Below are 57,246 nucleotides of genomic sequence, written 5' to 3' on the forward strand. Positions count from 1 at the left end.
TCGTAGACATCCTCCCCCGTGAGCTGGGCTTCAGCAGGCCAAATCTTCTCCGTGAGCCATTCGTGCAGCGGAAGTCCCTCCGCGTAATTTCTAAACAGGCTCATGGCCATGTGAGTGTGCGCGTTAATCAGTCCTGGCATCAGCAGGTGACCGCTGGCATCGATCACGCGATCGGCCTGACCTTCTACCTCACCGATGGCTGTGATCACACCCGCTTCAATGCGAAGATCCGCCTCAATGGGCCCATCGTCCACCATGGTCAAGATCCTTGCGTTTCTGATGATTGTTGTCATGTTATCTACGCCTCCTCCGTTGTCTTTTCTCTCCCCATTTTAACACAAAAAAAATCCCGTACAGGGATTTTCTAGCGGAATGAATACTCCCACCATTTGGTTTTCGCAGGAAAACTTGAAGTGGGAGCTTCTTAGCAGGTTTTAGACCCGTAGATTGCTCTTCCTCAAATACGGCTTGAACGCAGAAACCTAAACTGCTTTCAACTAAGACTCCGCATCCAGGCTAATGATGGATCTTCTTCGTATAAACTTAACAAAGGAAAGATTCTAGCCCAATCTACGGTGCAAAAACGAAGGGAGAGAGCATTCTTTACCACTAGTAGCATTGTCATACTCTGTAGTTAACTTGATTGTCAACCAGCCGACTGAGTAGCCTTACAAAAAAGAAAGTACTCAAGAGAGAAGAAACAGAGCCCAAGCAGGCTCTGTAATGCCTAACCCCCACCTATAGAACAAGGGGTTAGGCTTTTTTATGAGTTCAGCCGAATTTTCGGTACCTCCTGTAACGCCGATCGAGGCGTTCCTTTTCCGAGAGCCCCCACAGGTTTTCGAGATCTGCGATGAACTGTGCGCGCATACCCTCCATTTCGCTTGAGTCAACGGCCCGTGGTGTATCCAGTATACCGTCGATGATCCCCATGCGTAGGAGGTCCTCCGGGAGGATCTGCATGGACGTAGCAATTTCCGGTGCCTTGGATGCATCCTTGTGCAAGATGGCTGCGAAGCCCTCCGGTGACAGGATCGCGTACATCGAGCGGTCGACCATATAGACTTTGTCACACAGTGCAAGGGCCAGGGCACCTCCGCTGCCCCCCTCACCCGTGATCACCGCGATGGTGGGGACTGAGAGTCCAGCAAGGGCCTTGAGGTTTTCAGCTATCGCCATTCCCTGCCCCCGTTCCTCCGCTCCCAGGCCACAGTAGGCACCGGGCGTATCAATCAAACAGATGACGGGGCGGTTGAATTTCTCTGCCTGTCGCATCAGGCGCAGGGACTTCCGGTATCCTTCGGGATGCGGCATACCGAAGTTCCTTGCGATATTCTCGTCCACATCGCGCCCCTTTTGTATCCCGATAACCGTCACGGGCTTTCCATTGAGCCGGGCCAGGCCGCCGACGACCGCGCGGTCTTCTCCGAAGGCCCTGTCACCATGACAAGCGAAATAATCCCCAAAGATGCCTTCGATGTAATCGAGTGCGGTCATCCGACCGGTCGCCCGCGCCGACTGCACGCGCTCCCAAGTGGTCGGTGGCTTCTCCCTTTGATCGAGCTTCTTACGAATCTCCTCGATCTCACGGCTCAGGTCCACCTCGCCGGCGTTTTTCTCCAGCGTCTCGAGCATTTGTCTTAACGCGTCCATGCACACACCTCCTCGTTCTGGTGGTAGTCGATGAGTTGCACCAGGGTACGCTTCATCTCACGTCGGGGAACGACGGCATCGACGAAACCCTTTTCGAGCAAAAACTCAGCCCGCTGGAATCCCTCGGGTAGCTTTTGGCGGATGGTCTCTTCGATCACGCGCGGACCGGCGAAACCGATCAGGGCACCGGGTTCTGCCAAAATCAGATCGCCGAGCATGGCGAAACTGGCCGTGACCCCACCCGTGGTGGGATCGGTGAGAACGGAGAGGTAGAATCCCCCCTCCCGGTGGTGACGTTCAAGGGCTGCGGTCACCCGGGCCATCTGCATGAGGGATAAGATCCCCTCCTGCATCCTGGCACCACCGGAGGCCGAAAACAAGACCACGGCTAGGCCTTCCTCGGTCGCCCTTTCAAATAACGTGCACAGAATCTCCCCCACTTCGCTGCCGAGAGATCCCATGAGAAAGTCAGCGTCCATCACACCTATGGCCACGGCTCTACCATCGATGGTGCAACGCCCGGCCGTCGCGGCCTCCCGATGACCCGTTCTCTTGCGCAGGGTTTGAAGCTTCTCAAGATACCCGGGAAAGGCGAGGGGATCCTCTGCGACGGGACCGATAGCAAAGGGGGCAAAGCTCCCCTCGTCCACGAGATCAGCCAGTCGCTCCTCCCGACCGAGCCGTCGCTTCGCACCGCAGGTGGGGCACCGCTTGTCCCCGCTGTTCTCCTGCAGGCAGACGGGACATCGGATCACGCCACTGCTGATCGATGCCGCCTCTGGCTTGACCTGGGGCAAGGTGATGTATTGGGTCTTTCGAAAGAATTTATCTAGCATCTACTTCTCCTCCAGGGTCTTGGTATGATACGTGCCATCGAGAAACGCCGTGTCCCGCATCAGCTCTTTCAGATAGGAGACATTGGTCTTGATTCCCTCGATCAGGAGTTCGTCGAGCGCATGGCGCATGGCACCAATGGCCTCTTGCCTCGTCGCACCGTGGACGATCAACTTGCCGATCAACGCATCGAAGTAGGGCGGGACCTTGTAGCCGTCGTACAGGTGGCTGTCCCAACGGGTCCCGGGTCCTCCAGGGACGTGAAACAGGCGCACCTGACCCGGTGAAGGCCTGAACCCTTCTGACGGATCTTCGGCATTGACGCGACACTCGATCACGTGACCGGCAGAAGCCGACACCGTCGGGAGCGGTTCACCCGCCGCGATGCGGATCTGCAGGGCCACAAGGTCGTTGCTCGTCAGCATCTCGGTGACCGTGTGCTCAACCTGGATGCGTGTGTTCATCTCGATGAAAAAATACCGCCCCTGACCGTCAACGAGAAACTCAACAGTACCTGCACCCCTGTACCCCGTCAACCGACAAAGATCTTCCGCCGACTTTCCCAGGGCTTCGGAAAGAGCGGGCGCTACGGTTGCACCCGGTGATTCCTCTACGATCTTTTGATGCCGTCGCTGCATGGAGCAGTCACGTTCCGGAAAGACCACCACGTTCCCGTGGTGGTCGGCCAGCACCTGGACCTCAAGGTGCTTGGGCCTTTCCAGGTACATCTCCAGGTAAAGACGGTCGTCTCCAAAGGCCGCTTTCGCTTCGGCCGAAGCCGTTTGGTAAGCGGCAGTGAGTTCCTCTCGTCGGTTGACGACCCGCATCCCGCGGCCACCGCCTCCGCTGACGGCTTTGAAAAGGACGGGATACCCGAGCTCATCGGCAATCGTCATCGCCTCTTTGACATCCGCGAGCGGTCCTTCGGAACCACCGATGACAGGGACCCCAGCTTCGACGGCCAAACGTCGTGCCTCCGCCTTGTCTCCCAACCGGATCATGGTCTGCGGATCCGGGCCGATCATCACGATCTGTTTGTCCAGGGCTTTCTCAAAGAATGCGGCGTTCTCCGAGAGGAATCCGTATCCGGGATGGATCGCCTCGGCACCGGTGACAAGGGCAGCGCTGATGAGACGATCGGGCATGAGGTAGGAACGGTGGTCGCCGATGCAGACGGCCTGGTCGGCCATCTGAACAGCCAACGTCTCACGATCCTCCTCAGCGTAGGCAACGACCACTGCACAGTCGAGCCGTTTGAGCGCCCGCAGAATCCTGAGAGCAATTTCTCCCCTGTTGGCGATCAGTACCTTTTGAAACATCACGCGTCCACCTCAATGCGAACGAGTACATCGCCGTACTCGCAGAGGCTGGCGTCCGCCTTCTCGACGGACAGCACGCGACCGCCGATCTTGGACTTGATCTCGTTCATCACCTTCATGGCCTCGATGATCCCAACCACCTGACCGACCTCCACACGATCCCCGGGGCGAACGAAAGGGGCTTCTCCGGGTGCGGCCGCTTCGTAGAAGATTCCGACGAGCGGGGCACACACCGTTTCGACATTCGCCGCTTCCTGTTCCATCATCGGTTCTGGTGCCGCTTGCTGGTCTAGGGATGCCACCGTAGGTCGGGATTGCTGCCCCTCTTTCGCGAGGGACAGTTTTCCGCCGGGCAGTTCGAGTTCGAACGAAGACGCGGTGCTCTGGTCAAATGCATGTAAGATCTCAAGGATCATCTCTCTATCCATGGTTCTCCTCCTTCTGTCTGTTGACCTTCATTTTATTATTAGAGTCAGGTGTTGTCAATAGTTATTAGTATCTGGTACTAACATTGGGCAAGAAGAAAGACCCGCGAAATGTGCGGATCAGAAGGTCACTTTTTCATAATTGTCTTCTACGTATCGACTGAGCGAATAGAGGTAATCCGACAGGCGGTTGATGTAGCGAATGACCTCTGGATTGATGGTCTCTTCATGGGCCAGGTGTATGATCCGTCGCTCTGCCCTCCGGCAGACGGTCCGCGCCAGATGAAAGTAACCGCTCTCGATGTTATCACCCGGGATCACGAAGTACTCCGGAATCTCGAAAAATGCTAGGAGACGATCGATCTCATGCTCGATACCCTCGACATCTTCCGCCTCGATCGTCCGCATCAAGATGCTCGTATCCACGGTGGCCAGCTCGGCACCCACGTCGAACAATCGTCGCTGCACATCGTGGAGAAACTTCTGCGTGGGTCCGTCCTTGATATAGTGCTTGCAGATCCCAAGGAGCGCGTTCAACTCATCCACGGTGCCGTAGGCTTCCACACGGCTATCGTCTTTAAAAATCTCGGTGGCATCGAAGAGCGAGGTCCTCCCCTTGTCGCCAATTTTGGTATAGATAATCTCTTTGTTCTCTTCACTCATCACTGGACACCTCCAGGTTAATCGGTATGGTATAGGTCGGTTCGATCGCTTCTAGGGTCACTGTACAGCCCACGGCATGGATGGTCACGCCCCCGGTTTCAGCATCACGCAGAGCGTTGGCAAATTCAGGATCCATCGATGCATTGGGGCGAAAAACGCTGGCGTAATCAAACTGGACCAAGAAGACGACACTACACTTATACCCAAGAGCGCGTGCTTCTACCAACTCCCGAAGGTGTTTTGTCCCACGGAGCGTCGGAGCGTCGGGGAAGGCCGCAATCCCGTCCCTTTCGAGGGTCACTCCCTTGACTTCGATCAGGTGTTTGGTTTCGGGCAGAAATAGGTCGAAACGGGAGTTGAGGACCGTTACCTCCCGCTCGATTGTGCTTTCGGGAGCAAAGGGCAGCAGTCCCTTGCGAATGGCCTCGATCACCAATGCATTGGGAATATGGGAGTCGATACTGATGAGCTTGTCCCCTTTCTCGGTCAAACGAAGGGTATAAGCCGTCTTGCGATGCTCTTTTTCAGCGTAATCCACGTAGACCCGGTTACCTGGAAAAAGCAGTTCGCTGAGACGACCGGTGTTGGGAATGTAACAGCGGTGGTGCTTGCCAGCCACGTCAATGATCCCCACGAAGCGGTTCTTCTTCTCGACGAAGGTCACACCTTGCAGGGGATTAAAATCCATGAGAAACGCCTCCAAGCTTTTTTTGCATGAGCGTGCTCCGTCCGAAGTCAGGATCCTCCTCTTCGTTCACCATCTGGTAACCGAGCCCCTCGTAGAAAGAACGTGCCGTCAAGCTGGCGTGTAGGATCACCCGCTCTCGACCCCTTTCGGCGAGTTCAGCTTCTAAAAAAGTCATCATCCTGCGTCCGTGGCCATGACCCATCAGGGTGGGCTCGGAAAAAAGGCCGATGATCTCGTTCTCCATCAAAGCTCCGGTAAGGACCACCTTCCCTTCTTCTTCTAGGACAAATTGATCACCACGATCGATGATTTCCTCGATACGGTCCGCACTGTAGTGCGTGATCATGAAGCGGATCACGTGATCTGGATAATCACGGGTGTTCACTTGGGTTAGCGAGCGGCGGATCACCCCCTGGATTGCCGGGATATCACGACGGCAGGCGCTTCTAATCGGCATTGGCCACAGCCTCCTTTAAGGTTTGTATCGTACGGTCGACCAGGCTCTCATCGATAGCAAGCGCATAGTAGGTAAGAGTCCCTTCCCCGGTCTCCAGAGAAAAATAATCGTAATGATAGGTAGCAAGGACGCCCTCTTCCCTTGGGAAGATCCACCCGTACTGTAGATACGAAAGTCGCGGACGCCATGAGGCATGGGTCGGTGTGGTCGTCTGCAGTGCTTTGGGACCGACAAAAGCCACTTCAGGCGACGGATGGAAGGACGAGAGCACGAGCCCCTTGAGGTCGTAAATGACCAGTTCTCTTAAGAGGGTCTCATCCACCTCCCGATCGGGACCGAAGGCGTAGGCACCGTAAAAAGCGCCTAGGTAGGGACTCTCGGGATCAAAGAAGGGCGAGCTGAACAAGTCCGCAGACCTAAAGCCATAGTGGATCGTCACCGGTTCACCCCTGAAACTGGACAGGTGGTAGCGGTAGGGTTTGGAGAACGCCTGCGTGATGTCCCCGGGAAACTCGGGTTCAGGGCCCACCCGATCGTGGATCAAGTTGTTCACCGGCCGAAGCAGTACCGGTACCGTGGTGTTGGCAGAGAGGATCACCAAGATCAAAAAGAGCAACTGAAGCTTCCGCTTAGCCGAGGACATTGAAGGCCTCGAGCAACCGGGGTATCGTTTGTTTCTTTCGGGAAACGACACCTTCTACAAAGCGTCCCTGGTGCATCTTGCCGCCGAAGGCCAGGGAAAGCAGACGTTCGTTCTGGGCCTCATAGAGGAGGTAAGAACCCTCCTTGATGATGTCGGTGATCATCATGAGCGTGAGATGGTGATCCTTACTCTCGTGCAGATTGGTGAGTTTCTCGAGAATCTCCTCCTTGCGCTCAAAGAGATGTTCGATATCCAACGTGAAAAGCTGGCAGATCCCCACCTTGTAACCGTGGAGATTGAAGGCCTTGAAGTCCTTCATCACCAGGCTATCCACATCAGCCCCTTCGATTTTGGTCCCTTCTCTGAACATGTCAAGGGCAAACTGGTCGAGATTCAGATCGATCAGCCCGAGCAGCTCGTCCACGACGCGTTTGTCCTGATCGGTGGTGGTCGGAGACTTGAAGTAAAGGGTGTCGGAGATGATCCCTGCAATCATCAAACCGGCGATTTGCGGTGCGATCGCAATATCCTGCTCACGGTAAAGACTGTAGATGATCGTGTTGGTGCTCCCCACGGGCATATTGCGAAAGCAGATGGGCACGTGGGTAGAGAGGTCTCCCAGTTTGTGGTGGTCCACCACCTCAAGAATCTCCGCTTCCTCGATACCCTCGGCGCTCTGCCCGTATTCGTTGTGGTCCACGAGGATCACCCGTTTGCGTCCTGGGTTCAAGATATGTCGGCGCGCCACCGTACCGAGGTAACCACCGTTCTCATCGATCACGGGATAACGCGAGTGTTGGTTGGTTTGCATCTCTTCTTTCAGTTCCTCGAGATAGGCTGACACCCGGAATGTGACCAGATGCTTGGACTTCATGATCTGGTGGATGTAGTTGAGCTGGTTGACCAGCTTGGAGGTAATATAAGTATCGTGGGGGCTACCGATCAGGCTCACCCCACGTTCGGAGGCCAGCTCAATCAGATGATCGGAAACCTCCAATCCTCCGGTTACGATGATCAGCTGTACACCGTGCTCAATCGCCCGTTCGATGACATCGAAGCGGTCTCCCACGAGCATCACCGTGGAAGGGGTGAGCGGCACCTCGCGTTTGAAGGTCCCGTAGTGGTAGGCTGCTACCATGATGCTCCCTTCGATCCCTTCGTGTGCCTGGTGATACACCTTGGCATTGAGACCGTCGATGATGTTACGAAAAGACGTGGACAGGCGATAGTAGTTGCCCGTGATAAGGGCCATTGAAATATCCCTCATCGTCACGATCCCGAGGAGCTTGCGCTCGCTATCGATGATCGGGAGCGTCCGGATCCTATGGTCCTTCATAAAATTAAAGGTCTTCAGAATCGACGCGTCAGGTCCCATCGCCGGGGTCCTGTCATAGGCTAGGTCCGAGACCTGTACGCGAACATCCTCTAAAAGAGGAGGTAGGTCGTGATCGAAACGTTCGAGCACGTAGGCTGTCTCACGGTTCACGGGGCCCAGCCGATAGGCCTGTGCCTCCATGCCCATAGCGCGTTTCAAAGCCTCGAGGGCAATGGACGACGCGATGCTGTCGGTATCTGGGTTGATGTGGCCGAAGATTTTTACGGACAAGAGAACACCTCTCCTTCGGTTCAGGGGTTTACAGCGGCGGCTGTCTCCGGTTATACTAAATACAAAGTGATGTCCATTATCAAAGGTGTAGCGTAGGAGGTGCAATGTGTTTTTCGAAGACGTATCACAAGAGAAGTTTGACGATCAATATGACAAGGTTTATCTCAGCATGGTCAAAAAAATGGCGGACGATCCCCACTATGGCACTGCAAAGCTGAAAGAATTCATCGACAGTCTCTACGTCCTCCAAGGTAACGACTGGCTCGGACGGGGCGAAGCCTATCACCAGAATCTTTCCGCCACCATCGCAGCCTGTGAGACCCTTTACGGCGAACGATTGGAAAAAGAGTAGCATGGCCCTTAGAAGCCATCGCTACTCCTTTTTTTCATTATCGGATGATCAAATCCTCCAGGGCCCGTTTCGGTACGTAGTGAACGCCCTTTTCGTCACGATGATACTTCACGTCACCTGTGAAGGGTTCGAGCTCCACCGTCTCCACGGGTCTACCCAAGGCGATGACCATCAGGATCTCCAGCGTATCCGGTAGATCGAGTGCTTTTCTGAGGCCGTGCTTGTCGATGGCCCCGAACATACAGCCTCCGAACCCATCTTCAGCGGCGGAGAGCAAGATCGTCTGAGCCGCAATGCCATGGTCCCAAAAAGGATTGGAGCTTATCTCCTTATCGAGGGCCACCGTCAAATAGGCCGTCGGCATCTCTTCCGTTTCTGGACCCGCCCAATCCGTCAGGTAGCCCGCCCACTTCAGGTGAGGAAATACTGCTGTCTCCCCCTCGTCATCCAAAGAAATTTTATACTTGAGCGGCTGTAGGTTGGCCGCTGAGCTGGCCAGGTGCGCATTATCGATCCAACCCAGGATCTGTTCTTCTGTCAACTTCACGCTGCGGTCGAAACGTCTGTACGAACGGTTCTTTCTGACTAATTCTCTAATCACCGGCTAAATCCTCCTTCATTTGTCCCTTGTTTTTACGTAGAAAATTCCATTTGGTCTCTGCCGTCAGTATACCCAAAAAGATCAGGAGAAAACCAAGTGCCATTTTAATGGTCAGCGGCTCGGAGAGCAAGAGGATTGACAAACCCGTTCCGAAAACCGATTCCAACGAAAGGATGATCGCCGCGTGCGTGGCGCTCGTGTACTTTTGAGCCGTCGTCTGAACCAAGAAACAGAACAGGGTACTGAAAACGGCGAGGTACATCATACTCCCGAAGCTCAACCAGCTGTGTGCAGTGGGAAATGGATCGAAAAAAGGTGCAGTGATCCAACTCAAGCCCGCGGCAACACCAAACTGAAGGATCGTGAGGACCACGGTGTCCTCTTCCTTCGCAAAAATTCCGATGGAGACCATGTGCGCGGCGAAACCTAGAGCGCAGACCAACGTCAGCGCATCTCCCCGGTTGAAAGAAACCTCACCACGAAGCGAAAGGAGACCGATGCCCGCCAGTGTGACGAAGGCAGCGATCAGATTGTAACGATCCGGTCGGTCGCGGCTGACGATCCAATACAAATAAGGTACGATCACAACGTAAACCGCCGTGAGAAAGGCATTTTTCGAGGCTGTGGTATACTGCAGACCGACGGTCTGTGCCGCGAAGGCCAGGTACAAAAATAGGCCGATGATCAGGCCGCCTCTGATGGCACGTGGCTCCATACCCACTAGTTTTTTGTGAAAAACAGCGGCCATCAACAAGAAGGCCAAGGTGAATCGAAAGGCCATGATATAGAGCGGCGCATAGGCCTCGAGGGCCCATTTAGATGCAACGAAGCCGCTCCCCCAGACAAAGGCCACAAAGACGAGCGCAAGGTCCGCCTTGATGCTTTTTTTCATTCTTAATCCCTCCCTACTCATTAGCATAGCACAAGAGAGCGCTTTAAAATGAGAAAAATCCTTTCGAACCTCGAAAGAAATGGTAGAATGGGCTGGAGGAGTTGATTTGATGACACTAGAGAACCGGCGAATCGCCGCTTTCACCGCGATATTCTGCTCGATTCTGTGGGGCAGTGCCTTCCCCACGCTCAAAGTGCTTTACAAGGTTCTGGCCGTACCGGCTGGTAACGTCCCCATGAAATGGCAGTTGGCCGGCTTCCGATTTTTCCTCGCCGCTCTCATGGTGGGTATCGTCTCCTCGGCCGTCTTTAAGATCGACCTGAGGATCCGCAAAAAGGATCTTGGCCTCTTCATTGCACTCGGTCTCCTGCAGACCTTTCTCCAGTACACCTTCTTCTACGTTGGTGTCGGCAACACCAGCGGGATCATCTCGGCGATCCTCACGACTTCGGGCACTTTTTTTACCGTTCTGGTGGCGCATTTTTTTATCACTGGCGATCGATTGAACCGACACAAGATCCTAGGCATCGTCCTGGGCTTCGCAGGGATCCTGATCTTGAACCTCGGTGGCGATGCCACCTTCCGCCCCGTCTTCCGTTTGACGGGCGAGGGTTTCCTGCTCGGCGCTGGACTGACCAACGCCTTCGCGATCCTACTGGTGAAGCGTCTCATCAAGAGCTACCATCCCTTTGTGGTCAATTTCTACCAGCTGCTAATCGGCTCCACCTTGCTGGTCCTGCTCGGGGTGACCACGGGTGGTGGCGTCACCCCGGTGAACGGTGCGGGGCTGGGGCTCCTCCTCTACGGGGGCTTCATCACTTCAGCTGCCTTCTCTCTTTGGTACGCCCTGCTTATGCACCACGCGGCCGGCGAGATCACCATCTATAAGTTCGTAATTCCCATCGCAGGCTCCCTGCTCTCGGCCTTGTTCTTACCGGATGAAAGCTTCACACCCCTCATCTGGATCAGTCTGGGACTGACGAGCATCGGCATGATCAACCTGTATTTACGGGGGTTCCTAGCGTCTTTGTCGCACGCCCACCGATGAATATTCCCCTTTCCTTTTCGAAGGAAACCACCCCAAAATACCGTCGGATCATGGATCCCGTCCGTCTGTTCAGGTGACAACCGGAGGCCATGCGTTTCCACAGGGGCGTGGCCGCGTTGAAAAGTGGCGCCGCCACCGGATGCTCCGGAAGGACGTGTTCGATGAAGAGATACTGTCCACCGGGCTTGAGGACGCGGTGGATCTCCTCGAGACCGGTCCCTGGATCTTCCACGGAGCAAAAGAGCAACGTTGCAATCACCGTATCAAACGTTTCCGATGCAAAGGGAAGGCTCATCACGTTGCCTTCCCTTTTTTCTGTGATCAGTTCGGAGCTATGATCCGGCCGCTCGAGATCCAAAATCCGATAGGTTTCAATCAGCGACCGATTGATATGCGGCAGATTGGCCCCTGTGCCGAAGCCAATCTCGAGCACATCGCCCGAGGCGTAGGGCATGATCTGCTGCCTAAGGTCTCCAACAGTTCCCTTCTCGAAGGGAAGCATGAAGAGGTCGTAGCCATTCATCGAAAGCCTCCGATCCATTCGTAGACGAAGGCTTCCAGCAGGTCGCTCGTCTCTGTCAAGGATTGTTCCAGCGATACGATCCGCCTGAGCACGCAGTGCACGCTGCAGTCGGCCACCTCGTGGAGCTGTTCGTAACCGTCTTCCAGTCCCGCTGCCAAGACGAGCCCGTAGACCCCGTGTCGCTTAGCGAGTCGCAAGACACCCACCGGAAGCTTCTGCCGAAGGGTCTGGTGGTTCACCACGCCCTCAGCCGTGACCACCAGATCGTACTGCTCCCTTGCGAATCGACCCTCCAGATCCAGGAGCCCGGAAAGCACTTCGAACCCAGGCGATAGCTTCGCACCGAGATAGGACAAAAGGGTGGCCCCGATGCCCCCTGCCGCGCCGGCACCCGGGGCTCGGCTGTCGTGGTCTCCGATGAGTGCCCCCAACCGTCGGAGACCGCGATCGAGCCTACGGACCATGGCGGGATCGGCACCCTTTTGAGGCGCATAGACATGGGCAGCTCCCTGGAGACCGTAGAGGGGGTTGTCCACATCGCAGAGCACCTCGATCGTCACACCGGCCAGTGGGTCTTCCGTAGGCGGGTGGATTTCTTGGAGGGCGTAAAGATCCTCTCCATAGCCCGCGAGCTCCCTTCCGCTTTCGTCTAGTAAACGGTAGCCCAGTGCTCTCAGCATACCGAGCCCACCGTCGCTCGTGGCGCTACCCCCGATGCCCAGGGTGATGCGATCAAATCCCATCGCCGCTGCATGGAGAAGCATCTCACCCACACCGTAAGTCGTCGTGCGCTCTGGATTCTTCTCATCGGACGCCAAATGTCCGATCCCCGCGACCTCGGCCATCTCAAGGTAGGCACGGTGATCGTCAAGATCAAGATAACGCGCCTCGATCCGATTGCCGAGGGGGCCGGTGGCCTCTAGGTCCACATACCTGCCCCCGATCAGGGAGGCAATCGACGCCATGGTCCCCTCTCCCCCGTCACCCAGTGGAATCTTGTGCACCTTTGCGTCGGGTTTCCGACGGAGGACCCCCCTCTCGATGGCGTTGGCGACCCCTTCCTGTTGTAGACTTTCTTTAAACCCATCGGGAATGATACAAATTTTCAAGGGCGCTCCTCCTTGCGAATTGTGTAGTTTTCTGCTGACGCATCTTTTCTAACTATGATATCATGAATAGAGCACACAGACTACAGGAGAGAAAAGGAGCTGAGCACATGAGTGTCCATATCGATGGAAAACGCGGTGACGTGGCCGATCGCATTCTGCTACCGGGCGATCCGCTAAGAGCTAAATACATCGCCGAGACCTACCTCGACGATGTCACACAGTACAACTTTACCCGGGGTATGAACGGATACACCGGCACCTATAAAGGCAAGCGCGTCTCCGTTCAGGGAACGGGGATGGGGGTCCCATCGATCGCCATCTACGTTAACGAACTGATCAAGGAGTACGGTGTCAAGGAGCTGATCCGCATCGGATCTTGTGGGGGTATAAAGGAAGATGTCAAACTCATGGATATCGTGATCCCCATGAGCGCTTCGAGTGATTCTTCCATGAACCAGCTGGCCTTCGGGTTCAAGCAGTACGCTCCTACACCGAGTTTTCGACTGTTCAAGTCCGCTGTGGAAACGGCCGATAGAATGGGGCTGACCTACCACGCCGGAAGCATTCTGACCACTGATCATTTCTACCATCCGCAGCCCGACCATTTTGATCTCTGGAAGAAGTACAATGTGATTGGTGTCGAGATGGAGTCCACGGCGCTTTTCACTATCGCCCAGGAGTATAATGTCGACGCCCTGACCCTCCTCACGGTCTCCGACCACGTGTACACAGGAGAAGAAGTTTCCAAGGAAATGAAGGAAAAGCGCTTCGACGAGATGATCCGACTCGCGCTCGATTTATAAGAACAAAAGAAGCGTCGCCCTATCCGGTCCTCGGATAGGGCGACATTTTTTTAATTACAATCCTCATGCGACATCATGCGCTTCAACACCTGCACCGTCCTTCAGGTGGTGACCCTGACTGGAGATGGATGGACCCACCTTCTCGCAAAACACCACCGCGTAACCACTAGGAGAACGATGGACAGCGAGAGGACCTTCGCGCTGATCGCCACCACGCTTTGCTTTCTCCTAGGGCGCCTCGTTGCCCGCGCGGTGTTCTAGTCGATAAAGGTGAGAACCTCCTCGATGGGCCGTCGCTTGGGTCTACGCGACGGCCACTTCTCGGGCACACCAAGGGGGGTGAGACAGGTGAGAAAGAAGCCAGGTTCATCGAAGCCGATCAGGGCCTCGATGGCCTCGCGGGCGTAGAGTGGGCCGGTCATCCAACAGGTCCCGTAACCGAGATCCGCTGCGGCCAGCTGCAGGAAGGCCATGGCCGCAGCGGCATTTTGGATGCCGGGTTTCGGGCGATCGATGGCCTCGAGCACCGCATCAGGCGATCCCATGGCCTGGTGTTGGCTCAGCCCCGTGCTCGCGTAGTCGCTCGAGTAAATTAGCACCACCACCGGGGCGCGATCGAAAAGACTATGGTACTTCATCATCTTGGAGAAGCGTTCGGTATCGGGTGCAGAGGCCCCCGCTTCACTCAGTCGTCTGTTCTCCTCCCGGACCACTTGAGCCATACGCGCGATCACACCCGGGTTACGCACCACGACAAACCGCCAGTTCTGAACGTTCTTCCCCGAGGGCGCCTGCGTGGCCGCCTCGACGATCGACCGGATGTCTTCCTCAGGAACGACTTGGTCTGTGAAGTCGCGGACGCTGATACGTCTTTCGAAAAGTGGATGCATTAGGACCGTCCCTTCTTTTTCTTGGGCACCTGGTGGATCGCCTCACCGCCGATGGCTGCCACGGCTTCCATAAAGGTCTCGCTGAGGGTGGGATGGGCGTGGATAATCTGGTGGATCTCCTTGGCCGTCATTTTCCGATCGATGGCCACCATGGCCTCGTGGATCATGACCGAAGCCCCCTGACCCATGATCTGACAACCCAAAATGACCTCCTCCTCAGAAGCGATGATCTTCACGAGCCCTTCCGTCTTTCCGAGCGCCAGGGCCTTCCCGTTAGCTGCAAAAGGCACCTTAGAGACTTTGACGGCGATCCCAGCAGCCTTCGCCTGGTCTTCGGAAAGCCCGCAGGTCGCAATCTCAGGATCGATGAAGATACAATTGGGGAACAAAGCGTGATTGATCGCCGGTGCATGCCCAGCGATGCGTTCCATCACGTCGATTCCCTGGTGGCTGGCCGCATGGGCGAGTAGACAACGTCCGTTGACATCGCCGACAGCGTAAAGGCCGGGAACACTCGTCTCAAAGGCGTCGTTCACCACGATGGCCCCTTGGTCCATCGCCACCTCCAGCCGCTCGAGGCCGAGTCCTTCGGTATTGGGCCGACGTCCTGTGGCCACGAGCACAGCGTTAAAGGATGTCACGCATTCCTTGTTCTTCTTTTCTGTGTGGAGCATGCACAGGTCCCCCTCCTGTTCGATCTTCCGAACGAGAGTGCCTGTTTCCAGTGTGAGGCCCTTGCGCTTGAGGCTTAGCTGCAACCGCTTGGTCAGATCCTTGTCTATCTGGCTGAGAATCTGCTTCTCCCCTTCGTATACGGTAACCGAAGATCCGAGGGCCCGATAGATCTCGGCCATTTCCATCCCGATGACACCGCCACCGATCACCGCCAGGCGTTCGGGAATCCCGTGGAGTTCTAAGGCTTCTCTGGAGGTCATGACCCCCGGCAGGTCCAGCCCCGGTATGGGTGGCAGCGCCGGTCGAGATCCCGTGGCGATCACCACATGGTCTGCCCCGTACAGCTCGTCTTTCACCCGTAGTGTTTTTTGATCCTCGAAGGTCGCAAATCCATCGATGACCTCGACACCATTGGCCGCGAGCAACTGAACGATGCCACCCACGAGCTCATCGACCACAGCGTTCTTGCGTGCGCGTATCACGTCTAGATCGACTCGAAAGCCTTCGATTTGAATGCCGAACTGTTTGGCTTCTGATAAAAGATCCATCACTTCCGACTGTCGATAGAGCGCTTTGGTCGGGATACATCCGTAGTTCAAACATGTACCGCCGATCTTGTGGTCTTCCACGAGGCCAACGGATAAACCGAGTTGAGCACCTCTGATCGCAGCGACATAACCACCGGGTCCACCGCCGATCACCAGCACATCATATTTTCTCACATTGAATCCCCCTTTGGTCATCTCTTCAGCCCGCAAACGGGCATCATATCCTCTGGTTCATTTTTTGTCGTTCCCCGCCATTATATCATGCCATCGGGGGCTTGTGTACCGATGAGAAAACACGAAAAAAGGACCCGAAGGTCCTTTGCAATCATAACATCAAATTGTGGAGCTGTGCGTCTTGCTGCATCTGCATGACGGTCGAGAGGTGCTTTTTCTCCTCCGCCTTGATAATCTTAAGCTCTTCTTCTGCGATATTCGGGAAGAAATCAGCCAGCTGGTTGACCATGAGCAGTGTGTCCCGTTCGATACGCTCTGCCAAAACCAGCGCTCGTTCTTTTACGAAGCGCTTCTTCATGCCTTCGTTTCGGAATAAATTATAATCGATCAGCGAGCGTGTGAACTCATGGTCTTCGTCGGTCAGATCAACTTCCAACTGCCCATCGAGACGCTTGAGCAAGGCACGGTAGATCTTTTCATGCCGTTCCTCATCCCCCGCCAGTTTCTCAAAAACAGCCTTTGATTTAGACTCGTTCATTTTTGACGCCAGATCGTGGTAAAGCTTGGCCACTTCCTGTTCACCCTCTGCAATGAGCTCAATGAGTTCCTTGGCATTGTACTTTTTCAAGATCACTACCTCCTTATACGGACTGTACTGTGTACTCCATCCTATGGATACCCTCTGTTGGTGTGGATACTCATCCGAATACCATTTTATTCTTACCCCTCGCCTTGGTTTCGTAGAGCACACCGCCTAGGGGATTCTCTACGAGAGCCCGTCTGTGTTCATCGATCATGATCTGAAGAACCTCGGGCGAAAGGCTGATCCTATGGGCGGTCTTTTCGCCCATCCGATTGATCAGAGGACTCGCATGAATGATAGTTAGTTTCTCCACTCATCCTGTGTGGTTTTCGGATTCGAGACCTTCTTTCTCTTCTAGAAACCGGTCGAACTGCGACAAGGCATGTCGGCGGATGGTTTTGTTCGGAAGATTGAACTTGACCACTTCACCCAGATGCCGGTAGGACCCGTCGATTCTGGCTTCTGTCAAACGTTTCGCGAGTAAATCCACTTCGCGCTGTAACAAACGGGGTATTGTTGGGCTTTCTGTTTCCGAGACGTACCCCACGATGCGTCGCTTGGCGCTCTCGATATCCGCCAGCATAGAAGAAAAATCCCCCACGAGATCCCCGGCGATCACATAATTCACGATGGGATACGACTTCTCCGTCTCATCACCGATAAAATGGCTGATGCCAGCCGGGTTAAAGGTGATGCCCCTAGCAAAATCCTTGAGTGAAGGTCGCCGGGCGAAAAGATACTGCACGATCGTCCCGCCAAGGGAGTGGCCGGTCAGGACCATCTCTCCCTCCCATGAAGCGATGTCGTCGATAAAGGTGAGGGCATCCCTCATCTGCTCGAGTTCATCAATGGAGCGTTTGCCGAACACCAGATTCAGATCCGTGAGAAGCAGGTCTTTGATCGGCTCATGTAGAAAATCCGTACCGCAGAAGGCTATGATTTTTTCCTCCTGCGATTCAAAGACCATCGCTTTGAACCCACTGGACGCAGAAGCAACGTGCACCAGCCGCATTTCTGCGATGCTGTCGAACCCCTTCTCACCCACCCGGTCCACCACGCGTCGTTTGACACCTCGGTCAACCTCTCCAAAGGGAACTGGCATCTCTGCGAGCGGTATGTACGTGCACTCCACAAGTGTTTTCAACTGCATGAGTGAGGCCATTTGATCACCCTTCAATGAGTACCGCCCGAACCGGCGCGGCCTCCACGTTATCGATGGCTATGGGTAGGGCAAAGAAGTCGTAGTACCCTTCTGCCACATGTTCCAGTCTCAAACCCTCTAAGATACAGACGCCTTCCGATAATAGGATTTTGTGGGTGGGATGTCCTTCCTGGGCTCGCTCGATGCCCAGCCCATCGATGCCCACACCCTTTAGCCCACGGTGGGCCAAGATCTGGGCCGCTTCTTTTTCTAAATAGACAAAGGTAAAATCGAAAACGGTTTCGCTGGAATTGCGTGTCTTCAGCAACAGCCAGTCCACGCCATCTAGGTCGAGTCCCTCCACCGCTGGAGCATCCACCTTTTCTTCAAGGTGGGATAGATCGACCACAAAGGCTCTGCCCCAGAAGGTGTCGAGCGTATAGGTACTATCGATGGTCCCACCACCGGGCATCATGTGAAGCGGTGCATCCACATGGGTGCCGGTATGCAGGTTCATGGTCAGCATCGTTTCCGTCGAATGTCCCGAAGTACTCTGATGAAGAATGGGACGCTTTTCTTCTTTATTTTTATAGACCATCATATCGGCATGCACGGGCATGGAGATGTCGATCAATTTCATATCAGTCTACCACCCTTCCGTTTATCCAGTAGAGTCCATCGCGACTGAGCAACTGTAGGCTCGACTGCGGCCCCTCTGTGTGCTGTTCATACTTGTGGAGGGGGAGTTGGTACTTGTTGCGCCAATGACGGATCTCATCGATCACACGCCAGGCCTGTTCGAGTTCATCCCAGCGGGTGAAGAGCGTTCTTTCACCGCGCAGCACATCGGCGAGCAGCTTCTCATAGGCTCCGATGGACTTAAAACCGATCTTGCAAGACTGGCAGTATTCCATGCTCTCCTGAATCACCTTGTCGTTCATACCAGGTTCCTTGACGTTAATCCGAAAGTAGACGCCCTCCTCTGGTTGGATCTTGAGGATCAACAGATTGTTGGCCACCTGTTCAGCACTGTAATCATCATCGCCGCATTTAAAGCGGATGATGATCTCCGCCCTCTTCTCTTCTAGGGCTTTCCCTGTTTTGAGATAAAAGGGTACACCACGCCACCGGGGATTATCGATAGCCATTTTTAGGGCCACAAAGCTTTCTGTATCCGAATCAGGTGCCACGTGTTCCTCTTCGAGATAGCCCTCGTACTGTCCGAAGACGAGATCATCCGAGGGGTTTTCAATCCGGAGCGAACGGAGCACCTTGACCTTTTCATCGCGGATGTACTCTGTCTCGTAGTCCAGCGGCTTTTCCATGGCGACCAGCGCCAGCATCTGCAGGAGGTGGCTCTGCACCATATCTCTCAACGCCCCGGCATCGTCATAGTAGCCGCCGCGTTCACCGATGCCCTCCTTCTCCTTTACGATAATCTGCACGTGTTCGATGTCGTAGTTCTGCCAAACGGAATCGAAAATCCGGTTACCGAACCGCAGGACCATGATGTTCTGGATCATTTCCTTGCCGAGATAGTGATCGATCCGGTAGATATTCTCCTCGTGAAAGGTCTTGGCAAGGGCTTCGTTGATCGCCGTGGCCGACGCCAGATCGGATCCAAAGGGTTTTTCGAAGACCACGCGGTCCTTTTCTCGGACGAGTCCGGCGTCCCTCAGGTGCTCTGCGATGGTTCCAAAATACTCAGGAGAGGTGGCCAGGTAGAAAACCCGCGGTCCTTCATCGAGACGCTCGTGTAGCCTTTCATAGCCCCTTGTCTCTTCAAAAACCATGCGGTGGTACCCGATTCGATCGGTAAAGTCCCCATCATCAATGTCGGTACGCTGCTTCACGCGTTCACGGTAGCCCGCATCATCCAGTTCCCTGCGACCGATGGCCAGAATTCTTAGTTCATTGATATGCTCATCTGGGCTCATTTGGATCTCGTGGAGGGCTGGGAGCAGTTTATGAAAGGTCAGGTTTCCCGTTCCTCCAAAGATCACCACCTGGTTTGCAATCATTTTTTTAGCTTCCATGGATACCCCCTACTTCTTATGCAAAGCGTGCCCACCGAACTCGTTGCGCAGGGCGGCCACCACCTTGTTCGACAGTTTTTGCTCGTCCTTGGACATATTTCGAACAAAGAGAGCAGAGGTGATCACGGGCAAGGGCACGTTCATCCGGATACCTTCTTCGACGGTCCACTTTCCTTCTCCCGTTGCATCGATGATGGGAAGAATCGGACCCAGTTCGTTTCCATGTCGTGAAAAAGCGCGTTCGGTCAGGCGCATTAAAAGGCCCTCGATGATAGAACCGTTGGACCAAACGCGGGCGACCGCCTCGAAATCCAAATCGAACTCAGAAGCTCCGAGCAGGTCAAACCCCTCGCCAATTGCCTGCATCATACCGTATTCAATACCGTTGTGCACCATCTTGACAAAGTGACCGCTCCCGGTGGGACCGGTATGCAGGTAACCCTTCTCCACATTGATGCGTTCGAAGACAGGTTTCAGTTGCTCGATCACCTGATCTTCGCCACCGACCATCATACAGGCACCGTGACGAGCCCCCTCCTGACCACCGCTCGTACCGGCGTCCACATAGTGGATGCCCTCCGTAGCAAGCAGCGCTTTCCTTCGAAGCGTATCACGATAGAAGGAATTCCCGCCGTCAATCAGGATGTCCCCATTTTTCAACTTCGGCAACAAAGTGTTGATCATCTCATCAATGACCTCTCCCGCCGGAATCATCATCCAGAGGATTCGCGGACTGTCGAGGGATGCGATCAACTCATCCAAATCATCCGTTGCCTCCACGCCTTCCTCTCGAATCGTCTCGACCTTCCCGATCGATCGGTTGTACCCGACCACCTCGATCCCATTGTCCTTCATGTTCAGCGCTAGATTGTAACCCATTTTTCCCAATCCGATCATACCAATTTTCATTCGCCATGCTCTCCTTTCATCTGTTCGTGTACTACATAGATACCAACATTTTCTCAAGTAAAACAAATCACCCCCTGCGAAGGGGGTGAAAACATACACTGATCAGCCAGCAGATTATCCGTGCATGTGGAGGACCATGCTGTCCAGATCAGGCCTTTCTCATCATTTCTACCAATCGCTCGAGGAGTGGTTTTCTGACCTTCAGCTTATCGATCTCCAGTTTGCCCATGTTCTTGTGGTTGAGCCGCCTCTGGATCTCCTCTTCGAGGATTGTCATCACCAGCACGACCACGGGCACCCCGAGGAACATTCCGACCAAGCCGAAGAGATAGCCTCCCACGGTCACGCTCACGATGATCCAGAAGGCGCTGACGCCCACTCGATCGCCCAGGATGATCGGGCCCAGGATCAAGCCGTCGAACTGCTGGAGGATCACGATGATCACGAGCACAAGAATCGTCTGCTCCGTGCTATTGATCAGGGTGATCAGAACGGCCGGAACAGCCCCTATGAAGGGACCGAAGTATGGGATCATATTGGTAATTCCGATCACGATAGAAATGATCAGGGCAAATGGCACGGCGAAGAGATATAGGAACAGATAACACAAGAGCCCGATGATCGTGGAGTCGATCAGCTTTCCCACCACGAAGCGTTGAAAAATGCCGTTAGCCGTGTGCGTGACGCTCATCAATCGCTCCGCTTTTCGTTCGTCGAAGAAGGCGTAGGTAAAGCGCTTGATCCTGGCGATCAGTTCCTTCTTGTCGAAAAGAATATAGATGCCGATGACCAGCGAGACCACAAAGTACATGACGCGTGAGGTCACGTTCAACAGGTGTATCAGGGCGCTGTTGAAAAGGCCGCCCACGAGACTGCTGGCACTGTCGATCAAATTCTGCACCGCCTCATCGACGTAGGATTTCACCTCAATGAGGTACTCGTTGTCGATGCCCGATAGTACCCAGTTCTCCACGTCAAGATAGCTCACATCCGATAGACTGGCCACGAGCTCCTGTATATTGTTGATGATCCGTGGAATCGCCAAAGATAGGATTAGAATAATGAATACGATGATCAGTACCACGGTGGCCAAAATGGCAACAGGTCTGGGTAAACGGAAAAATCGCGTCAAAAGCCGCACGATATTATCGAGCAGATAAGCGAGAATGAAGCCGAGTAGCAGTGGCGAGAAACCCTTGTTTAGAATAGCCAGAAAGGCCGTCTGGCTGATGAGGTAGTATCCGAAAATGCTCCCGGCGATCAGGAAGATCAACCGCCGCAATGTCCATTGATCGCGCATGTTCATCCCCCTATGATTTTGACGAGCACGCGCTTGTCACGCATACCGTCGAATTCGCCATAGAAGACGGCTTCCCAGGGGCCAAGATCCAGACGACCCTCACTCACGGCGATGACAACCTCTCGGCCCATGATCGTCCGCTTCAGATGGGCGTCCCCATTGTCCTCAAAGCCATTGTGATCATATTGATCGTAGGGTTTTTCCGGTGCCAACTTCTCTAAGAAGCGCTCGAAATCTCGGTGCAGACCAGACTCGTTATCATTGATGAATACACTAGCGGTGATGTGCATGGCATTGACGAGCACCAGTCCCTCCTGCACCCCACTCGCCTCGACCGCTTCTTGGATCTCATCGGTGATGTGAAGGAAGGCCCGTCTCGTTTTCGTGTGAAACCATAATTCCTTACGATAATGCTTCAAAATCTATCGCCCCTTTTCTCAACGCTGTAGCACGCATTATTTCTTCAATCGACGGATTTCATCCAAATGGGACGCCAAGATGCTCACGACTCTCGGGTCAAAATGGGAACCACTCTTCTCTCTTAAGAACGCTAGGATCTCCTCTTCTGAGTAAGCCTCTCGGTAAGCCTTTCTCCTCCCCATGGCATCGAACACATCCACGACCTTCATGATGCGGGAGTAGATAGGAATCTGCTCCCCGACGATACCCTCTGGATAACCGGTGCCATCGTAATGCTCATGGTGGTACCGTGCCACTGATGCAGCGATCTGTAGCAGGGGGATGCTCTTTGATTTGAGCAAATCGTAACCCGTTTGGGCATGGGTGGACAGCACTTTGAACTCCTCGGGCGTGATCTCCGTCCGTTTGTTGAGCAGGGCTTCAGGCAGCGCCACCTTTCCCAGATCGTGCAGGGGAGCCACCAGTCTTAGGATCCGACACTCCTCTAGGGAGAGTCCCGACTCTTTGGCCAGTAACCAGGCGATTTCTCCAACGGTTCTTGAGTGTCCCTCGTCAAAGAAGTCCCTTTTTTCAACAATCTCGCTCAGCTTCACGAAGACTTCCTCCTGAGCCGAGGTGATGTTCTCGAAAATCAAAACGTTGTCGAAAGCGATGGCCACATTAGAGGAAAAAAGGTCCATCAAATGCTGATCGACATCCTCCACATCAAAGTCATAGGCGATGATCAACAGCTCTTCGCGGCCCGTGATCAGCGGATGGTAGCCCACGAAATATCGTCGCGATTGCTGGGATCTGGCCTCGGTCCTGGCGCTTTCGATCAAGGCGAGCAGTGTCTCGTCACCGATCACGGAAAGCGGCTTTCCGATCGCTCCTCGGAAAAGTGCACTGGCATCGACAATCTGCCCATCCAACAGATCGATTGTGCTCACCTGGATGTAGAGCGCATGGTTGAAGTCATCGAAAAGGGAACGGGCTTCCTCGACCAGTGTCTCGGCAAAGCGCGATAGATCCTTGTAGCCGTAGAGGTGGGTCGCGGCCTCGATAACGCGCTCGAGATTCTCTCGGTTCTGATTGATCCGCACCAAATCGCTATAGCCCCTCAGGGCTGCGATCAAGGTTGTGGTCATCTTGGTCACTGTAAGCTCCGTCTTTGTCTTGTAGTCATTGATGTCATAGTCGATCACCACCCGTTCCTCTGGAGCGTACCCGGGTTGTCCCGTCCGCAGAACGATGCGAACGAATTGGTTCTTCAGCTCTTCTCGGATGTAACGGACGAGCTTCAATCCCGAGTCCTCTTCTTCCATGACCACATCTAGGAAAATCAGGGCGAAATCGTCGCGGTGCCGCAACAACGTTTTGGCTTCCGCCGCACTGTAGGCACTGAAAAAAGACAATTCGCGATTCATAAAATGAAAATTATTCAAAACCAGTTTGGTCGTCACGTGGACCGAAGGCTCATCGTCTACAATCAGAATTCTCCACGGACCCTTTTTCTTTCTCTTTGCCTTCGAAGTTTCCTCTGCAAAGATTAGCTCTTCAAGCATCTGAAACGTCCTCCTTGGGAATCCTGATAACGAGTGTTGTCCCCATATCCGCTTGCACCAGCTGAATCGATCCCTTCAGTTTCTGGACCACAGCATTGTATACGATCGATAGACCCAGACCACTTCCGCCTTTTCCCATTTTCGTTGTGAAAAAGGGGTCGAAAATCCGATCGTGATACTCAGGAGCGATGCCCCCGCCGTCATCGTGGAAAAGAAGGCGTAGGTGATCCCCTTCATCCGTGGTCCTCACTTCGATGCTTCCGCGCTGTCTATTTTCGAACCCGTGTCGCAGGGCGTTCATAACCAGATTCGTGAAGACCTGACCGATCAGACCGGGATAGGTTTCCATAGATACCTCGTCTCCTGTGATCGCAAAGGACACATCCATTCCCTTGTACTCGGGTGTCAAACTCGTCACCACTTCTTGCAGGTAGGCTTTCACCTCGAACGTCCGTTTCTTCTCCGAGATACGATCGATCGAGATGTTCTTGAAAGAAGACATGAGCTCCGTTGCCTTCGTTAGGTTGGCAAGGAGCAGTTCAGTCGTCTCTCGCGACTCATTGAAATAAGCCTCCAGGTTGCTCCTCGACATCTTCTGGTTACCATAAGTCTCTTGTAAGCGATCGAGCAACTGCGACTGATAGCTCGTGAGGGTTTTGCTGAGTCCAAGGGGGGTATTGACCTCATGACTGATCCCCGCCACGAGATGTCCGAGGGAAGCCAGTTTTTTCGCCTGGATGATCTCATGGTGCATCCTCTTGGTTTCTTCTAGGGAAGCTGCCAACTGCTCCGTGCGCTCCAGTACCTTTTCCTCGAGGGATGTGTTCAAGGCATCAAGAGTGTTCTTTTGCCTCTCGATCATGCCAGCGTATTCCCTACGTTTGTTGATATTCAGCACCAACAGGATGATGATGCTGAGTAACGTTAGGATGATCATCAGGGAGGCAATCAGAATCTCCCAGTGCTGCTGTACAAAGGACACAGGTCGGTCGTACCACTCGAACGCGATGGTCTCGATGCGCTCGTGCGATAGACTATAACGCATGGCCTCGGAGTAGTTCAAGTAGCTGGCCGAGGGTACCCCTACAATGGGGAAATCATCGGGATCGGCACCGATGAGGATTTCCCCGGCCAGTTCTGCTGCAGCGGCCCCATTCTCCACGCCTCCGAGCATCATGCCACCCGCGGCTCCCCCCGGCAAGTAGAAATCCCAGTAACTGAAAATCGGTATCGTGGCCACTTCGTAGAGCAAATCGAAACTCTGCTGATAACTATAGTAGCGGCCTGACGTGTCTTGATTGAAGACGAGCATCACGAGGACAGCATCCTCGAGGTTCGAAACGTCTTCCGTCAAGCGATTCAGATCATCCGTGAGCAGAAAGTCGATCTGAAGATCGAAAGAGGTGGTCGATAGGAGTTCTTCGATGCTCCGCTTGATCCGCTCGTTGGTCAGGCTATCATCCCCCACCAATAGTACCGATTGTCCTCCTTCGTAAAGCTCATCGAGCAAGGTGAACATACCACGGTGGTCGAGCGCCTCCAGCACGCCGGTGATCCGATCCCCCTTGAGATCCTCGGCATAATTGACCCCCGAAAAAACGATCGGTGTATCGGGGGTTAGAAAGGTCAAAGCACGATCGCCTAGGAAATCCACGGCATAGTCGTCCGTCACATAGACAAGATCAAAGGATCTATCTTCATATTGTTGGTTGAGAAAGGCTGTTTTGGCTTCGAAATACGCCGGACTGTTATATTGTTTGGCATCCAGATAGACGACATCCACAGCATCCGTATCCTGATCGAAGGCGAGGGTCTTGAGAAAACCCGCTTCTTGATCGGCAGTCCACTGGTTTTGCGCCGTATAGGAGTGCACGATCAAGACCTTGGGATCGGCTGTGCCTTGTCCGTGGACCGCCGGCCCGGCCAGGAAGATCAAGCCTAAGACCATCGCGGTGAAAACGGCATTACGCAACTCCTTCATTCGACACCACCCCCCCTGTGCTTCTAGTGACCAAATTGTTCTTCTACATACCCGCTTCTCCTTGCGGGCAAACCAAAAAAGCCCCAATCTCTATCGATCCAGGGGCTTGTAATCCACATCTTCGGCATCGCGATCGTAAGAGCCCGGGTCTCGATCGGAATCCGGATCTCCCTTCGACTTGATCTCCACCTTGGGTTCTTGCGAAACAGATTTGTACCGATGGGCATCGTAGAGGAGCTTTCCCCCGATGAAAAGCAGTAGCAGTACGCCCAAGGGTGAAAAGAGCAACCGGACGGCAACGCCCATCAACATCATGACCAAAACCATGACCATGATCCCGACGAGACAGCCAATGGTGTCCAGGTGAATCATTCGCATCGTGTCACCTCGTTTCCAATGTATTCACCTTTCATTATAGTTGATATCCGGATAAAAAAAAAGCCGGTAACCCGGCTTCTCTTCTTAATAATCGTCAGACCCTCTTTCACCACCGACTATGGCGACGGATGCACTCGCTCCGATTCGCGTGGCACCGGCGGCGATCATAGCCACTGCCGTCTCGGCATCGCGAACGCCTCCGGACGCCTTTACGCCCAAATCCGGTCCAACGGTCTTTCTCATGAGCTGGATATCCTCGATCGTCGCACCACCGCTGCTGAATCCAGTGGAGGTTTTAACGAAGTGAGCTCCGGCCCCCTTAGCAACCTCACAAGCCTTCACTTTCTCCTCATCGGTCAACAGGCAGGTTTCCAGGATCACCTTCAGACGCGTATCTTGGGATAAAGCGTCGACCACCGAACGGATATCCGCCTCGACGGTCTCCCAATCAGCATTCTTTACAGCGGCGATATTGATCACCATGTCGATTTCGTCGGCGCCCGATGCGATGGCCTGTTTCGTCTCGAAGGCTTTCGCTTCCTTTGTGGTATTGCCAAGGGGGAATCCCACGACGCTCGTGACCTTGACCCCGCTGCCATCCAAGGCATCCTTGACCAGGGGCACGTAGAAGGGATTCACGCACACCGAATAAAATCCGTGGGTCTTTGCTTCCGTGCAGACCTTGAGAACGGCCTCGGCGGTCGTGTCAGGCTTTAAAATCGTATGGTCGATATACTTTTCAAGTTTCAAACGATCACTTCCTTATCACTGTGTAGTCTAGTGTCGGACACCTGCCAAAAGCTAGATGACCTCTTTTCTTCCATCCTACACCAGTGATGCGCAGTCGTCAACGCGAGAGCTTGATTCTTGTGGGTTCTTTACAACCGTCGAAACCTTCGATGATCCACGCATCGAAAAGAGGATTCCCAAAGCAGAGGGCAACGAGACGGAACATCTCGTAGATGCCACCCCTGATCCGTTCATTCAAAGTCGTCCCGGCCGTCATCAGGAGCCACACTTCCTCCACCTGGCTCTCGAGTGTGCCAAGGTGCATCTTTCTATGAAAGAGCGTCTCCAGACGGTCGACGAAGCATTTTGTCTGAGCCGTCACCCCATTGAAGTAGACGGGGCTGGCGAAGATCAGGCGATCGTAAGCCAAGAGTTTTTCCACGAGGTCCGGATGGTCGTCCCGAATCACGCAGGTACCCCTTTCGCGACAAGCCAGACAACCTTTGCAAGGTGCGATCCGATAGCGATCGAGGTCAAAGCGATCGTAGGATGCAATCTGCTTTTTTTCGAGCAGATCAATCAGTGCGCGGTGGGTGTTTCCTCGCAAATTGGGTCCGCCAAAGATGACGGCCGTTCGCTTCACTTGTAGATCACCTTCTTCAGCGTCGCAATATATGGCAGATTTCGGTACTTCTCCGCATAGTCGATGCCGTAACCCACGATGAACTCATCGGGGATATCGAAGCCCTTATAATCCACGGGGATCTCCACCTTCCGACGTTCAGGCTTATCCAGGAGCGTACAGACCGTCAACGAGGCGGGTCCCCTGCTCATAAAGTTATCCATCAGGTAATGGAGGGTTAGCCCCGTATCAATGATGTCCTCGACGATCAATACATGACGGTCCTCGATACTGTGGTCGAGATCCTTCATGATGCGAACGACCCCTGAGCTTTCCGTCGCGTGCCCGTAACTCGAAGCAGCGATAAAGTCCAGCTCCATGGGCAAGTTGATTTCTCGGATCAGGTCACTCATGAACACGTTGGCCCCTTTGAGCACACCCACGACAAGTAGTTCTTTGCCGTAGAAATCATTCGTAATCTCAGCACCCAATGCTGCCACACGTTCCGATAGTACTTCCGTTGAAAACAAAATATCCTTGATGTCATCTACCATTATTCAGCACCTCTTTCGATTCATTTTCGACCCCATTATACCTTTTTGAGGCGAAAAATGCGAACCTTATTCCAGGTGCACGCGATATCTTTCGTCTGCTATGTCGATCTCATCTCCTTCCTTCAAATGCTTCTTGCGCTGTAGCCTCCGCTTGTTGAGAAAAGTTCCATTGCGACTACCCAGATCCTCAAGCTCATAGTATCCGTGGTGCTCCGCAATTTGGGCATGGAGCCGGCTGGCCGACACCTTGTCCAGTTGCAGATGACAACTGCGGTCACGGCCAAAAACAAAGGGCGATGAGACCACATCGATCACTTCCCCAGTGCCCAGGTGCTCCAAAGTCATGCTTTCTTTGGTGGCCAGAACCGTGGCCTGCTCCTTCGCCTGTCGGAAGGTCACCAGACCCAGATGCTGATTGGCAAAGTAGGCGAGGGCCACGAGGATCAGCACTGACCCGAGTATAACGAGCCTATCTATTTTTAAAAATACCGTTAGACTGTAGAAGAGCATCAAAAGTATTGCGACTCCAGCCAGGGCCATGAGGGGCACCTTGTAACTGATCGACTGCCATTTCATCTGATCCCTGTTTTCCACCGCGAAACGCTTCTTCTCATAGGTCTCTTCGAAGCCGTAGATGTGGTAGTGATCGATGGTCTTGTGCTGCACAATCTGCGTCATCATGGCCAGGTACCGCTCTTCGATACCACGCCATCCGAAGATTACTTCCCGGAAGAGATGGGCTTCCGTCTTCTCCAGTTGCAAGTCCTTGACGGGTAGGTAGAGAAAACGCAGCTCACCCCTTTCGTCTACGTAGACCGCATCGTATTGTAGATGCAGACGCTCTTTCGTGAGGAAAAAATCTTTCATCTGATCGATTACCGCTGCAGTCCCGTCGACAAAGATATTCCACCTGTCCAGGCTAAAGGGATGTTCCTCCAGATAGGCTTTGAGCGGAATGCAACCCTTTAAGTCGTAAAAGAGCCCTACTTGTGAAGGTAGGGCTTTGTAGGTGGGCTGGATCACCCCCTCGATTTTACCGCTCTTTAGAATCTCCATTTCCATGCTCAACAGGTGGGCCTCATCGCAGGGATAGTAATAATAGTCCATGGCACATCACCTAAAGCTTCGTCGGATCGATCACATTGCGATCGAGATTCTTCATCATGCTATCCATATAGTCGAGAATCCCATCCTTGAAGACTAGGGCGAGGCCCACGAGGATGGCGATGAGCACGACCATCTCGATGGTCCCCATTCCCGCCTCGTTCTGTAGTTTGATAAAGCTTCTTGTTATCCAGTTCATAGTCATCTCCTTTATATCAACCCAATAGTGTAAGCAGGGACGGGGCCACCAAAAGCGCCAAGATCGCGAGGAAAATCATCATGATCGGCAACAATAGCGCCTGGTTCATCTCCTGTGCTCGCTTTCTCGCGTGATTCATCCGCATTTTGAAAAAATCCTGCCCCATGTTATAGAGTGCTTGATAGGCCTGGGCTTCTCCTTTCTCAAAGCTGATCGCCAAGTAGTGTACGAGACGCCTGACCTCCACGAGCCTCACCCGCGTACTCTCTCGTCGTAGAGCAGCCATCACCCCGCGACCCGATAGCACCAGATCCTTCTTCTCCGATGCAGAGAATGTCACCATCTCTGCAATTGCCCGGCGTACTGCCACCTCGAGCGGGTTGCCCGCCAGTAGATGCAGGGTAGCGTACTGGAGCATTTGCTGGTAGTCAGCAAGAATCTCTCTCCTTCTTTTCGCTTGGGCATCGAAGCATTGCTTGTGATATAGGTAGGCTACCAGTAGCGGAGCCGACATGAGTCCGAAGGGTCCCGCTCCGCTCAGAAGAAGGAGCAGTAGATTCAGCGGCAAGAGTACGATCATCAGAGCAGCAAACTCCTCGGGAGCCACCAGGATCAGATGCGTGCGTTCGTGGAGCCACGCGACATATTCTTCAAATCGACGGACACCCTTGAACCCTAGGGCCAGGCGATCGAGCCGATCGATCTTCTGCTGATCGTAAAGGACAAAGAGTACGAGGTTCACGATCAAAAAGATCATAGAGAGACCTTACTGATCATGCGGAACATGATTATTTCTGCAATCAGGATGAGGACCAACGAACCCCAGAGCACCAAGCTTCCTGGACCCGAATCCTTCAATGGATCGAGATAACCATCGAAGAAACTACGGAGCAAGAAAACGAAGGCGACCGGCATCACCGAGATCACGGCAGCCTCTACTTTCTTTTCATTGAGCATCTTGTCGATTTCTTCTTCGAGCTCAATCATAGTCTGGAGCGAATCACCGGTCCGCTCGATCAGTAGCTTCCGATTGGCCCCGGAATACAGGGCGTCGATCATCATATCGAAAAACAAGATCGATTCCTTATTATCCAAGAGTGCCGGCAGTTCTGCCTTCAACGGAGCAATGGGTTTTTTCAAATCGAAACGACGGTTGATTGCAACCACCACACGCTTAATGCCATGTTCCTCCCTCTCGAACAATCCCTCGAGTTCCTGTAGGGCCCCTCTGAAACTGGTCCCCGAGCCTAGGGTCGCGGATAACATTGCAAGACAGCCGTGGAGTTTCCTCCTCTCCTGGCGCTTCACTCTAGCGGCCTCGATCGGTCGGATCCCCCGGCGTAGCCCTATGGCCAGCGGTACCGCGAGGACCATCGAGATCAAAAGGAATGTCGTGAACAGATAGAGCACGAGCATCAGCAGCATCACGAGAATGATGTAGATTGCCAAGTCTTGCTTTGTCGGTCGAAAGTGAAAATGGGTTCGAGCACGTATTCTTTCTCTTTTAGATCCGTTAGTGCGTATAAGGCAAACAACCTCCTCTCACCGTCGGTTTTTTTCAAGAAGATCATGTAGTCGATTGCACTCACGATCATCCGCTTGAGGGATACTTCTGAAATATCGTAATGTGAAGCGATCATGGTCTCAAGGCGGTAGAGCATGTCGACGGGTGAATTCCCGTGGCCGGTACCCATGGAGCCATCGTGACCGGTGTTCATCGCCTGGATGAGATCAAAGGCCTCTTTACCCCGTACCTCTCCAATCACAATCCGATCAGGTCGCATGCGCAGTGCATTGCGAATCAAATCCGATGCTGATACACCGCCCCCGTACTCGTTGTTCTGTTCTTTGACCTCGAGATTGATCACATTTTCAAAGGCAGCATAATCCAGTTCGCAGGAGTCCTCGATGATCACGATCCGCTGACCAAGACAGGCCTGGATCATGGCATTGAGAAATGTGGTCTTCCCAGAACTGGTACCACCGCAGATAAAAAGATTGGCACGCTCATCGATAATCTTGTCCAGAAAATCATGGACCCTATCGTCCATCGTCCCTCCTGCTTTCAACGTTTCGAGCGTAAAGACATTGAATTGAAATTTTCGAATCGTCATGACCGCACCGTTGATCGCAATGGGCGGTACCAAGATATTGATTCGCTCACCAGAATCTAGCCTGACATCGACATAGGGGTGGGAGGTATTGACGCTCTTGTTCACCGACGACACGATCTCTTGTATCAACGTCATGAGCGACTCTTCCGACTCGAAGATCACATCGGTTCGTATCAAGTTTCCCTCTTTCTCGATGAAAATCTCATCGAACTGGTTGACCATTATCTCCGTGATCGATGGATCGTCAATCAGCGGTTGCAAGATGCCGTAGCCAAAGAGATGATCGAGCACCGACTTCTTGATGGCCAATTTGTCGGGGATTGTCAAATGGCCATAGGTAACTGACTGCATCAGAAGTTTGTCGATTGTCTCTTTGACGGCATGCTCTTCAATGGTTTCCATCCAGGCTAGGGAAGCTTCCACTGCCGCGAGCAGTTTATCCCTCAGATCGTTCATGGTACAGTACCATCTCCCCGAAGGTCTCGATCTGGTAGACCCCGGGGGATTCTTGGGTGCATTGCTCTGAACAGCCGATGGCGTTGATCCACCATCCCCGCTCGAGCAATCGGTCGTACGTCGATGTCGGTTGTTCCGCTAGATTCAAGAAAATATACTCATAAGGGAGAGATTCGAGTTTCCCTACTAAATCCACCGACTCGACCAACCGATAATCTGCCAGCGCATCGAAGGAAGCGATCACGTCGATTCCCTTCTCCACGCTGGTTTCGATGAATTCTCCATAATCGATTCCACCCTCCATACAGTACAAAACCTTGGAGAAGTTTGGCGCGGTTCCCGCTGTACTTCTGTAGGCCAGGTCGACGAAAAGCACGCGTTTCTCAAAAGAACTGAGATAAGCGTAGAGCCCTTGATAGTATGCAATCTCTCCCGTGTTCATGACCCCGATTAAGGTGGTCGAGCGGTAGTGCCCTTCAAAGAGATCCCCGAGTTTTCGCAGCAGGGTCTCCTTGCCATCGAGTGGATCGAGATGACAGTCTGCATCATGGTGGGTACTGAACCCAAAAAAGATGAAGACGCCCTCGTGCCTCTTGATGCTGGCATCATCCACCACGACGACGCTTTCCTTCGGTGCCAGTGCCATGGTCTCTAGTTCGTGCATCTGAAAATCCATGTGCAGGTTCTTGAGCAGTTCCGTGAGCCGATCGGCCGACTCTGTTCTCAAATTGTACTGATAGATGTGCTTCATACCATCACCCCTATCCATATATTACCATTTAAGCGTTCTATTTGCAAGAATTTTCCATATATGATCAAAAAAAGCACCACCCAGAGGGTGGTGCGAATCGATCGATTATACGGGATAGACGTTTTCTTCTTCTTGGATGCTATTGTCCACCTGGTATTTCTCGGCCTGTCTGAAGTTGAAGTAATCCAGTGCCACCTGGGGAAACAACGCGTAGCTCAGCACATCTTCTTCTTCTTCCATAAAGGCGCTGATTTCATTTTTGTACGTGTCGAGCATCGGTTCAAGCCCATCGGCGGGACGACCGGTGATCTGTGGTTCGTCACCAATGATCTTATGAACGATCTCCTCGCCAATCGCAACGGTCGGGCGACCGTACATGCCCTTTACGTAGGCTTTCACCTCTTTGGGTACCATCTTGTAACGCTCTCCAGCGATTACGTTCAGCACCGCCTGCGTGCCTACGATTTGGCTCGTCGGTGTCACCAGCGGTGGGAAACCGAGGTCTTCTCGAACGCGCGGCACTTCCTTGAGCACCTCGTCAAAACGATCCAGTGCATTTTGCATCTTCAGCTGGCTCACCAAGTTCGAAAGCATGCCTCCAGGTACCTGGTAGACCAGCGTGTTGATGTTCACGCCGAGCACCTTGGGATCAAGGAGTCCCGACTGAATAGACTTCTCTCGCAGTGGCTCGAAATACTCACGGATTTCATTGAGCTTACGAAGGTCCATATGTGTATCGTGTGCCGTTCCGGCAAAGGTGGCCACGAGGGACTCCGTTGGCGGTTGGCTCGTTCCCAGGGCAAAGGGGCTGATTGCCGTGTCAATGATGTCGGCGCCGGCTTCGACAGCCTTGAGGTAGGTCATGCTGGCCAAACCGCTCGTCGCATGCGAGTGGACTTCCAGCGGTACAGTCGTAGCGGCTTTAATCGCCCCGACCAGCTCCTCGGCATAATAGGGTGTGAGGAGGCCAGACATATCCTTGATACAAATCGAATCAGCACCCATGTTCTCGAGATCCTTGGCCAGCTTCACGAAAACTTCTGTCGTGTGGTAGGGGCTCGTGGTGTAACTGATCGCACCCTGTGCGTGCCCGCCTTCCTTTTTGGTGGCTTTCATCGCCACCTCGAGGTTTCGTAGGTCGTTGAGGGCATCGAAAAGTCGGATGATGTCGATACCGTTCGCGATGCTCTCTCGTACGAAAGCTTCCACGACATCGTCAGGATAGTGACGATAGCCAAGAATATTCTGTCCCCGCATCAGCATCTGCAGTTTAGTGTTCTTTACATTCGCACGAATCTTACGAAGACGTTCCCACGGGTTCTCGTTGAGAAAACGTAGGGATGCGTCGAACGTCGCACCACCCCACATCTCGAGCGCATAATAACCCGCCTGATCCAGTTTTTCTATGATCGGCAACATCTCTTCCGTTGTCATTCTCGTTGCAATTAGCGACTGATGGGCGTCGCGTAAGACTGTTTCCGTAATCTTTAATGAAGCCATGAACAATCCCTCCTTAAGTTTCACCTACATTTTAACAATTGCCTGAACCTGTGTACAGGTTTTCAAAAAAGTGTTATCATGAAGATAGTTCGTTTTATTAACTTATCGATATTCACAACTTAAGATTATAAGGTGATTGAAATGGATAGCACGGATATCAAGATTTTAAAGATTTTACAAGTCGACGGACGGATCTCGATGAAGGATCTGGGCCGGCAGGTGAACCTGACCAGTCCCGCCGTTTCCGAACGGGTGCGGCGCTTGGAAGAAAAGGGGATCATCCGCGGCTACACGGCGATCGTTGACCCGAAGAAACTACATAAAACGGTGAGTGCGCTCATCAATGTGGCCATGAAGGTCTCCTCCCATGAAGCCTTCATCCAGCTGGCCAAAGATGAACCTTCGATCATCGAGTGCCACCACATGACCGGTACCGATTGTATGACCGTCAAGGTGCTCGTCGACAACACCGAAGAGCTTGAAGATTTGCTCGACCGCATCCAGACCATCGGCGATACCCGCACATCGATCATTCTCTCGAGTCCCTTGGAACGAAAGCCTATACTCCCTTGATCTGACGGTCTGGGGAGTTTTTCGTATGTACGCAGGAGGTTCCCATGTTTTCAAAAAATACTTTTCGGTTCATCTTCATCCTGTTGTTCCTGGCCATTCTAGTGAATGTCTATTATCTCTACTCCAAGCCGGTCACACTGACCTTTTATGCTCACAGCGATAAGGATGGATTTATATCAGAGTTGATCGAGCGCTACGAGATGGAAAACCCTAAAATCAACATTCACCTGGTGGAGCTGCCGGACAATACGAACCAAAAATACGAGATCATCCTGAGCACGCTGGCCCTCAAGGACGGGAGTATCGATATCATCGATTCCGATGTCACCTGGCCCGCGATTTTCCATGCTTCCGATCTCATCGCACCGATTGATGACTACATCGGGCAAGAGGAACTCGACGCCTTCTACGCCTCGGCCCTCGACAGCAATGCCTTCGACGGCCGCTTGTACGGCCTTCCCTATCGCCTCGACACGGGATTGCTCTATTACCGATCCGACCTGCTTGACGCCGAAAACCTCGAGGTCCCGAGCACCTGGGAGGATCTCCTGTGGACGATGGAGTATATGAAAAAGAACGACCAACCCTACCAATACGCAGGCTCTTGGTATCCCTTTGAGGGCCTGACCTGTAACGTCCTAGAGTTCATCTGGGCTACAGGCGCAGAGGTCTACCAAGATGATCGTTATACGATGACCTCTCAGGATGTCATCAAGGGAATTGATTTCATGACGCAGTTGCACCTCAATGGGTTCACACACCCGGAGGTCCAATCCTTTACTTCTGGTGAGCTGAGAGAGGCTTTTGTCAAAGGCGAACTCTTATTCATGCGTGACTGGCCCACCGGGTACAAAGTCATCGAGAAAAATGAGGAGCGTGCGTTCCCGCTTTCGGCTGTGGGCATCAGCCCCCTTCCCTCCTTCGAGGGAGAAGGTCGCGGTCACGGTACCCTTGGCGGATGGCAATATTTGGTTGCCAAACACTCCTCGCATAAGAGCGAGGCCGTCGATTTCATCCGGTACCTGACTTCCGAAGCCGTGCAGCGCGAGTCCGCCCTTCGCTATCACTACCTCCCCTCGCTACAGCACCTCTACCATGACCCCGATGTGCGTGCAACCCTTCCCATCGCAGACATTGCCGATGAGCTGTTCGAACAAGCGAAAGCGCGACCCACTGCCCACGATTACGACCTCTTTAGTTATGCCGTGCAGGAAGAGATCACACGGGCCCTCCGTGAGGAGATCAATATCTACGAGGCCACGCAGAGCATCGAGGAGCGCATGCGATGAAGCGATTGATCACCATCGGCCTACTCGCCATCGCACTTCTTTTCGCCACTGGTGATCTGGGCTATGCCGATGATGTCTACCAATTCCTGGGAATCCATGATGACTTTCCCTATCTCTATACCGATCGCAACGGTATGCCTTCCGGGATTATCGTCGATTTTTTAAAATATTTTGAAGAGAGCGAAGGAGTGCAGATCCAGATCGAGTTGATGGCGCTTGAGGATCTCATCAAGCACGCCCAGGTGGAAGAACCGGCATTGGTCTATTTCGGTTCGAGCGACCACCAGTATGAAAACTTCCAGGCCTCTTCTCCCCTCTTCGTGAAACGCTATCGGATTTTCTACCGGTCGACCATGGTTGACCAACTCTATGGGCGTTCGTCGGATAAAAGTCAACTGATGGACGAACCCATAGACAAGCTGATGAAGGATACCATGAAACTCTCTGGGGATCAAATCGTCGAGATCGGGAACTATGATGAAGGCCTCAACCGATTGAATGAAGAAAATGTACTCATAGCGCCGACCTACCAGATTTTCGCGCTAGCCGCCGCGAGAGGGGAAGAGCCGCCAGATCACTTTGATGGAACCCTGTTGCTCGAGCGCGCCTCTTTACACGTCCACCGTGCCTCCGGCCCTCTCTATCGTCGGTTGAACCTAGCCATCAACGAACATATAAAAGAGGGTACCATGGGGTCCTACTTCGATCGCTACCTGCGTTCAGACGAAAGCTACACCTTGAGCCCCTATATCGTGGTCTTCAATAGCATCGTCCTCCTAACGATCCTAGCGCTCATTTACTCTCGCTACCAAAATGCGAAATTACAGCAGCTGGTCAGCGAACGTACGCGCCAACTCGATCGACAGATGCGGCTCAATAAGAGGATCAGCGAAAAGAAGATCCGGGACATCAAGAGTCAGAACGATTATTTCATCAGTATGTCCCATGAACTACGCACCCCTCTGAACGTGATCCTGAGCAGCGTGCAATTGGGGGAAAAATACGTTGAGAAGAACGACCAAGAGAAAATCGTCCGCTATATGGCAGAGAATGCCCAGATCATCAAATCGAATAGTTACCGCCTGTTACGGGTGGTCAACAACCTGATCGATTTGAGCAAGCTGCAGAATGAAAACTACGAACTCAAGATCGATATTGTCGATATCGTTTACCTGATTGAGAATCTTTCGGAGTCCATTGCTCCTTACCTGAAGGCAAAGAAGCTTACCTTTCGGATGGAGTCTGTCGAGCAGGAGTACTATATTGAAGCCGATCCCTTTGCAGTCGATCGGGTCTTCATGAACCTGGTGGCCAACGCTATCAAGTTCACGCCTGCCGGAGGTCACATCTCGATCAAGGTGGAAGGTTCTGACGAGCAGGTAAAGGTACACGTGATCGACGATGGCAACGGCATCGCCGAAAAAGACCGCGAGAGGGTTTTCGATCGCTTCACGCAGATCCACGAGTCGGTGACCAATAAGAACGAGGGCAACGGTCTCGGTCTGCACCTGTCTCGCCATCTCGTCGCTCTCCACGGTGGTACCATCACGCTCGAAAGCGAGGTGGGCCGCGGCTCAATCTTCACGGTCACGCTGCCACGCATCACCACCTACCCCGTGAAGGATTTACAGGCCAGCAGAAGGCGTATGGAAGATCTGCACAATGTGCACCTGGAATTCTCAGACATTGACTTCAATTGAGCGCTCCCTTGAGGGGGCGTTTTTTACATCTACAAAAAAACGAAGAGATACCTCCCCGATCAGGAAGACATCTCTTTTTCGATCAGCCACTGGGGATGCTCTTTTAAAAAAAAATCGCGTATCTTCTGCGGCTGTCTGCTCTCGAGAAAACGTCTTTCCAGTTCCCTCGGTACATATACTGGTTCGCGATGGTGGATGGATGCCAGATCGTCACCCGCTTGCCGTGTAAGCAGAGCCACTTTTCCATCTTCGCGATAGAGACCGGCCAGGGAGAAAACCGCCTCATTGGTGGCCACGCGAAACTTGTCCTTCTCCCTGTCCCATTCGTAAAAATGATTCACTGGTATCAGACAACGCCGCTCAACGAAGTGCTTTTGAAAAAGCGGTTTCTCCAAGAGGGTCTCGAGTCGGGCGTTGATCAGCGGCCGTTTCATAAAGGAGTAGTCCAGCCCCCACTCTAGCGGAAGCGGCCCCTCGGGGGTAAGAGAGAAGACCATCATCGATGGCGTGATCTCCCCGTGGGCGTAGGAAAAGCCGGGCATGCCGGGAAGGCCATATCGTTCGAGCAAGGCCTCGAAGGTCATGTCGAGGAAAAACCGTCCGCACATTTAACCCAACTCCATGGCATGGCAAAAGGCGGTGACGAAGCGGTCACGATCAAGGTGCGTGGCCACCTGAACAGGAGCTCTTCTTTTGTCCTCTCTCGTGCGTCCCCGTGACTCCCCACGGTGCTCTGCCGCGACACCGTGGCTTTCATAGGAGAGCACGTCTTCTGCTGTGGCCACTGCGGCGTAGACAGCAAGGGGATCGTGCAGGAGAATGGCCTCATCTCCGTGCTTGCGCTGGAACATCAACATGTAGTCAGCGCTTAGGCCCGTCAAGAGATCACGCACGGGCCCATTGCCGATACCTTCGATGTCTTCCTTCCTTAGGCGCGCATGCCGGGTCACGTCGAGCCCGATCATGTGCACTTTTGCACCGTGGCCGAGGATCGTATCCGTAGCCTCGGGATCACAGTAGACATTGAACTCTGCATGGGGGGTCACGTTGCCATCGCAGGCGAAGGCGCCTCCCATGAAAAAGACGGCGTGCAGACGGTCCATAAGGCCCGGATCTGATTTCGCGGCGAGGGCCAGATTGGTCAATGGACCCGTGGCGATGTAGACTAGATCCCGATACTCCCTCGAGGCCTCCAGAAGGCCCTCGACGGCCGATTGGATTTCTGCACCTACGGTCGGAACCAACGATGGCAACTGACCGTTGAGGCCATCCGCCCCGTGGATATCCGCTGCATCGAAGGGTGGTTTGACCAGCGGTGCCGCCGCCCCTTTGTACAAGGGCAAGGGCCAGTCGAGAAAGGTCAAGATCTTCCGGGTGTTCAGCGTAGCCGTCTCGAGGCTCACGTTACCGGAGACGGTGGAGACCCCCACCACATCCTCCCTGGCGAGGGCATGGAGCAGCATCAACCCCATGGCATCATCAATACCGGTGTCGACATCGATAAAGTATTTCATTCACACGCCTCCTTTCTGTGCATGATGATCACGGCCTCTTTGGCCTTCAGATAGTATTTATCCACATCGATCGTACGGTTCTCATCGAGATAGACTCCGTTGATATCGGCAATCAGGTGGTTGAACGCACAGGTTTCGATTTCCGTTCCCGTCCCCGAAAAATTGAAAATCACCTCGATCGAGCGCGGCTTCTCTTGGAGCATTACACGGACAACGCCGGCCTGTAAGGTTTTAAGATGCACTTTCTTCCGAATCTCCGAAGAGGTGGGCAGTCGAAAATGGCGGTATTTTTTTCGCATGCTGATCAGATCCCGTACATAAATATAAAAGTCATGGAAGGTCTCTTTCAGTTGCCAGTCGATGGCATTCACCTCATCTGGGCTGTTGTAGCTATTGTGGACCCCCTTCTTATCACGCATGAACTCCGTCCCCTCGTGAAGAAAGGGTACGCCTTGAGAGGTCAAGAGCAGTAAAAAGGCCAGCTTTGACAGGCGCACGTAATCCTCCGTAGGACGATTGGGCAGACTCTTATGCAGCTTGTCCATGAGGATGAGATTATCGTGTGCTGTGAAATAGTTGATCACTTCAGAAGGTTCCTTGGCAAATCCGCTGAGATCGCCCGCGAAATTCACCTCACCCACGATTCCCCTTAGGATACGGTGCATCTCGTTGAGATTTCCCTGGATAGCCCCCCAGCTTGCACCATTGTTGTTTCCCCTGATTGCATCGCGAAAGTCATCGTTAAACACGGCGATGGCATGGCCCTTCTGTTGGCCCTTATAGAAAATCTGCTCCTCAGAAAGGGTAGTCTCTCCACCAATCCAAGGCTCTCCGTAGAGCAGCACATCGGGGTTCTCTTTTTTGAGCACGTCTTCGATGTCATACATGGTATCCACATCCATCAACCCCATGAGATCGAATCGGAAGCCATCGATATGATACTCGTCCATCCAATATAAGAGGGAATCTTCGATGAAGGCGCGCACACGGTCTTTCTCTGAAGCCAGTTCGTTGCCTACGCCCGAACCGTTGGAAAAAGATCCATCCTCATTCAAGCGATAGAATCCACCGGGATCTAACACGTTAAAGGGAGAGTGGTCACTTCTGTACGTATGATTGTAGACCACATCCATCACCACGCCAATACTCCGGGCGTGAAAAGCTGCGATCAGGGTCTTGAGTTCGCGGATGCGAGCCAAGGGATCATCGGCATCTGTCGCATAACTTCCCTCGGGTACATTGTAAAGCTCAGGATCATACCCCCAGTTATAGCCTTTTGGGTCTCGCTCGTTCACGCTACCAAAATCAAAAATCGGCAACAGGTGGACATGGGTGATCCCCAGTTCCACCAGGTGGTCGATTCCCGTCGTCATACCCTGCAGATTCGTCCCGCTCTCGGCCAAACCAAGGTACAATCCCTTGTGCTGGGCACCCGAGCTATCATGGATCGTATAATCTCTTACGTGCAGTTCGTAGAGGATCCGTGAGGTAGGGTCTGTTTCGATCGTATAGGTCTCCTCCCGAAAACCCTCTGGATCCGTTTCTGTGAGGTCGATCAAGGCCGAGCGCAGGCTATTGGCAGAAGATGCAATGGCAAAGGGATCGGTAATCTCCAAGATATCCCTTCCCTTCCGAACGAGAAAAGTGTAGAAATACCCCCTGTAATCTCCCTCTAACACCAGTTTGAAGCTGTCATCGCTCACCTTTGTCATCGTGCGCACCTCGCGGTTCTGACAAAGGCTATCGCGATAAAGGGCGACCCGTAGGTCGCCCTCCTCAAATTTCGGTGCATAGGCGGAGATGACCGAGCGTTCGCTTGATATTTGCGGTCCGAATTGACGCATCTAATCACGCACCTTCAGGTTCATCGGCGTTTTCTTCACATCCCAGATATTCGACGCATACTCATTGATCGTATTATCCGATGAGAACACACCCGAGCATGCGATGTTCGTGATGGCCATCTTCAACCAGCGGTCGCGGTCTCGATAGTAATTGTCGATTCGCTTGTGAGCGGATGCATAGGAGTCAAAGTCCTTCAGCACAAAATACTCATCATTGTGCTTGAGTAGTGAATCGTAGATAATCCTGAACTCATCACTGTCCACGGCGAAGAAGCCGTTGACCAGTTGCTCAAGTACCTTGCGAATCCTGGCATCTTTTTCATAGATTTCATAAGACCGATAGGACTGGGCCTCGTAGAGCTCGTAAATCTCCTCTTCCTTTAAACCGAAGATGACAATATTGTCGATGCCCACTTCCTTCTTGATCTCCACATTGGCGCCATCTAAGGTGGCGATGGTGATCGCACCGTTCATCATGAACTTCATGTTCCCCGTTCCCGACGCTTCCTTCGTGGTGGTACTGATTTGTTCGGAAACATCCGTGCCGGGAATCAAGATCTCGGCGAGGGAAACACCATAGTTCTCGAGGAAGATCACCTTGATTTTATCGCGAATGATCGGATCATTATTCACTTTAGCCGCCACCGTGTTGATCAGTTTGATCGTCTGCTTGGCGATATGATAGCTCGGTGCCGCCTTCGCTGCAAAAAGGAAGGTCCTCGGTGGGATATCCAGGTTCGGATTCTCTCTCAACCGGTTGTAAAGGTCCATGATATGCAGCACATTGAGGATCTGCCTTTTGTACTCATGTAGTCTTTTAGCCTGCACATCGAAAATCGAACGGGGGTTCACGATGACACCGTTCTTCTCGGCGATGTAGGCAGCCAGCCGGTCTTTGTTCACCTGTTTGATCCGCTCGACCTCTTGCTTGAAGGACGCATCCTCCCGATACTTGAGCAGATCTCGCATCAAGATCGGATTCTTCTGCCAGTGGGTCCCCAGGGTATCGTTGATGAGACCCGTTAGCTCTGGGTTCGAGTGGAAGAGCCAGCGGCGGTGGGTGATTCCATTGGTCTTGTTATTGAATTTATAAGGGTAGATCTTGTAAAAATCCTTGAGTTCTTGTTTCTTCAAGATCTCCGTGTGGAGCTTGGCTACCCCATTGACACTGTGGCTTCCCACGATGGCGAGAAATGCCATGTGAATTTGGTCCCGTGCGATGATCGCCATATCTTCGATCTTCTGCAGATCCCTGATCTTGTGCTCGTGCCAGAGCTCATCGCAGAAGCGACGGTTGATTTCTTCGACGATCATGAAGATCCTGGGCAAGAGGCGGCGGAATAACTCTACAGGCCACTTCTCAAGGGCTTCCTGCATGATCGTGTGGTTCGTGTAGGCCATCGTTTTTTTCGTCACACCCCAGGCTGTATCCCAATCTAGATTCTCATCATCGATCAAGATCCGCATGAGTTCCGGTACACATAGGGCCGGATGGGTGTCGTTGATGTGAATCGCTACGTACTCATGAAAATCCTTCGGATGCCTGCCCATCTTCTTGAACGATCGCATGATTCCCTGTAGGCCCGCGGATACAAAGAAATACTCCTGCTTGAGGCGGAGTAATTTTCCCTCTTCGTAGCTGTCGTTCGGGTAGAGGACCTGGCTGATGGACTCTACGGAGTGTTTCTTTTCGAAGGCACGGATATACTCTCCTCGAGAAAAGGATGAGTAGTCAAACTCCCCGTGGGCAGCCTCTGCGCTCCATAGCCTGAGCGTGTTTACCGTGTTATTGTCGTGACCCACCATGGGCGTGTCGTATGGAACAGCGCGGATCGCTTCGTAATTCTCGTGTACGAACTTGAGCTTTCCATTCACTTCAACAGGACGGACGTTCCCCTCGAACTTTACCATGACGGCCTTGTCCTCCCGTTTAACTTCCCAAACGTTGCGATTGTGAAGCCATCGATCTGGGAACTCCACCTGGTAGCCATCGATGATTTTCTGCTCAAAGAGACCGTAGCGATACCGGATCCCCACACCGTGACCGGGAATGGCAAGGGAACTCATGGAGTCGAGAAAACAAGCGGCCAAACGACCCAGACCACCGTTGCCGAGTCCCTGGTCCCGCTCGACATCGCTCACTTGATCGAGGTCGATCCCCATCTCCGCGAGACTTTCCCTGACCATTTGGAAGATGCCCATGTTCTCGAGGTTGTTGATCAGGAACTTTCCTGTCAAAAATTCCATGCTGAAATAGTAAATCTGCTTCTGGCGCTTCTCATGGTAATAATCATTCGTCTTGATCCAATAATCAGTTAGGTACTCACGGACCAACTCACCCAGTGCATTGTACTGCTCCACGAGGCTCGTCTCTTGAATGGGCTTTGCACTCATGGATTTTAGTTTGCGCTGGAAGTCGGTCTCAAATTGCGTTTTCGTTAGATTCACGTCGATTCCTCTTTCTAATTGATGATGGAACGGTAGAGGGTCAGATATTGACCGCCACTCTGTTCCCAACTGTAGTCAAACCGCATCGCCTGGCGCACAAAGCGATTCCAGGACTTCTGATCTTCATAAAGTGCCAGTGCATCTTTAATCTTAAACAGGAGTTCATGCGCGTTGTAATTTTTAAAGCCAAATCCATTGCCTTCACCGGTGAAGGCATTGTAAGGAATCACCGTATCCTTCAATCCTCCTGTTTCGCGCACCACCGGGATCGACCCATAGCGCAGTGCGATCAACTGACCAAGCCCACACGGCTCGTAAAGGGAGGGCATGAGGAACAGATCGGAGGCCGCATAGATTTTATGGGCCAGGTCATTGTCAAAGTAAATATTGGCCGAAAGCTTGTCGGGGAAATAACTCTCGTACTCCCTGAAATAGTTCTCGTACTCCTTCTCCCCCGTTCCCAGGAGCACAAACTGTACATCGAGCTGCAGGAGCTCGTCTAGAATGTGACGGATCAGATCCAGCCCCTTCATATCCGCCAGTCGTGTCACCATGGCGATCATGGGCACGTCTGGATTGACGGGAAGGCGCAGACGATCTTGAAGGAAGGTCTTGTTCTCATTTTTTCGCTTCACACAACGGGCATCGTAATTCACATAGAGATGCTCATCTCTGAACGGATAGTAAATATCGTAGTCGATGCCATTGACGATTCCCGACAGTTTGTGCGCGTGGTGCCTGAGCAAGCCATCGAGTCCCTCACCAAAGAAGGGGAACTGGATCTCGTGGGCGTAGGTCTCCGAAACGGTGCTCACGTGATCGGCGTAGACGATCCCTGCCTTCATGAAATTGATATGGCCGTGGAAGGCCACACCATCTTCATGGAAATAACTCATATTCAGGTCGAGGAGATCCGTCAGGACGCTGTGGTCGAAGATCCCCTGGTACTTCAGGTTGTGGATGGTATAGAGTGTCCTGATCCCTCGGAAAGAAGGATCCGTCTTCTTGTAATCATGGAGCAGTAGCGGGACGGCTCCCGTGTGCCAATCGTTGGCATGGATCAAATCGGGCTTGAAATCTAAGAGCGCCGGTAAGGCCAAGATGGCTTTAGCAAAGTAGCTGAAGCGCTCCCCATCATCGTAATGACCGTAAAGACTATCGCGCTTAAAATAATACTCGTTGTCGATAAAATAAAAGACGGTCCCATCGTGCACCAGTGAGTAGACACCAACGTACTGATCGCGCCAGTTCAACCGAACGGACGTTTCGCCGACAAGCTCCATTTGTTCTTTGTAAACGTCGTGGATCAACCCGTATAGTGGCATGACCACACGCACATCCTCACCCTTTGCATTGAGCGCTTTCGGTAATGCATGGGCTACGTCGGCGAGCCCACCTGTTTTCATAAAAGGGGCCGCTTCCGCGGCCGCGAATAAGACTTTCATAAGTTTCTTTCTACCCCCTATTCCACCTAAACTGTGGCACCTTTCTTGATGACATACGGGTTTTGCTTGGCTCCGCTTAAATTCTTGTTGGCGCTCACGATCACATTCTTATCGAGAATCACGTTCTCGAGCACAGCTCCTTCGCCAATCTGCGAACCCTGCATGATGATGCTGTCCTTGATATGCACACCCTTCTGCACATGCACACTTCGGAAGATAATCGAATTCTCCACTTTTCCGTCGATGATACAACCGTTGGCGATAATCGCATTGTTCACCTCAGCATCTTCCGTGTAAGACGCAGAGGGTTCATCCTTGATCTTGGTGTAAATGAGGCCGTTCTTAGTGAAGAGCTCATCGTAAATATCCGTATCAAACAGTTCCATGCTCGTCTGGTAGTAATTTTCCGTACTATTGACCACCGAGAGATATCCCGTGAAAGGATACCCTTTCACCGTCAAGGTTTTCATCCGGTTGAAGATGGCCTGCTTGAGATAATCAGCATCGCCGTCCTCAATGGTCTTCTCGATGATATCGATCAAAAGATCTTTTCTCATCAGATACATTTCCATCGAAATATTCGACTCTTCCTGCCGTCCAGTGTTTTGGCCTATCCCGATGACCTCTTCGCCTTCTAGCTTCAACATATCACACCCTGTATAGCGATCGATATCCTCACCCTTAATCGGCTTATAAAGAATCGTGACGTCGGCGCCCGACTTTTTGTGAAAGTCAAAAGCAGGACGGAGGTCGATGTTACACAGCATATAGCTCCTCGTGATCATTACATACTCCTGCCTTGACGCCTTGATAAACTCGATACTGTTCTTAAAGTGTTCGATATCGCCAAAGCGCTTGATCAGAGAGGTGTAATCGTACATGGGATTCAAGATGAATAAACCGCCGATTTTGCGGTCCAGATCCCACGGACGGCCAGAACCCACGTGATCCATCAGGGATCGGAACTTATTGCGAGTGAAAATGCCCACCGTACCGATACCTGCGTTCACCATGTTAGAAAGTGTAAAGTCGATCAGCCGGTAACGCCCCGCAATGGGAATGGCCGCTAGCGGTCGGTTGAGCGTCAGTTCGCGAATCCTATCTTCATTCTCACTGAGATTAATAATACCTAAAAAATCTTTCATCGATCGGTCCCTCCCTATTCGAATAAGCCTAAGTCTTCTTCACCGTAGAGCAGGATCTCACCATCGGCAGAACCGATCGCTTCCCCCTCACCGATCTCTTGGTTTGACATGACGATCGAGCGGTTGATCACAGCATCTTTCTTGACGTGTACACCAGGCATGATCACCGAATCATACACCTCAGCACCTTCATCCACTTTCACGCCGTGGAAGAGGATTGAATTGCGGACCAATCCCTTGATCACACAACCCTCGTTGATCTGAGAACTGAAGACCCTGGCCTCTTTTGCGATGTACTGCGGTGGATAGTTGGGGTTCCGGGAATAGATTTTCCAGGACTTATCGTACAGATTCAGTTCGTTGTCGTTTCTCAGGAGATCCATATTGGCTTCCCAAAGGCTGTAGACCGTGCCGACATCCTTCCAATACCCCTCAAAGGGATACGCGAACATCTTGACGTTCTCATCCAGCATCCGAGGAATGATATTCTTTCCGAAGTCATTGTTGGACTCTTCGTCCAGATGATCGAGAATCAGGTGTTTTCTGAGCTCTTTCCAGTTGAAAATATAGATCCCCATGGAGGCCAGGTTGTTCTTGGCCTGCTCCGGTTTCTCGTCAAACTCATAGATCGACAAATCATCATTGGTATTGAGGATGCCGAATCGATAAGTGTCCTCCCAAGGCACGTGGATGACCCCAACGGTCACGTCCGCGTTCTTTTCCTTGTGATAGTCGAGCATTTTCATGTAGTCCATCTTGTAGATGTGATCACCCGATAGTACCAGGACATACTCGGGGTCGTAGTAATCCACATAAGTAATGTTCTCGTAAATGGCATTCGCGGTCCCCACGTACCATCGGGCGCCCTCTGCGCTCGTGTACGGCGGTAGTACCCGCACGCCACCGTTCTTCCGATCGAGATCCCAAGGGGCTCCGATGCCAATGTGTGTATTCAACACCAGTGGCTGGTACTGTGTGAGGATTCCCACGGTGTCAATGCCGGAATTGGCACAGTTCGATAGGGGAAAGTCGATGATCCTGTACTTTCCGCCGAAGGGAACCGCCGGCTTCGCCAGCTTTTTGGTCAGTGACTTGAGTCTGGATCCCTGCCCCCCTGCCAGCAGTAGCGAGATAATCTCTTTCTTTGCGTAACTCATTGACTCTTCCTCCTTTTCTTCTTAAGGTAAACGCCCCCGAGCGGCGGTACCGTGATGGTCAAGCGATGCGAAAACTCCTTATGGGCCTTTTCTTCAGTGACCAGTTGATCCGGTTGGTCTAGTCCGGAACCCCCGTACCGCTTCTCATCGCTATTCAATAACACTTCATAGACACCCGACTCATCCACACCGAAAAAATAGTCTTCATATACCTCCGGTGTGAAATTCAACACGCCAATCACTTTTTCTCCAGCTTCATCGGCACGTTGGAACACCAGCACGGACCGGTCTTTGTCATCTGCCTCCAACCATTTGAAGCCGAAATGATTGTAGTCGTTCTCACTGAAGGCTTTTTCTTCAAGATAGAGTGCATTGAGTTCTTTTACAAAGGCATGCATCTCTTGGTGTGCTTCGTAGTCCAACAAGAACCAGTCGAGAGGCTTCCATTCGTTCCACTCGATAAACTGACCAAACTCTCCACCCATGAACAGTAGCTTCTTTCCCGGATGCCCCATGAGATAAAGATACAGCACCCTCAAGTTCGCGAATTTTCTCCAGTAGTCACCGGGCATTTTGTCCAGTAGGGATTTCTTCCCGTGTACCACCTCGTCGTGTGAAAGCGGGAGAATATAATTCTCGGCGTACATGTACATCGTGCTAAAGGTCAGCTTACCGTGATGATATCTGCGATGGATGGGATCGAGTTCCATGTAGGATAGGATATCGTTCATCCAGCCCATGTTCCATTTGAAATTAAAGCCCAATCCACCCTCGTGCACAGGATGTGAGACCTTCGGCCAATCCGTCGATTCCTCTGCGATCATCAGGATGTCCGGATACTGTTCGAAGATCACCTGGTTCATTTTCTTCACGAAAGCCACTGCTTGAAAATTCTCGTAGCCACCCTTTTCGTTCTTGATTTTCTCGCCCCGCTCGTCTTCGCCATGATAGAGCATATAGGCCACAGCATCCACCCGGAGGCCATCGATATGGAACATCTCGAACCAGAACATGGCCGCGGAAATAAGAAAGGATTGGACCTCCGGCTTCCCGTAATCGAAGTTCAGCGTCCCCCAGTTCACATTCTCAGCATGCCTCGGATCAAAATGCTCGTACAGTGTGGAGCCGTCGAAACGGATCAAACCGTGAGCATCCTTGCAAAAATGGCAGGGAACCCAATCGATGATCACACCGATACCCGCCTTGTGCAAGGTGTTGACGAAGTCCATAAAGTCCTTCGGTTCACCGAAGCGACTGGTCGCAGCAAAATAACCGGTCACTTGGTAACCCCAGCTGCCATCGAAGGGATGCTCCATGATCGGCATAAGCTCCACATGGGTGTAGTGCATCTCTTCTAGGTAGGGAACCAACCGCTCGGCGATTTCCTGGTAACCCAGGGCTACACCCTCTTCATCTTGTTGCCAGCTCATCAGGTTCATCTCGTAAATACTCATGGGTTCCTTGTACGGCGGTGTCTTTGCCCTTCGATTTAACCACCGTTTATCTGACCAACGGTATCCGTTCAATGAATACAGTCGAGACCCCGTGTTCGGCCTTGTTTCGGAATAGAATGCGAAGGGGTCCGCTTTCAGTAAGCGTTCGCCTTCTTCAGTAAAAATCTCGTATTTGTAAACTTCCCCTTTTCCCAAACCTTGGATAAACCCAACCCAAACACCCGTCGATTCCAGTCGTTCCAAGGCATGAAATTTCCCGTTCCACTCGTTGAAGTCACCCACGACCCTCACCACGCGTGCGTTAGGGGCCCAAACCGCGAATCGCACCCCTTTTCTTCGGTCGTGCGTCATAAAATGAGCACCGAAGAAATGATAACTTCGGTAGTTGGTTCCTTGATGGAATAAGTATGTATCAAATGTACCTGGATCTATGCTTCGCATCTCATACATAGTCGCATCACCCCTCTTCCTTAAGATACCCTGATCGTCCTCGAATAAGCGTCTAGTTGTCCCTACACCCATTATAGTAGATGTTAACATATTTTAACACAGTTCATGTGGAGATAACCTTTTCACATTTTTGTCATCCCCTACAAACTTGCTCGCACGACAGGCCGGACGTTTTGCAGTGAAGGGTTTAAAAAGGTGTGCAAAAGGTTCTGAACGGGGTATGCATGCTTGTAGAGGAGGTGACCCCATGGTCTATGAAATCATCGAAATCGAGTTGCGGCTCTACCACGTTTTTTCAATCAAGGATCGTCGTGCCATCATCCGCCCGCTGACCGAGAGGATTCGCAACCGCCTGAATTTTTCCGTTATGGAAGAAGCGCCAGAGCTTCCTTACGACCACACGAAGCTCTACTGTGCGCTGGTGGCCGCCGATCAGCGTCATCTCGACCAACAATTGCAAAGCCTCCGCGATTTAATCGATAGCTATCACCGCGTCGAGATGATCCGGTTTGAACCCACAGAATAATAAAACGCCCCCTTCTAGAGGGGGCGTTTTACATCTACTTGAAAATTCCGAAGGGCTTTCCTACTTTGAGGAACTCCCGTTCGAAATGATTGTTCAAAATGTTAGCTGCTGCACCGTAGAATCCGACCATGGCGATCAGAAACTCCGAGATCGCGGCCATTTCGTGCATCAAGCCTACGGCAATTTGGAAAGTGGACAATGTCAAGCCGATGAAAAGGAAATCGATCAGGACAAAGATGATGAAGAGAACCTTATTGGTCTCCATAGCACCAATCGTCATGAAAAAGGAAAAGATAAAATACCCTAAGAATGCAAAACCCAACTGTCTGGGGTCGGCTGTAGCTGCCATCGTTTCACCGAATACGCCATTTTGGATCATCCAGGTAGCGGCGACCGAGAACCAGAAAAATGCGTATCCACCGAAGGCTGTCGCCCCGAAATGATTTCCCTTCTTCGCATCGTTGATACACGCGAACAACTGTGCGAAAGCTCCTAGAAAAATCGCCCATGGAATAATCAGGCTCGTACCGCTGGTCCAACCGAGTTTACCTGTTGAAGCCACCAGTGTGACCATCGCCAGTCCGAAGAGCCCTAGGGCCGATGGATCCGCCGTTTCGATCTTTACTTTTGTAGTTTCCATAATTACCTCCCAAAAAATTCTTGTCAACTTTATAACGATATCAGGAGGTGCGGAATCTGTCAATAGACAGGAAGCAAAAAACCCCAGGATAATTCAAATTTCTTTAATTCGACGCCGTATTGTGGTAAAGCATGCTCTGCAGTTCTCTACAGATGGTCATGACAAGGGATTCGGGCTCAATTACTTTCACACCGGCTCCCAAACTGAGCAGCCAGCTCTTGATCTCCGTTTCACTGTCGAAAGTCCCTTCATAGCGGATACGCTCACCCTCCAGTGGCGTGATCTTTTGGTCGGGAGTGAACACGGTCTCGCTCAGTAATTTGGAAACGGGAAAAGTCGCCTCGATGACCAGGTGGAGTTTTTCTTCGTGCATCACCCCAAGGTTTTGACTGAGGAAAGAATTGAGGTCGAGGGTAGGATCTCTTGTAAAGGATTCCGCCGAGAGATAGAGGTTCTTGATCCTGATCAGCTTAAAGATTCTGAGCTCTTCCCTCAACTCACAGTACCCGACCACATAATAAGCGCCCTCACTTTTCAACAGATGGTAGGGGTGAATGATGCGCCGGAGGGCTTCATCTTTGGAGAGCGCGTAGTAGGTCATGTTGAGCTTCTGTCTAGCCACAATCGCCTCCTCGATCTTCTGATAATAGCGCTGCTCCTTCTCATGCTCGACACTGACCTTCTCCACGCCAAAGAGGGCCATGCTCTCTCCTCCTCGTCCTCCTGTGAGTTTGTCGAGAGCTATCAGTGCTTCGTCGCGGTAGAGAAAGCTCCGATCCCCCTGGATCACGCTCTTGAGATGTTCTGCCGCTCTGCGCTCTTCTCGTGTGAGGGCCAAGGGTGGGAGCAATGTTTCGCCAGCTAGGGTATAGCCACCGTCGGGACCACGTTGGGATGCGATGAAAACCCCGGCCTCCTGAAGGTCCTGTTTGTACTGTCTGATCTGACGCTCTGACACTTCAAGCTTTTCTGCTAGATCCGATATGTGCCACTGCCCGCGTACCCGGAGCAACTGGATCATACGGAGCAAATTCGACAATTTTGACATCAAATACACATCCTTCCATGACCCATAGATTCGATGCCGCCGATCGAAAGTCCTGCAGAAAATAAAAAAAGCTGAATCAACTCGATTCAGCTGAACTCCTTCTTCTTAAACCCACCGCCGCGTACATTGTCCAGATCCACCAGGGTGATGAAAGCCTCTGGATCAATACGGTCGATGATTTCGTGCAGTTTGCCGATTTGCATATTCGTGAGTGTGCAATAGAGGATACGACGACCCTGTTTGGTATAAGCGCCCTGACCTTCGATGAAGGTAACTCCTCTCTTGAGCTCACTCATAATCTCATCGCCGATGGCCTCGGTGTGATCCGAGATGATCATGGCTGTTTTTCCTGAGTTAAATCCCTTTTGCACACGGGCCAGCGTCTGGTAGGTGACAAATAATGCCACCAAGGTGTACGCTGCTGCATTGAAGCCGAAGATCAGGCTGGACAGACTGATAATCACAGCGTTCATTCCCATGAGTAGGCTGCTGACCGGTAGATTCCATTTTTTCTTGATGATCGCCGCCACGATATCCATACCGCCCTGCGATGCGTGGTTGTTGAAGATCAGCCCCATACTGATGCCGTTGAGTATACCACCGAAGAGCGCCTCTATGATCAGATCATCGAGTGGATTCATGCCAGCGAGACCTTTTGTCGTATCGATCATCAATGTCACCAGGGTCAGCGTGATGAAACTGTTGATGGCGAACTTGCGATCGACAAACTTGCGCCCGAGGATAAACAGGGGTAGATTGAGCGTGAAAAGCAACACACCCGTCGGGAGGCCGGTCAGATAATGGATCATCATGGCAATTCCGCTCACTCCGCCGGCCAATAAGCCGTTGGGGATCAAAAAGACGTTGACTGCAATGGCGGTGAGAAAAGCCGCTAGTGTGATTTGTGAGTACTTAACGAAATGATGACCCAGCGGATCATCCTTTTCTTTGATTTGTATCATTTTTTTTCTACCGGCTCCTTTCAAGAACTCTTCGCCACCATTATAGACCATGGGCTCTTGAAAACAAGGGGTTTTCCACTGAAAAATCAGGGCGGTGGGTCTTCATTTCTACCGATTTGTTACAGGAGTACAAATCGATTGAACACCCTCGGTATGAAGTCGCTTTCTTTTGCTCTTCACAGGAGCAGTGTGCCAAAAGTGCACAGCGCTTTTGTGCAAAGTCCACAAACGAAAATGGCGCCCATCGGGCGCCAGTTTACATCTTCTCATGGAATTTGCGTATCTTGTTGGCTACGGTGCTATGGGTCACACCTAAGGCCTTCCCAGCTGCATTGAAACTTCCGTGCAGTTCATAGGCTTTCTTGAATATCGCGCGTTCGTATGTCGCGAAGGAGGCGAGATCACCCGAAGAAGTCAGGTTGATCAAGCCGCTGGTCATATGATACTGGGGGTAGGCTTCATACTCCTTTGTGATCGAAGGGGGGATATCGTGCAGAGTCAGGGTCGTTCCATTGGACAGGATCACCATACGTCTCAAAAGGTTCTCGAGTTCTCTCACATTGCCCGGCCAATCGTAGGCTTGAAGCACACGGTAGGCGAGTTCTTCAAACTGGTAACCAGAATCAATGCCCATTTCTCCGGTGATTTTCCTGGTGAAATGGGGGATCAACAGAGCCAAATCTTCTCGTCTTTCTCTCAAGGGGGGGAGTTCAACGGGAATGATATTGAGTCTGTAGAAGAGATCCTCTCTGAAGTTACCCTCTTCGACGGCCGCTTGTAACCGCTTGTTCGTAGCCGCAATAATTTTTACGTCAGCGGTGCGTTCCTCGTGACCACCGACCGGTGTGTACACTTTGTCCTGTAAGACCCGTAGCAGTTTGACCTGGAGATGCAAAGGAAGCTCGCCGATCTCATCGAGGAACAGCGTCCCACGATGAGCCGCTTCGAACTTGCCCCTCTGGTCTTGATGCGCGCCGGTAAAAGCACCTTTCAGATGTCCGAAAAGCGTGGACTCCATGAGATTCTCCGGAATTGCTCCGCAGTTGAGGGCCACAAAAGGCCCGCTCGAGCGGTGCGATGCCCGATGGATGGCGCGCGCCAAAACTTCTTTTCCCGTACCACTCTCGCCCATGATCAACATGCTCACATCAAGGGTGGCTGCCTTGTGGGCTTTGTTCAGCTCTCTCAGCAAACGGGGGTGCTCCCCGATCATCTCGGGGAAAGGGTTTTCCAGTTCATGGACAGCGGAGGGGATCTGTTGCACTCCTTGCTCGTATTTCTGATCCTCCTCATAATAGCCGACGGTACCTAGGAAGTCCTCGTCATCAAACAACGGATGGGCAGAAACCTTAAGCCGTTTGTTCGGTTGAAGCCCCTTCAGGTAACCATCGAATTTTCTCCGCTGTTTAATCGCACGGAGCAAGAGATCATCGTAAGCTGTGTGATGGAACTTTCTGCCGATCACCTCGCCATCTGTTGTACCAAAGAGTCGCTTGTATGCTGGATTCACATAACGAATGCGACCGTTTTCGTCCACGAGGATCACACCTTGGGGCAAGGCCTCGTAGGCTGCTTTGAACAGACGGTCATCATCGTGATCATTATCTACGATTTTTCTCAACCATGCGGTCTGACTCATACACACTTCCTCCCCTTACTTGGCCGCCATACTTCTCGTGGCAACGATAGATACGCCGGTGCCTGCAACATTCTCTATAATGACATCGCCCACACTAATGGGTGCTTTTACCGTCACTCGGTTCACATCAGCCATCACCTCAAAAATCTTATCCTTTGGTATAGGATCGGCCGTTTTGACGGGTAACCTCGGGAGAACCCCATCCTGGATCCTGACGGTGGTCGGTACAATCCGGGTTGGGTTTTTCACCTCTTCCACGGCATACTTCTCACCCCGCGGGCACTGGTTGCCCTGTACTTGGAGCTCACCGTCGACTTCGGTAATCGTCATGCGACAACCGATCGGACATACGATACAGGTCATCTCTCGTTCGAAAGCCATCAAACCACCTCCACTGTCAAGGGACCGTCCACATCCTGGAGCAGTTCCGTTTTGATCTTTAACTGTTCCATCTCACCTGGTGCCATGAAACGCTTTTTGAAGGACTTGATGACGCGTTCGCCCGACTTAATCTGCACTTCTTTGCGCTCGAAAATCTGACGCACGCGGAGGTAAAGGGTCGTATCCCCCTTGAGGTTTTCCAACCGGAGCTGGTGCGGCACCACGTAACCCACGCCAAATCCCGCTTCCGTTCCAATGATATGGTCGGATGCTTCGAACTCACCGCGGATGTAACGGGCGGCCATGGTCCCGGCTTTCTTGCTCTCTTCGGAAACGTAGTCCACCAGATCGTGGACGTGTAAAACGTTTCCGCAGGCAAAGACTCCTTCCACGCTGGTTTCCATCGACTCGTTGACGATGGGACCATTGGTCGTTGGATCCAAGGTGATCCCAGCCGTCAGACTGAGCTCATTCTCTGGAATCAGACCGACGGAAAATAGAATCGTATCCACATCAAAATCCATCTCTGATCCAGGGATCGGGCGGAAGTTGCCATCCACCTTGGCCACGGTGGCACCCTCCACGCGATCCTTGCCGCGGATATCGGTCACTGAATGGCTGAGATAGAGCGGGATGCCGTAGTCATCCAGACACTGGACGATGTTCCGATTGAGGCCTCCGGAAAAGGGCATGATCTCCACGACCGCTTCCACCTGCGCCCCTTCGAGCACCATCCTCCGCGCCATGATCAGACCGATATCTCCAGAACCTACGATCAGTACTTTCTTACCGACCATGTAGCCCTCCATATTGAGGTAACGCTGCGCCGTTCCAGCAGAAAAGATCCCTGCAGGTCGCATCCCGGGCACACGGATGGCACCACGGGTTCTCTCCCGGCAACCCATAGCCAGGATCACGGCTTTCGTCTGAAGCGTTTTAAGGCCTTCCTCCTTGTTAATAGTCGTGACCACTTTTTCCGGTGATATCTCCAGTACCATTGTGTTCAGTTTGTACTCAATCTCCATCTCGGTCAATTGATCGATAAACCGTTCTGCGTATTCAGGTCCTGTGAGCTCTTCCTTGAACTCATGAAGTCCAAATCCATTGTGGATACACTGCTGGAGGATTCCACCTAGTTCCCGGTCGCGTTCAAGGACCACAATCTTCTCCACACCATTTTTCTTCGCCTCAGTCGCAGCCGCGAGTCCCGCGGGACCTCCGCCGATGACGATCAAATCGTAAACCATCTATATCGTCTCCTTCGTTTCGCCTGTCAGAATGTAGGATCCTGCATTCTCCTGCATGATCTCTTCTGGCGTCACTTCTAACTCTCTGGCCAAGATCTCCAGCACACGCGGACCGCAGAAGCCACCCTGACAGCGCCCTGCACCCGGTCGGCACCTACGCTTGATGCCATTGAGCGTGCGCCCACCAGCCGAGCGATGGATCGCATCGACAATTTCAGCTTCTGTGATCGTTTCGCAGCGACAGATCACATTTGCATACTGGGGATTCTCGCCGATTAACGACTGTTTCACTTCTTCTGACGCCTCGTGAAACCTCACGCGCGGACGGCGAATGGGATCGAAACCCTGGTTGGGTGTCACGTCGCCGAGGATACCTGCGATCTCTTCGGCCAAGTCGACCGCTACGGCCGGTGCCGCCGAAAGCCCCGGTGACTTGATTCCTGCGATATTGAAAAATCCCGGCACCCGATCGGACTCTCCAATGACAAAATCATTGCAACTCGGCTCTGCCCTTAGCCCAGCGAAAGTCGTGATTGTCTTCCCAAAGGGAATATGCTCAGAAATCCGCTTAGCCGATTCAAGAACAAAGGCCAAGCCATCCACCGTAGTGTTGACCGCTCCCTTTTGATCTTGGTCGAGATCTTCAGCGTTAGGTCCTATGATCACGTTATGATCGACCGTCGGTGCCATTAGGACACCCTTTCCTTTTTTCGTGGGTGTCTGGAAAATCACGTGGTTAACGATTCCGTGGGCTGTCTTGTCGAGCAGATAGTACTCGCCTCGTCTCGGTGTGATGGTAAAATCACTCTCGGTGACGAGGGCATACACATCCGCAGCGTAGACTCCCGCTGCATTAACGACTACTTTCGCCTCGACGACATGATCAGAACCAGCATTGATCACAAATCCGTTAACTGACTTTTCAATGGTCTCGACAGCGTAATTCAACTTGAGCTCCACACCGTTGTCGATGGCATTTTCCGCATACGCGATGGCCATTTCCCAAGACTCGACGATGCCAGCCGTTGGTGCGTAAAGTGCAGCCACCACTTCGTCTGAGAGATTAGGCTCTAGTGTTTTCACACGCTCACGACCGATGATCTCGAGTCCTTCGATCTCGAGCTTCTTACCATTCTCATAAAGGCGTTCTAGCTCTTCACAATCCTCCTCATCGTATGCCACGACTAAAGAACCGATTCTTTCGAAGGGAACGGAGAGTTCTTCGCAGATCTCGCCGTACATTTGGTTCCCTATGACGTTGTAACGCGCTTTCTTTGATCCGTAGGGAGCGTCATATCCAGCGTGAATAATCGCGCTGTTCGCCTTCGTCGTACCGTTGGATACATCGTTGGTCTTCTCGAGGATCACAATCTTCAGATCATATCTCGCGAGTTCCCTGGCCACCGATGCACCGGAGATCCCGGCACCAATTACAGCCACATCGTACATCCCTCTTAACCTCCTCTTGGTAATAGAAAAAGAGCTGCACAAACCCGACCTAAACTCATTAGGTCGAATCTGCACAGCTCTCTCATCTCATGTGCTAGTTATTAAATTTGT

At 52.5% G+C, this 57,246-nt stretch carries 59 protein-coding genes (1 of these 59 only partly in view); 7 read left to right on the forward strand and 52 right to left on the reverse strand.

Annotated features, from left to right (window positions below; genetic code table 11):
• The 10 genes from ACULM0_RS01975 to ACULM0_RS02020 form a co-directional block, all read right to left on the reverse strand.
• On the reverse strand, positions 1–293 hold the beginning of the coding sequence (locus ACULM0_RS01975) for an amidohydrolase (protein WP_463678781.1). It extends 994 nt beyond the left edge of the window; the window shows 293 of its 1,287 coding nt (coding positions 1–293); it begins with the start codon at positions 291–293; its stop codon lies beyond the left edge, outside the window.
• Between the two features lie 478 nt (positions 294–771).
• Positions 772–1,653 carry an acetyl-CoA carboxylase carboxyl transferase subunit alpha gene (gene accA, locus ACULM0_RS01980; RefSeq protein WP_463678782.1) on the reverse strand — a complete coding sequence of 294 codons (882 nt, stop codon included), beginning with the start codon at positions 1,651–1,653 and terminating at the stop codon, positions 772–774.
• Positions 1,641–2,489, reverse strand: coding sequence for an acetyl-CoA carboxylase carboxyltransferase subunit beta (locus ACULM0_RS01985; protein ID WP_463678783.1), 849 nt, complete (start codon positions 2,487–2,489; stop codon positions 1,641–1,643). Before ACULM0_RS01985 ends, accA begins: the two co-directional genes overlap by 13 nt.
• A complete protein-coding gene (locus ACULM0_RS01990; RefSeq protein WP_463678784.1) occupies positions 2,490–3,806 on the reverse strand; it encodes an acetyl-CoA carboxylase biotin carboxylase subunit in 1,317 nt (438 codons plus the stop codon). It abuts the gene before it with no gap.
• Complete coding sequence (locus tag ACULM0_RS01995; protein ID WP_463678785.1) at positions 3,806–4,234, reverse strand: acetyl-CoA carboxylase biotin carboxyl carrier protein; 429 nt, start codon at positions 4,232–4,234, stop codon at positions 3,806–3,808. Before ACULM0_RS01995 ends, ACULM0_RS01990 begins: the two co-directional genes overlap by 1 nt.
• A gap of 117 nt (positions 4,235–4,351) precedes the next feature.
• The gene (locus tag ACULM0_RS02000; RefSeq protein WP_463678786.1) at positions 4,352–4,894 is read right to left on the reverse strand and encodes a cob(I)yrinic acid a,c-diamide adenosyltransferase; all 543 of its coding nucleotides are present in this window, start codon (positions 4,892–4,894) and stop codon (positions 4,352–4,354) included.
• The gene (gene sfsA / locus ACULM0_RS02005) at positions 4,887–5,582 is read right to left on the reverse strand and encodes a DNA/RNA nuclease SfsA (RefSeq protein ID WP_463678787.1); all 696 of its coding nucleotides are present in this window, start codon (positions 5,580–5,582) and stop codon (positions 4,887–4,889) included. Before sfsA ends, ACULM0_RS02000 begins: the two co-directional genes overlap by 8 nt.
• Positions 5,572–6,039, reverse strand: a complete 468-nt coding sequence (locus ACULM0_RS02010; RefSeq protein WP_463678788.1) for a GNAT family N-acetyltransferase — start codon at positions 6,037–6,039, stop codon at positions 5,572–5,574. The genes sfsA and ACULM0_RS02010 overlap by 11 nt, the downstream gene beginning before the upstream one ends.
• Positions 6,029–6,682 carry a hypothetical protein gene (locus ACULM0_RS02015; protein WP_463678789.1) on the reverse strand — a complete coding sequence of 218 codons (654 nt, stop codon included), beginning with the start codon at positions 6,680–6,682 and terminating at the stop codon, positions 6,029–6,031. Before ACULM0_RS02015 ends, ACULM0_RS02010 begins: the two co-directional genes overlap by 11 nt.
• The gene (locus tag ACULM0_RS02020) at positions 6,669–8,288 is read right to left on the reverse strand and encodes a putative manganese-dependent inorganic diphosphatase (RefSeq protein WP_463678790.1); all 1,620 of its coding nucleotides are present in this window, start codon (positions 8,286–8,288) and stop codon (positions 6,669–6,671) included. Before ACULM0_RS02020 ends, ACULM0_RS02015 begins: the two co-directional genes overlap by 14 nt.
• 106 nt (positions 8,289–8,394) lie before the next feature.
• On the opposite strand from ACULM0_RS02020, the gene ACULM0_RS02025 reads away from it, so the two are divergent.
• Complete coding sequence (locus tag ACULM0_RS02025) at positions 8,395–8,640, forward strand: hypothetical protein (protein WP_463678791.1); 246 nt, start codon at positions 8,395–8,397, stop codon at positions 8,638–8,640.
• Positions 8,641–8,677: 37 nt separating this feature from the next.
• Here the strand turns inward: ACULM0_RS02025 and ACULM0_RS02030 are convergent, their stop codons facing one another.
• Complete coding sequence (locus ACULM0_RS02030) at positions 8,678–9,241, reverse strand: nitroreductase family protein (RefSeq protein ID WP_463678792.1); 564 nt, start codon at positions 9,239–9,241, stop codon at positions 8,678–8,680.
• Positions 9,234–10,133 carry a DMT family transporter gene (locus ACULM0_RS02035; protein ID WP_463678793.1) on the reverse strand — a complete coding sequence of 300 codons (900 nt, stop codon included), beginning with the start codon at positions 10,131–10,133 and terminating at the stop codon, positions 9,234–9,236. Before ACULM0_RS02035 ends, ACULM0_RS02030 begins: the two co-directional genes overlap by 8 nt.
• A 109-nt stretch (positions 10,134–10,242) precedes the next feature.
• On the opposite strand from ACULM0_RS02035, the gene ACULM0_RS02040 reads away from it, so the two are divergent.
• Entirely contained in the window at positions 10,243–11,181 is a 939-nt protein-coding gene (locus tag ACULM0_RS02040) for a DMT family transporter (RefSeq protein WP_463678794.1), read from the forward strand.
• On the opposite strand, the gene ACULM0_RS02045 is transcribed toward ACULM0_RS02040, so the two are convergent.
• Together ACULM0_RS02045 and ACULM0_RS02050 are read right to left on the reverse strand one after the other, a co-directional pair.
• A complete protein-coding gene (locus ACULM0_RS02045; protein ID WP_463678795.1) occupies positions 11,129–11,704 on the reverse strand; it encodes a class I SAM-dependent methyltransferase in 576 nt (191 codons plus the stop codon). The two genes, ACULM0_RS02040 and ACULM0_RS02045, sit on opposite strands and share 53 nt — an antisense overlap.
• The gene (locus ACULM0_RS02050) at positions 11,701–12,813 is read right to left on the reverse strand and encodes a glycerate kinase family protein (protein ID WP_463678796.1); all 1,113 of its coding nucleotides are present in this window, start codon (positions 12,811–12,813) and stop codon (positions 11,701–11,703) included. Before ACULM0_RS02050 ends, ACULM0_RS02045 begins: the two co-directional genes overlap by 4 nt.
• Before the next feature lie 107 nt (positions 12,814–12,920).
• Between ACULM0_RS02050 and deoD the strand changes: the two genes are divergently transcribed.
• Positions 12,921–13,616 (forward strand): purine-nucleoside phosphorylase, encoded by a 696-nt coding sequence (deoD, locus tag ACULM0_RS02055; protein WP_463678797.1) that lies wholly within the window; start codon positions 12,921–12,923, stop codon positions 13,614–13,616.
• Positions 13,617–13,873: 257 nt separating this feature from the next.
• Here the strand turns inward: deoD and ACULM0_RS02060 are convergent, their stop codons facing one another.
• The 23 genes from ACULM0_RS02060 to ACULM0_RS02170 all read right to left on the reverse strand — a co-directional run bounded on the left by ACULM0_RS02060 (position 13,874) and on the right by ACULM0_RS02170 (position 34,224).
• A complete protein-coding gene (locus ACULM0_RS02060; protein ID WP_463678798.1) occupies positions 13,874–14,506 on the reverse strand; it encodes a nitroreductase family protein in 633 nt (210 codons plus the stop codon).
• Positions 14,506–15,903: a dihydrolipoyl dehydrogenase gene (lpdA, locus tag ACULM0_RS02065; protein ID WP_463678799.1), complete on the reverse strand. Its 1,398-nt coding sequence runs from the start codon at positions 15,901–15,903 to the stop codon at positions 14,506–14,508. The genes ACULM0_RS02060 and lpdA overlap by 1 nt, the downstream gene beginning before the upstream one ends.
• Before the next feature lie 151 nt (positions 15,904–16,054).
• Positions 16,055–16,531: a ferritin family protein gene (locus ACULM0_RS02070; RefSeq protein ID WP_463678800.1), complete on the reverse strand. Its 477-nt coding sequence runs from the start codon at positions 16,529–16,531 to the stop codon at positions 16,055–16,057.
• 70 nt (positions 16,532–16,601) lie between these two features.
• A complete protein-coding gene (locus tag ACULM0_RS02075) occupies positions 16,602–16,799 on the reverse strand; it encodes a hypothetical protein (protein WP_463678801.1) in 198 nt (65 codons plus the stop codon).
• Positions 16,800–17,648 carry an Mbeg1-like protein gene (locus tag ACULM0_RS02080; RefSeq protein WP_463678802.1) on the reverse strand — a complete coding sequence of 283 codons (849 nt, stop codon included), beginning with the start codon at positions 17,646–17,648 and terminating at the stop codon, positions 16,800–16,802.
• A gap of 4 nt (positions 17,649–17,652) precedes the next feature.
• The gene (locus tag ACULM0_RS02085; protein WP_463678803.1) at positions 17,653–18,267 is read right to left on the reverse strand and encodes a cyclase family protein; all 615 of its coding nucleotides are present in this window, start codon (positions 18,265–18,267) and stop codon (positions 17,653–17,655) included.
• 1 nt (position 18,268) lies between these two features.
• Positions 18,269–19,663, reverse strand: a complete 1,395-nt coding sequence (gene zwf, locus ACULM0_RS02090) for a glucose-6-phosphate dehydrogenase (RefSeq protein ID WP_463678804.1) — start codon at positions 19,661–19,663, stop codon at positions 18,269–18,271.
• 9 nt (positions 19,664–19,672) lie between these two features.
• Positions 19,673–20,671 carry a phosphogluconate dehydrogenase (NAD(+)-dependent, decarboxylating) gene (gnd, locus tag ACULM0_RS02095; RefSeq protein ID WP_463678805.1) on the reverse strand — a complete coding sequence of 333 codons (999 nt, stop codon included), beginning with the start codon at positions 20,669–20,671 and terminating at the stop codon, positions 19,673–19,675.
• Positions 20,672–20,720: 49 nt separating this feature from the next.
• Positions 20,721–21,872 carry an AI-2E family transporter gene (locus tag ACULM0_RS02100; protein ID WP_463678806.1) on the reverse strand — a complete coding sequence of 384 codons (1,152 nt, stop codon included), beginning with the start codon at positions 21,870–21,872 and terminating at the stop codon, positions 20,721–20,723.
• A gap of 2 nt (positions 21,873–21,874) precedes the next feature.
• Entirely contained in the window at positions 21,875–22,291 is a 417-nt protein-coding gene (locus ACULM0_RS02105) for a secondary thiamine-phosphate synthase enzyme YjbQ (RefSeq protein ID WP_463678807.1), read from the reverse strand.
• A 36-nt stretch (positions 22,292–22,327) separates the two neighbouring features.
• The gene (locus tag ACULM0_RS02110) at positions 22,328–23,836 is read right to left on the reverse strand and encodes an HD domain-containing phosphohydrolase (RefSeq protein WP_463678808.1); all 1,509 of its coding nucleotides are present in this window, start codon (positions 23,834–23,836) and stop codon (positions 22,328–22,330) included.
• A complete protein-coding gene (locus ACULM0_RS02115) occupies positions 23,829–25,817 on the reverse strand; it encodes a sensor histidine kinase (RefSeq protein WP_463678809.1) in 1,989 nt (662 codons plus the stop codon). The genes ACULM0_RS02110 and ACULM0_RS02115 overlap by 8 nt, the downstream gene beginning before the upstream one ends.
• A gap of 90 nt (positions 25,818–25,907) precedes the next feature.
• A complete protein-coding gene (locus ACULM0_RS02120; protein WP_463678810.1) occupies positions 25,908–26,195 on the reverse strand; it encodes a hypothetical protein in 288 nt (95 codons plus the stop codon).
• A gap of 84 nt (positions 26,196–26,279) precedes the next feature.
• Positions 26,280–26,945, reverse strand: coding sequence for a deoxyribose-phosphate aldolase (gene deoC, locus ACULM0_RS02125; RefSeq protein WP_463678811.1), 666 nt, complete (start codon positions 26,943–26,945; stop codon positions 26,280–26,282).
• 97 nt (positions 26,946–27,042) lie between these two features.
• A complete protein-coding gene (locus ACULM0_RS02130; protein WP_463678812.1) occupies positions 27,043–27,567 on the reverse strand; it encodes a flavodoxin family protein in 525 nt (174 codons plus the stop codon).
• Positions 27,564–28,100, reverse strand: coding sequence for a hypoxanthine phosphoribosyltransferase (gene hpt, locus ACULM0_RS02135; protein WP_463678813.1), 537 nt, complete (start codon positions 28,098–28,100; stop codon positions 27,564–27,566). Before hpt ends, ACULM0_RS02130 begins: the two co-directional genes overlap by 4 nt.
• A gap of 66 nt (positions 28,101–28,166) precedes the next feature.
• Positions 28,167–29,207 carry an FHA domain-containing protein gene (locus ACULM0_RS02140; RefSeq protein ID WP_463678814.1) on the reverse strand — a complete coding sequence of 347 codons (1,041 nt, stop codon included), beginning with the start codon at positions 29,205–29,207 and terminating at the stop codon, positions 28,167–28,169.
• 10 nt (positions 29,208–29,217) lie between these two features.
• A complete protein-coding gene (locus tag ACULM0_RS02145) occupies positions 29,218–29,403 on the reverse strand; it encodes a Flp1 family type IVb pilin (protein ID WP_463678815.1) in 186 nt (61 codons plus the stop codon).
• A 16-nt stretch (positions 29,404–29,419) separates the two neighbouring features.
• On the reverse strand, positions 29,420–30,160 hold the full coding sequence (locus ACULM0_RS02150) for a hypothetical protein (protein ID WP_463678816.1): 741 nt from the start codon (positions 30,158–30,160) through the stop codon (positions 29,420–29,422).
• Positions 30,157–30,852, reverse strand: coding sequence for a type II secretion system F family protein (locus tag ACULM0_RS02155; protein ID WP_463678817.1), 696 nt, complete (start codon positions 30,850–30,852; stop codon positions 30,157–30,159). The genes ACULM0_RS02150 and ACULM0_RS02155 overlap by 4 nt, the downstream gene beginning before the upstream one ends.
• Positions 30,828–31,973: a CpaF family protein gene (locus ACULM0_RS02160; RefSeq protein ID WP_463678818.1), complete on the reverse strand. Its 1,146-nt coding sequence runs from the start codon at positions 31,971–31,973 to the stop codon at positions 30,828–30,830. The genes ACULM0_RS02155 and ACULM0_RS02160 overlap by 25 nt, the downstream gene beginning before the upstream one ends.
• The gene (locus ACULM0_RS02165) at positions 31,954–32,724 is read right to left on the reverse strand and encodes a hypothetical protein (protein ID WP_463678819.1); all 771 of its coding nucleotides are present in this window, start codon (positions 32,722–32,724) and stop codon (positions 31,954–31,956) included. The genes ACULM0_RS02160 and ACULM0_RS02165 overlap by 20 nt, the downstream gene beginning before the upstream one ends.
• Positions 32,725–32,829: 105 nt before the next feature.
• The gene (locus tag ACULM0_RS02170) at positions 32,830–34,224 is read right to left on the reverse strand and encodes an oxaloacetate decarboxylase subunit alpha (RefSeq protein WP_463678820.1); all 1,395 of its coding nucleotides are present in this window, start codon (positions 34,222–34,224) and stop codon (positions 32,830–32,832) included.
• A gap of 141 nt (positions 34,225–34,365) precedes the next feature.
• Between ACULM0_RS02170 and ACULM0_RS02175 the strand changes: the two genes are divergently transcribed.
• The 3 genes from ACULM0_RS02175 to ACULM0_RS02185 are packed head-to-tail and all read left to right on the forward strand — an operon-like array spanning position 34,366 to position 37,786.
• Positions 34,366–34,797 carry an Lrp/AsnC family transcriptional regulator gene (locus tag ACULM0_RS02175; protein WP_463678821.1) on the forward strand — a complete coding sequence of 144 codons (432 nt, stop codon included), beginning with the start codon at positions 34,366–34,368 and terminating at the stop codon, positions 34,795–34,797.
• 44 nt (positions 34,798–34,841) lie between these two features.
• Positions 34,842–36,086: an ABC transporter substrate-binding protein gene (locus ACULM0_RS02180; RefSeq protein WP_463678822.1), complete on the forward strand. Its 1,245-nt coding sequence runs from the start codon at positions 34,842–34,844 to the stop codon at positions 36,084–36,086.
• Positions 36,083–37,786, forward strand: a complete 1,704-nt coding sequence (locus ACULM0_RS02185) for an ATP-binding protein (RefSeq protein WP_463678823.1) — start codon at positions 36,083–36,085, stop codon at positions 37,784–37,786. Before ACULM0_RS02180 ends, ACULM0_RS02185 begins: the two co-directional genes overlap by 4 nt.
• A 59-nt stretch (positions 37,787–37,845) precedes the next feature.
• Here the strand turns inward: ACULM0_RS02185 and ACULM0_RS02190 are convergent, their stop codons facing one another.
• From ACULM0_RS02190 to glgB, 8 genes are read right to left on the reverse strand one after another with little or no spacing between them, the layout of a single operon-like run.
• Complete coding sequence (locus ACULM0_RS02190) at positions 37,846–38,394, reverse strand: SOS response-associated peptidase (RefSeq protein WP_463678824.1); 549 nt, start codon at positions 38,392–38,394, stop codon at positions 37,846–37,848.
• Positions 38,395–39,300, reverse strand: coding sequence for a nucleoside hydrolase (locus ACULM0_RS02195; RefSeq protein ID WP_463678825.1), 906 nt, complete (start codon positions 39,298–39,300; stop codon positions 38,395–38,397). It lies immediately after the preceding gene.
• Positions 39,297–41,144 (reverse strand): type I pullulanase, encoded by a 1,848-nt coding sequence (gene pulA / locus ACULM0_RS02200; RefSeq protein ID WP_463678826.1) that lies wholly within the window; start codon positions 41,142–41,144, stop codon positions 39,297–39,299. Before pulA ends, ACULM0_RS02195 begins: the two co-directional genes overlap by 4 nt.
• Positions 41,145–43,592, reverse strand: a complete 2,448-nt coding sequence (locus ACULM0_RS02205; RefSeq protein WP_463678827.1) for a glycogen/starch/alpha-glucan phosphorylase — start codon at positions 43,590–43,592, stop codon at positions 41,145–41,147.
• Between the two features lie 14 nt (positions 43,593–43,606).
• Entirely contained in the window at positions 43,607–45,037 is a 1,431-nt protein-coding gene (glgA, locus tag ACULM0_RS02210; RefSeq protein ID WP_463678828.1) for a glycogen synthase GlgA, read from the reverse strand.
• A gap of 26 nt (positions 45,038–45,063) precedes the next feature.
• Positions 45,064–46,182: a glucose-1-phosphate adenylyltransferase subunit GlgD gene (gene glgD / locus ACULM0_RS02215; protein WP_463678829.1), complete on the reverse strand. Its 1,119-nt coding sequence runs from the start codon at positions 46,180–46,182 to the stop codon at positions 45,064–45,066.
• Between the two features lie 14 nt (positions 46,183–46,196).
• On the reverse strand, positions 46,197–47,339 hold the full coding sequence (locus ACULM0_RS02220; protein ID WP_463678830.1) for a glucose-1-phosphate adenylyltransferase: 1,143 nt from the start codon (positions 47,337–47,339) through the stop codon (positions 46,197–46,199).
• Complete coding sequence (glgB, locus tag ACULM0_RS02225; protein WP_463678831.1) at positions 47,336–49,333, reverse strand: 1,4-alpha-glucan branching protein GlgB; 1,998 nt, start codon at positions 49,331–49,333, stop codon at positions 47,336–47,338. Before glgB ends, ACULM0_RS02220 begins: the two co-directional genes overlap by 4 nt.
• 157 nt (positions 49,334–49,490) lie before the next feature.
• Between glgB and ACULM0_RS02230 the strand changes: the two genes are divergently transcribed.
• Positions 49,491–49,769 carry a DUF503 domain-containing protein gene (locus tag ACULM0_RS02230; RefSeq protein ID WP_463678832.1) on the forward strand — a complete coding sequence of 93 codons (279 nt, stop codon included), beginning with the start codon at positions 49,491–49,493 and terminating at the stop codon, positions 49,767–49,769.
• Between the two features lie 34 nt (positions 49,770–49,803).
• Here the strand turns inward: ACULM0_RS02230 and ACULM0_RS02235 are convergent, their stop codons facing one another.
• From ACULM0_RS02235 to ACULM0_RS02265, 7 genes are all read right to left on the reverse strand, one after another.
• A complete protein-coding gene (locus ACULM0_RS02235) occupies positions 49,804–50,409 on the reverse strand; it encodes an acetate uptake transporter (RefSeq protein ID WP_463678833.1) in 606 nt (201 codons plus the stop codon).
• A 103-nt stretch (positions 50,410–50,512) separates the two neighbouring features.
• Positions 50,513–51,457, reverse strand: coding sequence for a helix-turn-helix transcriptional regulator (locus tag ACULM0_RS02240; protein WP_463678834.1), 945 nt, complete (start codon positions 51,455–51,457; stop codon positions 50,513–50,515).
• Positions 51,458–51,543: 86 nt separating this feature from the next.
• Positions 51,544–52,419 (reverse strand): YitT family protein, encoded by an 876-nt coding sequence (locus tag ACULM0_RS02245; protein WP_463678835.1) that lies wholly within the window; start codon positions 52,417–52,419, stop codon positions 51,544–51,546.
• Positions 52,420–52,675: 256 nt separating this feature from the next.
• Complete coding sequence (locus ACULM0_RS02250) at positions 52,676–54,058, reverse strand: sigma-54 interaction domain-containing protein (protein WP_463678836.1); 1,383 nt, start codon at positions 54,056–54,058, stop codon at positions 52,676–52,678.
• A 15-nt stretch (positions 54,059–54,073) separates the two neighbouring features.
• A complete protein-coding gene (locus tag ACULM0_RS02255; protein ID WP_463678837.1) occupies positions 54,074–54,439 on the reverse strand; it encodes a DUF1667 domain-containing protein in 366 nt (121 codons plus the stop codon).
• On the reverse strand, positions 54,439–55,686 hold the full coding sequence (locus ACULM0_RS02260; RefSeq protein ID WP_463678838.1) for an NAD(P)/FAD-dependent oxidoreductase: 1,248 nt from the start codon (positions 55,684–55,686) through the stop codon (positions 54,439–54,441). The genes ACULM0_RS02255 and ACULM0_RS02260 overlap by 1 nt, the downstream gene beginning before the upstream one ends.
• Entirely contained in the window at positions 55,687–57,135 is a 1,449-nt protein-coding gene (locus tag ACULM0_RS02265; RefSeq protein ID WP_463678839.1) for an FAD-dependent oxidoreductase, read from the reverse strand.
• Positions 57,136–57,246 lie beyond the last annotated feature (111 nt).

Source organism: Halotolerantifilum yawarlongkerapense (assembly GCF_054506745.1).

What these genes read in the sequence shown, in the direction of transcription:
- ACULM0_RS02085 (WP_463678803.1), bottom strand. Translation starts at nt 18,267, where the DNA reads ATGAAATTGATCGACATCTCCATGCCCGTGCATGCCGATATGATGGTC.
- ACULM0_RS02180 (WP_463678822.1), top strand. Translation starts at nt 34,842, where the DNA reads ATGTTTTCAAAAAATACTTTTCGGTTCATCTTCATCCTGTTGTTCCTG.
- ACULM0_RS02240 (WP_463678834.1), bottom strand. Translation starts at nt 51,457, where the DNA reads ATGTCAAAATTGTCGAATTTGCTCCGTATGATCCAGTTGCTCCGGGTA.
- deoD (WP_463678797.1), top strand. Translation starts at nt 12,921, where the DNA reads ATGAGTGTCCATATCGATGGAAAACGCGGTGACGTGGCCGATCGCATT.
- ACULM0_RS02140 (WP_463678814.1), bottom strand. Translation starts at nt 29,207, where the DNA reads ATGGACTATTATTACTATCCCTGCGATGAGGCCCACCTGTTGAGCATG.
- zwf (WP_463678804.1), bottom strand. Translation starts at nt 19,663, where the DNA reads ATGGAAGCTAAAAAAATGATTGCAAACCAGGTGGTGATCTTTGGAGGA.
- ACULM0_RS01985 (WP_463678783.1), bottom strand. Translation starts at nt 2,489, where the DNA reads ATGCTAGATAAATTCTTTCGAAAGACCCAATACATCACCTTGCCCCAG.
- ACULM0_RS02165 (WP_463678819.1), bottom strand. Translation starts at nt 32,724, where the DNA reads ATGAAGCACATCTATCAGTACAATTTGAGAACAGAGTCGGCCGATCGG.
- ACULM0_RS02100 (WP_463678806.1), bottom strand. Translation starts at nt 21,872, where the DNA reads ATGCGCGATCAATGGACATTGCGGCGGTTGATCTTCCTGATCGCCGGG.
- ACULM0_RS02040 (WP_463678794.1), top strand. Translation starts at nt 10,243, where the DNA reads ATGACACTAGAGAACCGGCGAATCGCCGCTTTCACCGCGATATTCTGC.
- ACULM0_RS02230 (WP_463678832.1), top strand. Translation starts at nt 49,491, where the DNA reads ATGGTCTATGAAATCATCGAAATCGAGTTGCGGCTCTACCACGTTTTT.
- ACULM0_RS02250 (WP_463678836.1), bottom strand. Translation starts at nt 54,058, where the DNA reads ATGAGTCAGACCGCATGGTTGAGAAAAATCGTAGATAATGATCACGAT.
- glgA (WP_463678828.1), bottom strand. Translation starts at nt 45,037, where the DNA reads ATGAAAGTCTTATTCGCGGCCGCGGAAGCGGCCCCTTTTATGAAAACA.
- ACULM0_RS02195 (WP_463678825.1), bottom strand. Translation starts at nt 39,300, where the DNA reads ATGAAATACTTTATCGATGTCGACACCGGTATTGATGATGCCATGGGG.
- ACULM0_RS02015 (WP_463678789.1), bottom strand. Translation starts at nt 6,682, where the DNA reads ATGTCCTCGGCTAAGCGGAAGCTTCAGTTGCTCTTTTTGATCTTGGTG.
- glgD (WP_463678829.1), bottom strand. Translation starts at nt 46,182, where the DNA reads ATGAAAGATTTTTTAGGTATTATTAATCTCAGTGAGAATGAAGATAGG.
- glgB (WP_463678831.1), bottom strand. Translation starts at nt 49,333, where the DNA reads ATGTTAACATCTACTATAATGGGTGTAGGGACAACTAGACGCTTATTC.
- ACULM0_RS02010 (WP_463678788.1), bottom strand. Translation starts at nt 6,039, where the DNA reads ATGCCGATTAGAAGCGCCTGCCGTCGTGATATCCCGGCAATCCAGGGG.
- ACULM0_RS02220 (WP_463678830.1), bottom strand. Translation starts at nt 47,339, where the DNA reads ATGAGTTACGCAAAGAAAGAGATTATCTCGCTACTGCTGGCAGGGGGG.
- ACULM0_RS02150 (WP_463678816.1), bottom strand. Translation starts at nt 30,160, where the DNA reads ATGATCTTTTTGATCGTGAACCTCGTACTCTTTGTCCTTTACGATCAG.
- sfsA (WP_463678787.1), bottom strand. Translation starts at nt 5,582, where the DNA reads ATGGATTTTAATCCCCTGCAAGGTGTGACCTTCGTCGAGAAGAAGAAC.
- ACULM0_RS02260 (WP_463678838.1), bottom strand. Translation starts at nt 55,686, where the DNA reads ATGGTTTACGATTTGATCGTCATCGGCGGAGGTCCCGCGGGACTCGCG.
- ACULM0_RS01990 (WP_463678784.1), bottom strand. Translation starts at nt 3,806, where the DNA reads ATGTTTCAAAAGGTACTGATCGCCAACAGGGGAGAAATTGCTCTCAGG.
- ACULM0_RS02145 (WP_463678815.1), bottom strand. Translation starts at nt 29,403, where the DNA reads ATGAACTGGATAACAAGAAGCTTTATCAAACTACAGAACGAGGCGGGA.
- ACULM0_RS02160 (WP_463678818.1), bottom strand. Translation starts at nt 31,973, where the DNA reads ATGAACGATCTGAGGGATAAACTGCTCGCGGCAGTGGAAGCTTCCCTA.
- ACULM0_RS02060 (WP_463678798.1), bottom strand. Translation starts at nt 14,506, where the DNA reads ATGCATCCACTTTTCGAAAGACGTATCAGCGTCCGCGACTTCACAGAC.
- ACULM0_RS02000 (WP_463678786.1), bottom strand. Translation starts at nt 4,894, where the DNA reads ATGAGTGAAGAGAACAAAGAGATTATCTATACCAAAATTGGCGACAAG.
- ACULM0_RS02035 (WP_463678793.1), bottom strand. Translation starts at nt 10,133, where the DNA reads ATGAAAAAAAGCATCAAGGCGGACCTTGCGCTCGTCTTTGTGGCCTTT.
- ACULM0_RS02115 (WP_463678809.1), bottom strand. Translation starts at nt 25,817, where the DNA reads ATGAAGGAGTTGCGTAATGCCGTTTTCACCGCGATGGTCTTAGGCTTG.
- pulA (WP_463678826.1), bottom strand. Translation starts at nt 41,144, where the DNA reads ATGCGTCAATTCGGACCGCAAATATCAAGCGAACGCTCGGTCATCTCC.
- ACULM0_RS02045 (WP_463678795.1), bottom strand. Translation starts at nt 11,704, where the DNA reads ATGAATGGCTACGACCTCTTCATGCTTCCCTTCGAGAAGGGAACTGTT.
- ACULM0_RS02255 (WP_463678837.1), bottom strand. Translation starts at nt 54,439, where the DNA reads ATGGCTTTCGAACGAGAGATGACCTGTATCGTATGTCCGATCGGTTGT.
- ACULM0_RS02185 (WP_463678823.1), top strand. Translation starts at nt 36,083, where the DNA reads ATGAAGCGATTGATCACCATCGGCCTACTCGCCATCGCACTTCTTTTC.
- ACULM0_RS02265 (WP_463678839.1), bottom strand. Translation starts at nt 57,135, where the DNA reads ATGTACGATGTGGCTGTAATTGGTGCCGGGATCTCCGGTGCATCGGTG.
- hpt (WP_463678813.1), bottom strand. Translation starts at nt 28,100, where the DNA reads ATGGTAGATGACATCAAGGATATTTTGTTTTCAACGGAAGTACTATCG.
- ACULM0_RS02245 (WP_463678835.1), bottom strand. Translation starts at nt 52,419, where the DNA reads ATGATACAAATCAAAGAAAAGGATGATCCGCTGGGTCATCATTTCGTT.
- ACULM0_RS02080 (WP_463678802.1), bottom strand. Translation starts at nt 17,648, where the DNA reads ATGGCCTCACTCATGCAGTTGAAAACACTTGTGGAGTGCACGTACATA.
- ACULM0_RS02235 (WP_463678833.1), bottom strand. Translation starts at nt 50,409, where the DNA reads ATGGAAACTACAAAAGTAAAGATCGAAACGGCGGATCCATCGGCCCTA.
- accA (WP_463678782.1), bottom strand. Translation starts at nt 1,653, where the DNA reads ATGGACGCGTTAAGACAAATGCTCGAGACGCTGGAGAAAAACGCCGGC.
- ACULM0_RS01995 (WP_463678785.1), bottom strand. Translation starts at nt 4,234, where the DNA reads ATGGATAGAGAGATGATCCTTGAGATCTTACATGCATTTGACCAGAGC.
- ACULM0_RS02120 (WP_463678810.1), bottom strand. Translation starts at nt 26,195, where the DNA reads ATGCGAATGATTCACCTGGACACCATTGGCTGTCTCGTCGGGATCATG.
- ACULM0_RS02110 (WP_463678808.1), bottom strand. Translation starts at nt 23,836, where the DNA reads ATGCTTGAAGAGCTAATCTTTGCAGAGGAAACTTCGAAGGCAAAGAGA.
- ACULM0_RS02175 (WP_463678821.1), top strand. Translation starts at nt 34,366, where the DNA reads ATGGATAGCACGGATATCAAGATTTTAAAGATTTTACAAGTCGACGGA.
- ACULM0_RS02170 (WP_463678820.1), bottom strand. Translation starts at nt 34,224, where the DNA reads ATGGCTTCATTAAAGATTACGGAAACAGTCTTACGCGACGCCCATCAG.
- ACULM0_RS02190 (WP_463678824.1), bottom strand. Translation starts at nt 38,394, where the DNA reads ATGTGCGGACGGTTTTTCCTCGACATGACCTTCGAGGCCTTGCTCGAA.